Consider the following 56,107-nt stretch of genomic DNA (forward strand, 5'->3'; position numbering starts at 1 on the left):
TGTCTGAAAAGGCCGAGTATCATCACTGAATGCGAGCTGAAGCAGGGCAAGCAATTTAATTTTTGCGGAGATAAAAATGACCAAGTACTCCCTGGTGGGCGATGTTGGAGGCACTAACTGCCGTCTGGCGCTTTGCGCTCTGGACAGCGGTGAGATCTCTCAGGCCCAGACTTTTTCCGGCCTGGATTACGACAGTCTCGAAGCGGCAGTTCGTCATTATCTGGAGCTGCAGCAGCATCAGGAAGTGAAAGATGCGTGTATTGCCATCGCCTGTCCTATCGTGGGTGATTGGGTTGCGATGACCAACCACACCTGGAAATTCTCGATTGCCGAGATGAAGGCAAACCTGGGGCTGGACCATCTTGAAGTCATTAATGATTTCACCGCTGTTTCCATGGCTATCCCAATGCTGAAAGAAGTGGACCTGTTGCAGTTTGGCGGTAAAAAACCGCAGGACGGTAAACCGGCTGTTATCTACGGTGCGGGGACCGGTCTGGGCGTGGCGCACATTATTCACGTCGACAATCGCTGGTTAAGTCTGCCGGGTGAGGGCGGACACGTCGATTTCGCACCAAACAGCGAAGAAGAAGATATCATTCTGGAGCAGCTACGCACCGAGATGGGCCACGTTTCTGCCGAGCGTATTCTTTCGGGTCCAGGTCTGGTCAATCTGTACCGCGCTATCGTCAAGTCTGACAACCGCGAGCCAGAAGACTACGCGCCAAAAGACGTTACCAAGCTGGCGCTGGAAGACAACCTTGACTGCCGTCGCGCACTGTCACTGTTCTGCGTCATTATGGGCCGCTTCGGGGGCAATCTGGCGCTGACCATGGGCACTTTCGGTGGGGTTTATATCGCGGGCGGCATCGTGCCTCGTTTCCTGGAGTTCTTCAAGGCTTCCGGCTTCCGCGCCGCCTTCGAAGATAAAGGGCGTTTTAAAGACTATCTGGTTGATATTCCAGTATATCTGATTACTCACGATCAGCCTGGCCTGTTGGGTTCAGGGGCTTACCTGCGCCAGTCGATGGGTATCACGCTCGTCGCCTAAGACCGCAATCGCCAGCCGATTCCAATTTCGCCTCCTCAGCCCTCTGGCCGCGGAGGCGAAATTGTTTATAGGCCCATGAGCTGGCGGAAGGCCTTAACCCTGCTGCGGCTGACCGGCACCTCAAAGTCGAGGTCGCTCAGGCGCAGAATGTAGGTGTTGTTGAACCAGGGCACGATTTCGCGGATTTTCGACAAATTCACGCAGTAAGAGCGATGGCAGCGGAAGAAATGCTCTGCCGGCAGGCGATTGCACAGCTCCGAAATATTCATCGGCATGGTGAATTCTTCTCGCCGGGTGTACACCTGGGTCACTTTTTCCTGCGCGGCCGCGTAATAGATATCGTTGATATCGGTCACGATAATCCGCTCGTCTTTGATAAGATTAATGCTGTGGCTGACGCGGTTGCTGCCAGTAGCGGCAGGCGTATCGGCCTGCCTGTCGCGCTTGAAATGGGTCTCGAGCTTTTGCAGCATGGTGACGATGCGCGACTCGTGATAGGGCTTGAGTATGTAGTCAAAGGCTTCAATTTCAAAGGCTTCGGCGGCATGTTCTTTATAAGCGGTGATGAAGATAATGTACGGCTTGTGCGCGAACTTGCTGATGTTCTGCGCCAGTAGCACGCCGTCGAGTGAAGGAATATTGATATCCAGGAAAATGGCATCAACCTGATGATTCTGAAGATATTTCAGCACTTCCAACCCGTCGTCGAACTTGTCGACGATCTCAATGCCGCTGTGGGTCTTTATCAGATAGCTGAGCTCTTCCTGAGCCAGGAATTCATCCTCGACAATGATAGCTTTCACGGGCGTTTATCATCCTGGTGTATGAAAAATGAGATTTCCGTCCCCGGTTCGAGGCGACGGATCTGCAGGCCTTGCCCGTAAAGCAGACTGACGCGGTGATGAACGTTGAGCAGACCGATTTTATTCCCCGGCATCTCGTTATTCGCCACTCGGTCAATTACCGACTGCAAAATGCCTTGCCCGGTGTCTTTAACCGACACTTTAATTTTGCTACCGAGGCGCTTAACGGCAATCACTACCACGCCTTTCCCGCTGCAAGGCTGAATGCCGTGGACGATGGCGTTTTCTACCAGCGGCTGAATAAGCAGGCTAGGTATAGACACCGAGATATCGTCGTCAATGTCGTAAATTACCGTCAGTTTGCTGCCAAATCGCGCCTTTTCGATCGCGATATAGTCCTGCACCTGATGCAGCTCTTTTCGCAAATCAATAAGCTCGTCGTTTAATTCGAGATTGTAGCGCAGGTAGCGCGACAGATTAATGATCAGCTGTCGCGAGGTGTCCGGATTGATGCGAATCGACGACGAAATCGCGTTCAGTGCGTTAAACAGGAAATGGGGGTTTATCTTGCTTTGCAGGGCGCGCATCTCGGCTTTGTTGGCCATTTCACGCAGTTGTTCGGCGCGCGATACTTCCATCTGCGTGGAGATAATCTGCGACAGACCGACCGCCATGACCTTCAACGAATAGGTGATGCGGTGTGCGTGGCAATAGTAGATCTTAAGCGAGCCGGTTATGACGCCTTTTTCCCACAGCGGAATGATCATTTGTGAGTGGATCTGCGGCGTTCTATCCATTTCATCGTTATTCTTGATAGTGATCCGCCCGCTGCTGATCGCTTCTTTGGTATTTTCGCTAATGATCTCATGGCCAATATTGTATTGATCTGCACCGGTGCCCACGTAGGCGAGAATGTTCTTGGTGTCGGTAATTGCCACGGCGTCGGCATTAATGTCTTCACGAATGATATTGCAGACAGTCGCCATCGATTCGGCGTTAATATTGCGGAAATAGGGCAGCGTTTTGTTGGCGATATCCAGCGCCAGCCTCGCCTGTCGGGCGGCAATCGCCTCTTTTTCGTCGGCCACGCTTTGCACCAGCAGCACAATGGGGCCGATGGAAATGGCCCCGAGGATCAGCGGCGCAGAAATAATCATCACGATATCCAGCCCGAGCGAGAAAGGGCGTGACATCAGCAAAATCAATACCATGGTCAACGATTCACACAGCATGCCGGCGGCAATGCCCATTTTCCAGTGGTGCTGCTTTTTGACCCGCAGATTGATATAGCCCGAGAGAAATCCGGCGATAATACTGGTTATCAGGCAGGGGATGGAGGTAACGCCATGAATATCTATCAGAAAACGGTGGGTGCCCGAGATAAGTCCGGTAATGATGCCCACCCAGGGGCCAAAGAGGATCCCGCCTGAGACGATAGCAATGGTGCGAACGTTAATCAGCGAGCCTTCGACGTTAATTCCCGACAGCGTGCCAAAGATGGCGAACAGCGAAAAAATGGCAGTAACGGCGGCCAGTTCGAGGGGGGTATGCGCATCGCTGTCTTTTTGCAGCAGCCGGCGAAACTGGCGGGAGCGGGTCAAGAAAAACAGGCAGATCAGCATCAACGCCGCGCGGTCAAACACCGCCAGCGTCATATCAAAAACGTTATGCACAGCAGACTCTCGGTGGGATGCCTTGGCATCGCGCTCAGTAGGATTCTGCTGATTATAGGGAAATGTGCTACCGCCCGCTATACGGAGCGTCGTTTATCAAAAATAAGCGCCAGTCTCTTTCTAGAATGGCGATTTTATGGCGTACTTGAGAAAGTGTTGCGGATAACCGTTCAAGGTAATTCACAGGGAGAAAAGGCATGATTTTGCTGACTACACCGCGGCTGACCATGAGACCCATCGCGTTTGAAGACTGGTCGTTGTTTCTGAAACTCAATCAGAGTCCGGGCGTGATGAAATACATCGGCGATATTGAAACAACCGCGCAAATCCGCCACCGTTTCGAACAGCGGGTGGGCAAATGGGATAAATATTCCGATTTCTGGCTGTGTCTGGTGATCCGCGAACGTGAAACCGGCAGGGCGGTTGGCCTGACAGGGTTTTTCCCGGACTGGCGGCCTTATCAGCAGGCGGAGGTGGGTTTTATGCTGTTGCCAGACGCGCAGGGCAAAGGCTACGGCAAGGAGTCGCTGCGCGAAGTGCTGAACTACGCCTTCGATGAGTGCGGTTTTCACCGGCTGCAGGCCAACGTTCTGGAAGGAAATATCGCTTCGCGACGCCTGCTGGAAAGCTGCGGATTCGCCCTCGAAGGCACCTTGCGTGAAAGTTATCGTCTGCACGGCGAGTGGCATAATGACTGGCTGTTGGGGCTGCTCAAAAACGATCGCAGGCCGCAGTAAGGCGCTGGAAAAAATATTTGTTTAATCTATCGACAGTTTTAAAACACTGCGATATGTTGATTCCTCGTTCTGCGGCCGCCCCCTTAGGGCCAAGGCAGCAGAACAGCGTCGCTCGGATGGTCCGGGCGCTAACGTTACTCGAGGTAATCATGACTGACTCCAGTCCAAAGCGTCGTTTCACACGTATTGATCGTCTTCCTCCTTATGTTTTCAACATTACCGCTGAATTGAAAATGGCTGCGCGACGTCGCGGCGAAGATATTATCGATTTCAGTATGGGTAATCCTGATGGCCCTACGCCGCCGCACATTGTCGAGAAACTGGTGACCGTCGCACAGCGCGAAGACACCCACGGCTATTCGACCTCTCGCGGTATTCCGCGTCTTCGTCGCGCTATTTCTCGCTGGTATGCCGATCGTTATCAGGTTGAGATTGACCCTGAAAGCGAAGCTATTGTCACCATTGGGTCGAAAGAGGGTCTGGCTCACCTGATGCTGGCGACTCTTGACCACGGCGACACGGTGCTGGTGCCGAACCCTAGTTATCCTATTCATATTTATGGCGCAGTGATCGCCGGAGCGCAGGTGCGTTCCGTGCCGCTGGTCGAAGGCGTTGACTTCTTCGGCGAGCTTGAACGTGCGATAAAAGAGAGCATTCCCCGTCCCAAAATGATGATTTTGGGCTTCCCTTCGAACCCTACGGCACAGTGCGTGGAGCTGGACTTCTTCGAACGGGTGGTCGCGCTGGCCAAGCAGTACAACGTGATGGTTATTCATGACCTGGCGTATGCTGACATCGTCTATGACGGCTGGAAAGCACCGTCAATTATGCAGGTGCCGGGCGCGAAAGACATCGCGGTCGAATTCTTTACCCTGTCAAAAAGCTACAACATGGCCGGCTGGCGTATTGGTTTCATGGTCGGTAACGAAGAGCTGGTGAATGCACTGGCGCGCATCAAGAGTTATCACGACTACGGCACCTTTACCCCGCTGCAGGTTGCGGCCATCGCGGCCCTCGAAGGGGACCAGCAGTGCGTTAAAGATATCGCCGAACAGTATCGTCAGCGTCGTAATGTGCTGGTGCGTGGCCTGCACGAGGCGGGCTGGATGGTGGAAAACCCTAAGGCATCGATGTATGTTTGGGCAAAAATCCCGCCAGCCTACGCGCATCTTGGTTCGTTGGAGTTTGCGAAACGGCTGCTGGCCGACGCTAAAGTCTGTGTTTCGCCAGGTATTGGTTTCGGCGATTACGGCGATACCCACGTCCGCTTTGCGTTGATCGAGAATCAAGACCGTATTCGTCAGGCGGTACGAGGCATAAAAGCGATGTTCCGAGCAGATGGCCTGATCCCGCAGAAGAAAAGCAGCAGCGATGCTGCGGCATTGGAAAAGAAATCACTAAGCGGCGAAGCATAATCCATCGCGAAATAGCGTCACGTTTGACCGAATGATAGAAACCGGGCCTTGAGTGCCCGGTTTTTTTGTTGCACAAAGGCGTTAATCCTCGCTTCCACGCATCCCCTTAATTTCACGCTATTATTTTTAAACATATTGCCGTACTTTTTAATGCCTATGGACGTTGGGAATAAATCGATGAAAAATCGCTACTCTTTGCTGCAAATCAGCCTGCACTGGCTGACGTTACTGATGATCGTTCTTGCCTATGGCGCGATGCTGGGCCGTGACTATTTCCCCGACGACTATCGCGTGCTGGTGCGTCAGTTGCACTATAACTTTGGGCTAAGCGTGTGGGTGCTGGTGTTTATTCGCATCCTGCTGCGCCATCGTTTTCGTACGCCGCCTATCACGCCGCCGCTGCCACGTTGGCAGGCGCACGTGGCCACGCTAACGCACTGGCTGCTTTACCTGTTGTTTCTCGCGTTACCCACGCTGGGTTTTCTCACCGTTCAGTTTGCTGGGCGCAGTATTTATCTGCTCGGTTGGGAGCTTCCGCAGCTGGTGCCCGCGCATCCCGAGTGGCGCTCAGGGCTAAGAAACACCCACGAGCTGGTCGCGAACATAGGCTACTATTTGGTGGCACTGCACGCGTTGGCGGCGCTGTTCCATCACTACTTCATGAAAGACGATACGCTGAAGCGCATGCTGCCTTAAAATAGGCTTTATTTGGCAAAGGAAAGATTTCAACTGATTGTAAAACATGGATTGTTTTACGATTTCCCGATCCACGTCCTATTTGTTGCAATATGAAAAGGGTAAACTTATTTCTCTGATGCGGGGTGACTTGCTAAGATAAGCCTATGAAAGTTATATGTATGGCGCAGAGAGGGACTCCCTTGCTGCCACGATAGTTTTACTTAAGGTACAGTTAAAAATTATGGCGACTCCTTCACAACTCGCGCAACTGCAAGACCAAATTCGCTCAAGCTACGACTCTTTGAGCAAAAGGCTGAAACAGGTTGCCCGCTATATTCTGGATAACGGCAACACCATCCCTTTTGAAACTATCGCATCGATCGCCGAAAAAGCCGACGTACCGCCTTCCACGCTGATTCGTTTTGCCAATAACTACGGTTTTGACGGCTTCAACGAAATGAAACAGGTTTTCCGTCAGCATCTAATGGAAGGCACGGTCAATTACACCGAACGTGCGAGTCTGTCCCGCCAAACGGCCAGTGAAGATGCGGGCGCTCCGGAGACACCGGCTGAAATCCTGAAAGTTTTTAGCATGGTGAATGAACAGGCGTTGCAACAGTTGAGCAGCCAGATTAAGGCCGAAGATCTTGAGCGCGCGGTTAAACTGCTGGATGAAGCCGAGAACATTTACGTCATCGGTTTCCGTCGTTCCTTCAGCATTGCGGCCTATTTGACCTATGCTTTCCGCCATCTGGAACGTCGTACATTTTTGATTGACGGTCTGGGCGGAATGTTTAACGAGCAACTCAACATGGTGCGGCCAACCGACGTGGTGATTTCAATCAGCAATTCGCCTTACGCGCAGGAAGTGGTTGATTTAGTCTCGATGGGGGCCGCTCAAGGAGCAAAACAGATAGCGATTACCGACAGTCTGGTCAGTCCGCTCACCGCATTCAGCGAAGTCTGCTTTATTGTACGCGAAGCCCAGGTTGACGGCTTCCGCTCGCAAATAGCCTCGATGTGTCTGGCACAAACCCTGATGATGTCTCTCGCGTTGAAAGGTGCAGGTAATATTGCCGGTTCAGCGACGAAAAAATGAGGACCTTTACAACATCCTTGTTGTAAAGGGTCATACCCTGCGCCGTTAACGTTCTTCGGTGTAATCTCGGTATCGGCAGTGAGCGCCGCCGCTGCCGAGACGATGAACGTATCACCGCACAGAATGGTTTTATCTTCACGCCCTCCGTGAAACGGCTTGGCCCTTTTCCTTCATGGGGAAGCAGGCCTCACCGTTGATTTCAATTTAACCATTCGAAATTTAAATTTCAAATATTATTTATTCGAAATATTTAATTTCTTGATCTCCCCCACACTCTTGCTGGACCTTTTTCAGTTTTTGTCAGCCTGTGTCGTTGTTTTTCGGTAAAAGGTTACGGCCTATTGCCAGCGGTGCTGCGGTATGGAAGGTGATGCGTCGGGTGGCTATACTGGGGCTATCCTTTTCTTGTTCTGGAAGAACTTCATGAAATTCACTAAACGGCTCGGTCTGATAGTCGTCGTATTCGCCCTGTGTGTTGGCATTGATCAAATCACTAAAGCAATTGCAAAGGCAACGCTGTCTATGGAGTCTGTCCGTGAGTATTTAGGGGGCAGTATTCGACTGTTGCTGACCCACAATACGGGCACCTTTTTGGGGTTGGGCGGCACTTTGCCCGCCAATGTGCGCTATGCGTTGATGATTATTGGCCTAGGGGCTTTCCTGCTGGCGCTGTTGGTCTATACCTTATTGAATAAACGAGCCGACGCGATCACCGTGATCTCACTGACAATGATCTTCTCGGGAGGGATCAGTAACCTGCTCGATCGAATCGTCTATGGCGGTTATGTCGTTGATTTCATGAATGTGAGTGCAGGCATTGTGCATACTGGCGTGTTTAATGTGGCCGATATGGTGCTGATGGTCGGGGCTATCATGCTGTTCATGGTGGGCTTTAAAAGCAAAACCCAAATCGCCCACGGTTAACAGGTAACCTTGCCCCGCGGCCGGGGCAAGGTAAACGGGTTGTTCTCAGGTCATCATGACTCTTCGAAAATCCCAAAAATTTCATTTAAAGTTAAAATGAAATTTTAAAACTAAAATTGTGACGCATACTCTTTCTCTTGTTTTTAATATTAATCATAATTAAATCATTTACTTAATATATTACCCTTTTCTTGAGTTACCCTTCTGCGCACTTCCCCTTCCAGGCGAATGACGATTATTTTGTTTTATTTTTATGATGATTGTCTCAAAATGAAAAATTGGTTCGGTTTTTTCATTTCACTAGACAATAAAATCTTTATAATCTTTTCATATCATTTTTGATGAAAACATCACCACGGTAACAGCGTTAACCGCAAGGAATGGAAGATGAAAAAGATCAGATTAACCATGGCGCAGGCACTGGTCCGCTTTTTAGATCAGCAATACGTCGAAGTAGACGGTGAAGAGATAAAGTTTGTTACCGGTATTTTTGCTATTTTTGGCCATGGCAACGTGCTGGGGCTTGGGCAAGCGCTGGAACAAGACAGCGGAAAACTGATTGTTCATCAAGGGCGTAACGAGCAGGGCATGGCGCATGCGGCAACCGGTTACGCCAAGCAAAAGCTGCGCCAGCAGATTTATGCCTGTACGTCTTCCGTTGGACCTGGTGCGGCGAACATGTTGACTGCGGCTGCAACGGCCACCGCCAACCGCATTCCTTTATTACTGCTGCCGGGGGACGTTTTTGCCTCTCGCCAGCCTGACCCGGTGTTGCAGCAGATTGAACAAAGTTATGATCTGAGCATCAGCACCAATGACGCTTTCCGCACTGTCAGCAAGTATTGGGACCGCATTGTGCGTCCCGAACAGCTGATGACCGCCTGTATTAGCGCGATGCGCGTACTGACTGACCCGGCTGAAACCGGTGCGGTGACGCTTTCACTGCCGCAGGACGTGCAGGGGGAAGCCTATGATTATCCAGAATACTTCTTCCAGAAACGCGTACATCGTATTGACCGCCAGCCGGTGACCGTGGGCGCACTCGCCGATGCGTTGGCCCTGATTAAAGGCAAACGTAAACCGTTAATCGTCTGCGGTGGCGGAGCAAAATACTCTCAGTCTGGATTAGCCCTACAGCAGTTTGCCGAACGTTACGGTATACCGTTTGCAGAAACTCAGGCGGGTAAAGGCACGTTGACCTCGGAGCATAAGCTCAATCTCGGGGGCATTGGTGAAACAGGGACATTGGCGGCTAACCAGCTGGCGAAAGAGGCCGACCTGATTATTGGCGTGGGCACGCGCTATACGGATTTCACCAGCTCATCGAAATGGATATTTCAGAATCCCGATGTTTCTTTCCTCAATATCAACGTCAACCGCTTCGACGCCTTCAAGCTCGATGCCGTTCATGTGATAGCCGATGCGCGTGAGGGTCTACAGGCGCTGGATAAGGGACTGCTGGGAAGCGATTTCCATGCGGCATGGGGACACCAGATTGCCGATGTTCGCGAAGAGCTGATCGCAGAAACGAAACGTGTATACCAGGTAGACTACAGCGGCGAAGATTTCATTCCTGAAATCAATGATCATCTGGACAGGAAAGCGGTCTACGCAGAATTCGAAAAACTGACCGGTTCGCTGCTGACGCAGAGTCGCGTATTGGGCACCTTGAACAGCTCGTTTGATAAAGACGCCGTCATCGTTGCGGCCGCCGGGAGTCTGCCGGGTGACCTTCAGCGTATCTGGCGCACGACCGACACTAACGGTTATCACGTAGAGTACGGTTATTCCTGCATGGGGTATGAGGTTAACGCAGCGCTTGGCGTGAAAATGGCCGAACCTGAGCGCGAAGTCTATGCGCTGGTCGGTGACGGTTCTTTCATGATGCTGCACTCTGAGCTGGTGACATCGATTCAGGAACATCAAAAAATTAACGTCGTCCTGCTCGACAACATGACGAATGGCTGTATCAACAACCTGCAAATGGAACACGGTATGGACAGTTTTAACACCGAATTCCGTTTCAGGGCAGACTCAACCTCGAAGCTAGACGGTGGTTTCGTGCCGGTAAACTTCGCCAAAATCGCCGAGGGTTACGGCTGTAAAACCTATTCCGTAACCACGATCGAGGAGCTGCACGAGGCGTTGGCTGATGCAAAATGTCAGAAAGTATCGACACTTATCGACATTAAAGTCTTGCCTAAAACCATGATCCACAAGTATTTCAGCTGGTGGCGCGTCGGTGGCGCAATGGTTTCTGAAAAAGAGTCAGTTGATAAGGTGGCGCAGATGCTGCGTGAGAACATTGATAAGGCGCGTGAATATTAATCACGCTATTGCATGACTGATTAAGCGTTACCCTACAACTAGTGCGGAGCCGGATATGAAAATTGCTTTTGATGTCGACGTTATCAGGGATAGAAGCATCACCGATATGGTGAGGCAGGTGTCGGAGTGGGGCTATAAATATATCGAACAATCACCCCATCCGCGCATTAACCCATTTTATAAGCATCCGAAAGCGGGCTTGGATGTGATGAATGAATACAAGCGTGCGCTAAAACAATATGGTGTTGAAATTTCGTCATTTATTGTGGTTTATCGCTGGTCTGGTCCGGATAACGATCGCCGTATTGCGGCGGTACGTAACTTTAAGAGAATGATTGAGATCGCCGTCGACATGGGCGTGGAGGTGATCAACACCGAGTTGTCGGGTGACCCGAATCAGCCTGAGATCTGCGAAGAACGCTGGTATCAGTCGATGGAAGAACTGCTGCCCATCATTGAGCGCGAAGGCATTCGTTTAGAGATCCAGTCGCACCCGTGGGACTTCTGTGAAGAAAACAACGAAACGGCTGACCTGGTGAAATCACTGCGTAGCGACAACGTTAAATATCTTTACAGCGTCCCGCATACCTTCTTCTATGACAAAGGTAAGGGCGATGTAGCGAGCATGCTGGACTACGCGGGGAGCGACCTGTCACACGTGCTGATTGCCGATACCATGAACCACACCAAACACTGTCGCTATATCGTCAATCCACCGGGTGTAGATGCCGTTGTACACCAACACGTGGGCATCGGAGAGGGTGAAGTGAATTTTGACGCACTGTTCGAAAGCCTGCGCCAGATGGACTTCGCTAACCGTAAATTTAAGGTCGGCGGTGAGTCAATTATCTGTACTTCTCTGTTCGGCTACCCTGAAAAGATGCCACATCAGGCGGTCGCGACGCGTGAGCGCATTGAACGTGAGTTGCTAAATCGCTGAAGCGGAGTTGGGTTGCAAAGCCTGACTTTCGAAGTCTTCTCAAAGAGCGCCATGTGCGCTCTTTTTGTTTCTATCGTTCAAGATATTGGAACTATTACATCAAAAATACTCAATAATCATGCCATGTCCTGCCACTGTGCCGCACGGGCGAGTGTACTATGATGGAAACAATCTAGAAATTACTCTGCACCGCAGTTTCCGTATACAAGGACAAATGCGTTATGAAAAAGATTGGTTTTCTGTCGTTTGGCCACTGGACGCCTTCTCCACAGTCTGGAACGCGCTCTGCCGCCGATGCTCTGCTTCAATCGATAGACCTGGCCGTTGCCGCTGAAGAGTTGGGGGCCGACGGCGCCTATTTCCGCGTTCACCATTTTGCTCGTCAGCTTAGCTCGCCTTTCCCGCTGCTTTCAGCGGTGGGTGCCAAAACCCGTCGCATCGAGATTGGTACCGGCGTTATTGATATGCGCTACGAAAATCCGCTGTATATGGCTGAAGATGCTAGCGTGGCAGACCTGATTTCGGGTGGGCGTTTGCAGCTTGGTCTGAGCCGTGGTTCACCTGAGCAGGTTATCGATGGCTGGCGATATTTCGGTTATCAGCCTTCAGACGGCGAAACTGAGTTTGATATGGCGCGTCGTCACACCACCGCGCTGCTCGAGGTGCTCAAAGGCGAAGGCTTTGCCGAGCCAAACCCGCAGCCGATGTTCCAGAATCCACCGGGGCTGCTGCGCCTTGAGCCTTATTCAGAGGGCCTACGTGAACGCATCTGGTGGGGAGCGGGTTCTAATGCAACGGCAGAGTGGGCTGCCAAGCTGGGCATGAACTTGCAAAGCTCGACGCTGAAAGACGATGAAACAGGCGAGCCTTTCCATATCCAACAGGCGAAACAAATTCGCGCCTATCGCAAGGTATGGAAGGAGAGTGGCCACGCGCGCGCGCCGCGCGTATCGGTGAGCCGCAGCATCTTTGCCTTGGTGAACGATTTGGATCGGGCGTACTTTGGACGAAGTGGACAGGAAGGCGACAAAATTGGCTTCCTCGAAGAGAATAACCGCTCTATCTTTGGCCGCAGCTACGCCGCCGAGCCTGAGAGGCTGATTGAACAGCTGAAACAGGACGAGGCGATTGCCGAAGCAGATACGCTGCTGCTGACCGTGCCAAACCAGCTTGGGGTTGATTACAATGCGCACGTTATCGAATCTATTCTGAAACATATCGCACCGGCACTAGGCTGGCGTTAAACCGATTCACGAGTGCTATGATTGACAAAACCCGACGTTGCCGTCGGGTTTTTTTATTCTTTTTCCATCAGCTTTTTATGAAGCTCGATAGTCAGGTGCTCCACTCTTTCGGTGAGCTGTTTGGTCAGATTCGTGAGTTCCGTGTTCTGTTCTAGCAGCTTCAACATTTGTTCGTTTTGCTGTGCCGCAATTTCTAACCGCTGGTCATTCAAATGGGCTAATTCTTCCCGATGCAGGGCATCTGCTTCGGCATTGGCTTTGTCACGCTCTGCCTGGCGGGTTTGTGCAAGCAGGATGAGTGGGGCTGCGTAAGCGGCCTGCAGACTAAACGCCAGATTGAGAAGAATAAAGGGATAGATATCAAATTTAGCCCAGCCAAATTCATTCACTGCTATCCACACCACCACGATAATTGTTTGCGCACCTAAAAAGAGCGGTGTGCCGAAAAAGCGTGCAAAGGCCTCAGCCTTGAGGGCAAACCAGTTTTCGCCGAACGTAGGTAACAGTTTCTGATGTTTTCGGTGAAAACGCAGGTGATCGACCTTAGGCTTTTTTGCTGGATTTTTTGCAGGGGAAGTCTCGTTCGCATTCATGATTGTTTCCTGAAGTAAGGTGCCGCACTCACAGAGTATCGCTGTTTCGTACAGGCACTAAGCTAATGTTTAAAATTAATGCTTTAGGGTGAACAATCCTGCGATGAAACCCGCAAAACTGTTACCAGGAAAGAGGCCTTCTAATCCAGACGTTTTTATTTTTATTTTTCAGCTTGAAAAATGCAAATGGAATAATTAGCGAGAGTATTATTAATGCTGCATATATTCCAATCAGCCCAATTCCCACGTGAACAGGCTGCAAATAAAAGAAAGTCAGTGAAGAAATAATTAAAAGTATAAGTCGCAGTATAAATACCCAGCGTCTTTGGGAACGGTCGATATAACCTTTCTTCATCTCTGCCCCGCAGCGTTTGCAATGGTCGGGATCGTCAAGAAGAACGTTACTGCAAAAAGGACAAGTGATTGTTTTGTTTGTTAAATTATTATTCATTAAATGTTGCCGTATTGTATATAATTCGTAGGTTGTTATCTTTTATTTTGCCTGATGGCGGAAGAATAGAGCATCGCAAAATAAGTGAATATTAATCACTAAATTTTATCTTACTAAAAATCTAGAGCTTAGGTAAACAGAATGTGTTGCCCGTGCTCTAAGGTGAGAACATTAACAGAGGTTATTTTTGTGGTTATTATTTAATCGAGTTTTATGTTGCGATCATAATATTAACTGAATAAATATATCTCCCTTAAACTTGGTGCCCCCGCGAACGTAAAAACATGCGGATAACAAGGGCTGCCACTCGCTTCCTGCTGGGTCACACACTCTGAAATAATATGCATCATTTAGAGATGATTTTCCTCTAAGTGTCAGATAAGTCTAAAGTTATTCCTATGTCATTTTTTAATGTTTTTTAAGTAATAATGATCGAGATCAAGATTATTCCCCGAAAGTTTAGCGATAATATTTTTTCGTCTTTTCCCTAAAACACCAGAACTGTTAGCAATTATAACTTGATAATTTTGCTGGTTTTATGACGTATATAACCCCCGTATTCAATGGCGGAATTATATGTGTTAGGAAATATAATCAAGAAAAATAAGGTCGAAAGTGCTAGAATATATTCCTGCCTGACAAAAAACGTACAACTATTGAGAGTAAAATATGGACAATCACGAGTTGCTGAAATTCGCTGGATTAGCTTTTTCGCAGACGAATGGATTTGTTATCGGCAATGGGTGGAACCCATTAGAAAGCGACGCAGAAGCTTTTGAACTTAAGGATAAACTTGGGGTTGATGTAAGAACCTTCAAAAATGGAATGGAATCACACCAGTATGCAAGCGCACATTATTTTATTGAAGATGGTTATTCTGGATGGGTTCATGAAGAAGTTGAGAATTCCGATACAGATATTGATGTACGCCCCGCTGTCCGCCGTGTGATTGTAAGAGCCGCTGCTGAAATCGGAAAGCGGCTTAAAAAATAATCACTCACGATTAGCGTTTCCTCCTGCCTGTATTATTCATTCACCGCTCTATTATGCGTAACAATTTTGCTGCATGGTTCGTCTTATCTCAAAGCCTCATTGGCTTGCAATATGTTTAATAGAGCGTTGTTTTTCTAGTTTCCCTCCGAACCCGAATCCTACCAACCCCTCAACTTACTCTGAATTTCTCGTTGAGCGACAGCGGCACATCACTATCGTCCCTGGCATCAGCGCATCAAAGATGGCACCCCCCTCCGTTTATTTTCTCATCGTCATGCGCTTATGATTTGAATCGAAGATGATCCCTGCGCGAGGGCATAGGGTGGCTCATCGTTGAGCAAGGTTGGAACACTCAAATGTCTTTTGCCTGACAAGGCTGGACCACCATCGGGACCAGCCGGAAAGAGGAAGCACAAGAAACCGTGAAACGGTGAAATGACACCTTGTCTAATGGTTCATTTTTTTTGATGTATTTTAAAAAGAAATCCAGGGCTTTATCATTTTAAAATCACAATAAGAATTATCCTTTAAAACTAAAAGGCACGTTGGTGCTCTTTAAAGCCTACTCGATGGCTAAGTTAAAATAGAGTTTAAATGATAAGTAAAACTGATAAATAACACATTTACCATGGGAAAGGCTTTCGTTTCCAGACGCTGTTTTTCCTATTGATAAACTTGAAGTAAGTGAAGGGTAAAATCCATGATCCAATGGAGAGGAATAAATAAAAAACAACAAGTAATAAACTACTGACTTCTGACTGATATAAGAAATACAGTGCAGTGTAAGAAGCGGCGAGCAGAACGATGCGCAGCCTTAACATTTTTTGTCGTTGTTTGGAATTAATATATCCGTCGATCATTTCAGCCCCACAGTGGATACATTGAGTGGCACTTTTAGTGAGTAAACTATGACAGAATGGGCATTCTGCTTTATCTTTTAGGGGGTCATTTTTCATAAATTTTCCTCGTGATAAAAAATACTTCCCTGCACAAAAAAACATCCTGCCCGGAAAGGGCAGGATGAAGTACGTCCAAAGTTTGTCTGTGGAAACATCAATCCACTTTTTAATAAATAAACTATTATCCCTATAAACTCCAGTAAAAAAAATTACCGCTTAGGGAAACTTGAAGAAAATGATGCGTTCTAGATTTTGTTTTTTTAAATTGTTGATTTTAATTGATTTAATGTAACTCCCCCTCATTTTTAGTCTGTTCTTTGTCCTGCATTTCTGATGAAGCCTTAGATGCAATATTATTTTAATCATTAAAAATCAATAAGTTAAAATTATTTTTTTGGTTGTTTATAAAAAAACAGGCGGTTTTTAATGCAATTATTTAATGATAAATGTCATTCAATTTGATTTAAAAGTGATTGAAACTTTTTTTCTTATCTTTAAGATGCAGTTTTTGTATATTTTTTTTGTATCATCCAACAAATGGTAGAGTTTGTTTTTATCGTAGGGATTTTAGTACTACTTTAGTGGTACGAGAGTCATTAATTAGCCGTCCTGTTGGGGTGGGAAAATGTTGTACAGTATAAGTTGTGTGTATAAGTTGCAAAAATGGAACAGAAAGCCTCTATGACCTGCTGGCAGCTTAATAAGATAAATTTATAATCATAAAAACGATAATTATCAATGAGTTAGCTAAATCATAATTAAAAAACTTGATCAATATCAGTGACTTAGATAGCATTAAATTACGGTTAAGTTGATGTCCATTTTTGAGCTGTAATTCGATGCCAGGGGCGTTGTCATGTATGAGGTGACGAAATTATGATTATTACCACCGAAAATACGTTAGCAAGGTTATTTGAAATAGGTCTGTCTCTTTCAAATTTCAATAGTTCCAAAAGCATTGCGATATTAAAGAAAATAAATTCCAATCCTGATGAGGTTAATGCGATTGTTGATACCCTAATCTCGATAGGTGCGAAGTTTTACCTCATCGATGTTGATGATGATAATAACTACAAGGTGTGTAGGAACCCGTTGTTGCAAGAGGGCGCCAGTAATAATTTAAATGAACGGTCTTCTGGGGTGGAGATTATTGAAAAAGTAGATTTAGTCTTTGAGGCTTTTTAATGGTTTCCATAAGCGGATAATCTAAGGAAATTGGTGATATTTTCTGGAGGAAAAATGAATAATAATAAAGGAAACATTCATTATGGCGAAGCATGTCAGATTATCGGAGAGATCGCGCTTTCTTTTGCGATGAATGGTGTGGAATCAAATAAAACGATGATCGCAGAAAGGCTCCGTGATGAATTAAAGTTCATGAAGAATCAGAAAAGTAATTCAAAACAGACCATGCTGCTTGCGATACAGCTTCTTGAAGAGGCTAAAGAAAATGAAAGTATTTTTTAACGCTTAACAGGCTAAGTAAAGAAGATAACTCTATGATGCATGCGGGACTCTGCTTACGACGACGTGACTGAATACAATAATTAATCTTAACAATAATCATTGATCAACCGTGTTTGATTAGTTACGTAAGTAATCATTATATCCAGTTGGCAAGAAGTTTTTGTAAGAGAAGGATCCCTGGTTTTTTCGTGTGGCTACGCATAATTAAGTAAATAAAATAATAACAAATGTAATTGTCTGTGTTGGCTCCTCCTGACTCCCTCGTGTGGTGAGATTGGAGGAGCGCCTTTTTATAATCAATATTTTTGATTAATACTTTGAAGTTAGAATGATTTTCACTCGTTATTCATTGAACAGGTTCATCACCTATCACGCAGCGAGAGGAGGGCAATGACATGTCTTTTTTGGCGCAGCTTTACGAAGAAGAAGACAAAGAGCGAGCCTGGTTAGCGGTGTCTCTTAGAGCGAGTGAGTTACGCCACCAGGAGATACAGGCTCAGCTTATCACTCTGCACCAGCTGCTTAACGTGCCGCAGACGATAAAGACTTATCGTCTGCTTTACAGTCGGCTGCTTGAGATAACGGAATCATTTCTTATGTATGGTGCTCGCGCGTTACTTAACAGCCAGCCCCATGCGATACGCCTGCGCCGTCAACGTCTTGGGAGCGAGTGGGATAAGGCTCTTGAGGAAGCGCTTCTGGGCGTACGGACCTCGCTGATGCTCTCTCCTCTTAAAGACTTTATTACCCTCGAGACTCTCTGGCATCGCGCCGTACATCGTGTTCTCGAAAGTCAGACCTTTTATGAAAGAGATTTCGTGCGGCTTTATTTTGGTGCCATTCTGCGAAACCCGCCCCAATGGCCGTTTGCTCATTTGGCTCAAATAGCAGAATGCCGGCAGCGGTTAATGATTTCAGAAGAGCTGTTACCGGCCGAGTATTTCGACGTCAGTGAATTCGAATATGCCTTCACTTGCATTCAGGCCTTTATCGCCTCGGTGGCCGAAACTCTGCGCCGGGAAACTCAGAGTCCATCCTACGAGAGGAGAGTGCATTAACGCACAGAGGCGAAGATGTGTTTTCAATTTATAAGACAGGAACGCAGTTTGGCTATTGGCCCCGACTGAGTGGTATTAAGACAAAGTTTATAAAGAGGTTATGAATAAGATGGAGAGGGATTATGTTCAAGTCCGTTACTCCCACCCTGGTGAAATTGTTGCCGCCGCGATGGGCGAACTAGATATTGGTGTCAGAGAGCTTGCTCGTGCAATGGACATTGCACCCTCCGCTATTTCTCGCCTGCTTGCCAAAGAAAGGAATCTTTCCCCGGAGCTGGCGATTAAGCTCTCTGTTGTTCTTGGCAGTACGCCCGAGAGCTGGATGAAAATGCAGATTTACTACAGCCTGCAGGAAGCCGAAAAAGCCGTCGATACCTCGATCCTGAGGCCACTTCGAACAAGTAATTTACTGAGGCAACGTCCTTAACTGGCAGATTATTTTCAATATTCTAAGCTAGTCATAGGCACAGTATAGGTGTTGCCAATAGACAGCCAGTTATGTTCGCAAATCTCGCCCGCTTATCGCGGGCTTTTTTCTTTATGTCTTTTAAATATAGAGGGGGCTTTATTTCACTCTGAAGGGAATAATTATCCCAGCCATTCGGACACACCGCCGTGTCTGGAGCAAGTCCCCCGATGATGAGTGCTGAAGCTGTAAGTACCATCGCGACATTTTGCTGAGGCACCGTCTGGAATTTTATCTGATTTACTGTGCGCCGGGCGGTGGACCTCTTGCCCATCAGAGTTGGTGTAATCTCCCTGTTCGATGAGTTCATCATCTTGAACTGCCGCACGTGTGTGTTGTTTTGCGATTGCCGGGTTAAGCGTCAGCAATGACGTTAGAGCAAGAAGAGCTAAAAGACGCATCTGATTATTATTTCCGATAGAAGAATTCTGGTTGTGATTACGTTTGCAGCGAAATGTTCGATAATACGCTGACCGATAGCGTTTTGTGAGCCAATTTCATAAGAGGATCGAGGAATGAGAAAGTTTGCTCTGGCAACATTGGGTGCGTTATTGCTTTCAGGGTGTAATCCGAGCGACAGCAAAGTGATCGACTATGGCAAAGAGGCTATCGCGCAACAGTTGAAGGATCCTGCGAGCGCGAATTTCCGCAATGTCATCTTTCACAAAGACAGCGTTCAGCCTTCTGACGGAGTAAGTGGGTATGTCTGCGGCGAGGTAAACGGTAAAAATTCCTTCGGCGGCTATGTCGGTTTCGGTCGTTTCTATATCCATGTTTTACTCAAGACCCGATGGGTCATCCCCGCGTTCGGTGTATTGAAAGGAGCGTCCGATCCTGCACTGATTAACAGCCCATCTCAGCAAAACGAATTACAGAATTACTTCACGAAGTGTGGAGGAGAAAACGTAGCAGGGTAAATCATAAAGAATATCGAGCCGATCGCTTTTCGGATGACGCTGAGTGAGGGAAATGCGGAGCCACTAAACTGGGTAACAATGACTTACTCAGGCTCGTTCAGTCAACGTATCAGCATTTAATCTGGGTAATGGCCTAGGTGGGCGGAACAGTATTAGATCTTAGTTTTAGCGTACGTGGTATTCCACTGGCAGGCGCTGTAATGGCAGCCGTAAGTTTAGCGATTACAGTCTTCATGTGGCTGATTTTCTGGGAGATTTACGGAGTTTAGTGAACCTAGGCAAACGTGTTAATGGTGTCCCCTACAGGAATCGAACCTGTAACTAGCCCTTAGGAGGGGCTTGTTATATCCGTTTAACTAAGGAGACACAGCTGCTTGAGCGGCAGCGCGCACAGTATACCCATTTTCATCCTAAAAATAAGGCTTTGCAGGTCCGTTTGCTCATTACTTCATCATTTTACGGATTTTGGGCGTTCTTTTTGCCGATTTTTGGACTTGCGGCGTTGGTTGCTTAAATCGTTCCTAATCTGTGCGTGGCTGATCAGCGCAAAGATAAAGGTACCGCCAATGATGTTGCCGGCGAGCGTCGGCAGGGCGAAGGGCCACAGGAAGCGGTACCAGGGTTCTGCACCAGACCACACCAGATACAGTACCTCGACGGAGCCGACCACGATATGAGTCAGGTTGCCAATCGCCACCAGGTAGGTCATTAGCAGAATGACCCAAATCTTCGCCGCACCGGCGCTCGGCAGCATCCACACCATGGTCGCAATTAGCCAACCAGACACCACGCCGCCAACAAACATTTGGGTCGGACTTTTTTCCATCACCTCCATACTTATAGTATGAAAGGCCTGCAAAATAGACGGTTCAAACAGCGGCAGTGAAACAAATGCCAGAGACGCGCAGGCTGCGCCGATAAGGTTACCGGCCAGGACCACGCCCCAAAGCCGAAACAGAATGCCGAAGTTCTTGAACGTGGGTTTATGCATCACAGGCAGCACCGCGGTTACGGTGTTCTCGGTAAAAAGCTGCTGGCGAGCCATGATGACGATAATAAATCCGACGGTATAGCCCAGGTTCTCAAGGAAAAACCGTGCCGGCGTGTCTGCAAGCTGTTCATGCAGAATGCCTTTGGTGACCAGCGAAGCGCTGATCGATAAGCCTGCGGCAATCGCCGACCACATCAGTGCGAGCCCATCGCGCTCCAGCTCTTTCTCACCCTCCATGCGGATCTGCTCGTGCACCGCGGCGGCTCGTGAGGGGAGATTCTCTTCATCGACCTCAATCTCGCTGCCGTCCTCGCGCTCCTCGCTGTCAACGTCAGGGCCATTCTTAAGATTGTCTTTTGCTGAACGAGTTGGATTCATCGCTTATCCCCTTGGTGAAAGTACACAGGCAAATAACGCCGGAATGGGTATAAAAAGCGTGGTTACATTTTGTATCATTCAACAAGGATAGATTATTTTTTAATCCGCCACTCGGTTTGAGGGTGAGAAATCTAAAAATAACAGAGCATTAAGAACTTGTTATTCGATGCTAAAGGCTGTGTTTTTTCTGTAAATTAGAAGTTAGTTAGCGGTAAACTGCGCAGCGAGAGCCTACAGGGTTTGTAAGGCTTATGATATTATGCCCATTCCCGAAAGATAAGAGACTCGCCCCATGTTTGAAGCGCTTAACCTCAGTTGCGTTCGCGATGAGCGAACCCTGTTTAGCGGCTTAAGTTTCACCATCCAGCCGGGCGAGATAGTCCAGATTGAAGGCCAGAACGGAGCCGGTAAAACCAGTTTACTGCGTATTTTGGCCGGTCTGTCCTCCCCAGATGAAGGCGAAGTGCACTGGCAGGGCCAAAACACCCGCCGCCAGCGTGAGCTTTTTCATCAGCATTTACTGTTTCTCGGCCACTATCCGGGGATCAAGTCTGTACTTACCGCTTATGAGAATCTGTCGTTCTATCAGACCGAAAGTGGGAATGACGCGCAGGACGAGATATTTCACGCGCTGGAGCAGGTGGGCCTGTTGGGATACGAAGACGTGGCTGTCGCGCAACTTTCTGCCGGTCAGCAGCGCCGTGTTGCCCTTGCCAGGCTGTGGATTAGCCGCGCGCCGCTGTGGATCCTGGATGAACCCTTAACCGCCATCGACAAACAGGGCGTCTCCACGCTTATCGAACTTTTTGAGCGCCACGCCCAAAACGGCGGCATGGTGTTATTGACCACGCATCAGGATTTACCGGGCGTCACGCGTGCGGTGCGTAAAATTCGTCTGACCAGTGCAGAGCTAGCCTAATGTTTATTAAAGTTTTACGCCGTGAATTGAAAATCGCTTTTCGTAAAAGTGCCGAGATTATAAACCCGCTGTGGTTTTTCCTGATTGTGATTACCTTGTTTCCATTGGGAATTGGGCCGGAGCCGAAGCTGCTGGCGCGCATTGCACCGGGTATTGTCTGGGTCGCGGCGCTGCTGTCTTCACTGCTTTCGCTCGAACGTCTGTTCCGCGACGACTATCTTGACGGCTCGCTCGAACAGCTGATGCTATTGCCCGCGCCGCTTACCCTCACGGTTATCGGCAAAGTGTGCGCTCACTGGATGGTGACCGGGCTGCCGCTGTTAATCATTTCTCCGCTGATAGCCCTGCTGCTGTCGCTGGACTTTAAAACCTGGGAAGCGGTCGCGCTGACGCTGTTGTTGGGCACGCCCACGCTGAGCTTTATCGGCGCAATCGGCGTCGCACTGACCGTTGGATTACGAAAGGGCGGGGTATTGTTGAGTCTGCTGGTGCTGCCGCTGTATATTCCGGTGCTGATTTTTTCTACCGGTGCGATTGATGCCGCCTCGATGGCGATGCCTATCGGTGGCTATCTGGCCATTCTGGGTGCCATGCTAGCGGGAAGCATCACGCTGGCCCCCTTTGCTACCTCGGCGGCGCTGCGTGTGAGCGTGCACTAATCGGCAAATGTGATTATCACGTCGCGTTATTTGCGGTCATTTTATTTCAAAATACCCATAAATAGAGTAATGAGTTTACTTGTGGTTACAATACGCCTGAAAAAACGCAACCTTTGACTAACATCACACTTCTCGATAGGGAACAATAGGCGTCGTGCCTAAAAGAGCAGAAGGTGTCCAAAAATAGCCCTTACTGCCAACAGTTTTCCAGATAATGGTTTACGGCATTTAACACAGTGTAATTTTAACGTGAGCAACGACAAATAATGTGGAAATGGTTACATCAACTCGCAAGGCCTGAGCGGCTTTACCACGTCTGCGGCCGTTTTATTCCCTGGCTGGCCATTGCGGGTATTGCCTGCCTTCTTATCGGCTGGGTATGGGGCTTCGGTTACGCACCTCCTGATTACCAACAAGGCAATAGCTACCGGATCATGTACATTCATGTGCCTGCGGCTATCTGGTCTATGGGGATCTACAGCTCGATGGCGATCGCTGCCTTTATCGGCCTGGTCTGGCAGATGAAAATGTCTGAACTAGCGATGGCCGCGATGGCACCGGTCGGCGCTGTCTTTACTTTTATCGCGCTAGTGACCGGCTCTGCCTGGGGTAAACCGATGTGGGGAACCTGGTGGGTGTGGGACGCGCGTCTGACCTCCGAGCTGGTGCTCCTTTTCCTCTATCTTGGCGTGATTGCGTTATACAACTCCTTCGAGGACCGCCGCACTGCGGGCCGTGCCGCCGGTATTCTGGTGCTGGTCGGCGTGGTGAATATCCCAATCATTCACTATTCCGTGCAGTGGTGGAACACCCTTCATCAGGGCTCGAGCGACTTTGGCAGAACCATCGACCCAAGCATGCGTTATCCGCTGTTCTGGTCGGTATTTGGCTATCTGTTCTTCTTTATTACGCTGACCCTGATGCGCCTGCGCAATCTTATTATCAACCAGGAGCGTCTGCGTCCTTGGGTTGCCACGTTGGTCAATAAGGAGCGCCGTTGATGAACGCTGCATTCCCAACCTGGCAGGAATTCTTTGCGATGGGAGGCTACGCGTTTTACGTGTGGCTGTCGGTCATCGTCACCCTGGTTTCTTTATTTGGCATCATTATTCATACCGTCTGGCATCGTCGCCAGCTGCTGGCTGAAATACGCCGCCGCCAGTCCCGCGAACAGCGGATCCGTCAATCGAAAAAACAGGCCAGTGCCGCGCATAATAATAGCAAGCGTGCAGCACCAGGGTCGCCGGACTCCACCCGGGAGAAGTTATCGTGAATCCTCGTCGTAAAAATCGCATGTACCTTGCGTTGATAGTCCTGGTTGGATTAGGGCTCGCAACCAGCCTGGTGCTTTATGCGTTGCGTTCCAATATTGATTTATTTTATACACCAAGTGAAATTTTGCAGGGCAAAGGCAAGGATCATGAATTGCCGTTTGTCGGTCAGCGTCTACGTATCGGCGGCATGGTAATGCCGGGTTCAGTCAAGCGTGATGACAAGACCCTTGAAGTGCACTTTAAAATCTACGATGCGCGCGGCGCTATCGCGGTGACCTACTTTGGCATCTTGCCAGACCTGTTCCGGGAAGGGCAGGGCGTAGTGGCCCAGGGAGTGATGGAGCCTAATAATGTCGTCATGGCGAAGCAGGTTCTGGCCAAGCATGATGAAAAATATGTCCCACCGGAAGTTGAAGACGCAATGAAAGATAATCATACGGGGCCAGCCTCGGCATATGTTGCTCCTGCTAAAGGAAATGGCCAGTCATGATCCCTGAAATTGGTACTTTTGCTCTTTGTCTGGCGCTGGGCCTGTCAACGTTATTGAGCATTTATCCCCAGTGGGGCGCATCGCGTCAGGACGAGCGGATGATGGCAATGGCCCGTCCACTGTCTTACGGCATGTTCGGTTGTATCCTGTTAGCCTTTATCATTCTGGTCCACGCGTTCGTGGTGAACGACTTCTCGGTCGCCTACGTTGCGAACAACTCCAACACCCACCTGCCGGTTTATTACCGTATGGCGGCGACCTGGGGCGCGCACGAAGGCTCCCTGCTACTCTGGGTGCTCCTGCTGAGCTGTTGGACTACTGCGGTTGCGCTGTTTAGCCGCCGCATGCCGAACGACGCCGTAGCGCGCGTGCTGGCTGTCATGGGCCTTATTACCACCGGCTTCCTGCTGTTCATTCTGCTGACCTCCAACCCGTTCCTGCGTACTCTGCCGAACTTCCCGATTGACGGCAGCGACCTCAACCCGGTGTTGCAGGATATTGGCCTGATTTTCCATCCACCGATTCTGTACATGGGCTACGTTGGATTCTCCGTCGCCTTTGCCTTTGCGATTGCCTCGCTGATGGCAGGCCGTCTGGATACCGCCTGGGCGCGCTGGTCGCGTCCGTGGACGCAGGCCGCATGGGTGTTCCTGACCGTCGGTATCGTGCTGGGTTCTGCCTGGGCCTACTATGAACTTGGCTGGGGCGGCTGGTGGTTCTGGGACCCGGTAGAGAATGCCTCATTTATGCCTTGGCTGGCCGGTACCGCGCTTATCCACTCATTGGCGGTGACCGAAAAACGCGGCACCTTCAAGGCCTGGACCGTACTGCTGTCGATTACTTGTTTCTCGCTCTGCCTGCTGGGGACCTTCCTGGTGCGTTCCGGCGTGCTGGTCTCAGTGCACTCCTTCGCCTCTGACCCGGCGCGCGGTATGTTTATCCTGGCCTATCTGGTGATTGTCATCGGCAGCTCGCTGTTGCTGTACGCAATCAAAGGCAGCGCGGTGCGTGCACCAAGCCGTCACGAGCCGTTTTCACGTGAAAGCTTCCTGCTGGGAAATAACGTCCTGCTGATTGCTGCGATGCTGGTTGTGTTGCTGGGTACGCTGCTGCCGTTGATTCACAAGCAGCTGGGACTGGGCAGTATTTCCATCGGCGAACCGTTCTTTAACACCATGTTCACCTGGCTGATGGCACCGATGGCGCTGCTGCTGGGTATAGGTCCGCTAGTACGCTGGCGTCGTGACGAGCCAAGCAAGCTGTGGCGTCGTCTGGGCGTTGCGCTGGTCGTAACCTTGCTGCTGTCGATTCTGCTGCCGTGGTTGCTGCAGGACAAAATCGTTGGCATGACCGTGGTCGGTATGCTGATGTCAGTGTGGGTTATCCTGCTGACGCTGATGGAGCTGCACGAGCGCGCTACCCACCGTCACACTTTCTGGCGTGGCCTGACGCATCTGTCTCGCAGCCACTGGGGCATGGTGCTGGGTCACCTGGGTGTTGCCGTTACCGTCATCGGTATCGCCTTTAGCCAGAACTACAGCGTCGAGCGTGACGTGCGCATGAAGTCGGGTGATACCGTAGACATTCAGGGTTACCATTTTGAATTCCGCAACCTGACCGACATTAAAGGCTCCAACTACACTGGCGGTGAAGCCAATATCGACGTGACCCGTAACGGTAAATTCGTGACCGTGCTGCACGCCGAAAAACGCTACTACAGCGTGGCACACAGCATGATGACCGAAGCGGCCATCGACGGTAATCTCGCGCGCGATCTTTATGCGGCGCTGGGCGAAGAGCTGGACGACGGCTCGTGGGCGGTACGCCTGTACTATAAACCTTTCGTTCGCTGGATTTGGCTGGGCGGCATCTTTATGGCGGTCGGTGGCATCCTGTGTATCCTGGATCCGCGCTATAGAATGACCAAGAAACTGAAACGTCAGGGTAAAGAAGCGGCGGAGGAAGCATGAATCGTAAAATTCTCTTTATTCCCCTGTTTCTGTTTTTGGCGCTGGCCGCGGCGTTTCTGGTGCAGCTGACCCGCAACGCGCACGGCGATGACCCGACTCTACTTGAGTCGGCGTTGGTCGGCAAACCGGTGCCGGTGTTCAAGCTGGAATCGCTGTTCGAGCCGGGGAAAACCTACGACCAGTCAGTGTTCCACACCGGTAAGCCGATTCTGCTGAACGTCTGGGCGACCTGGTGTCCAACCTGTCGTGCCGAGCATGATTATCTCAATACGCTGGCGGCGAAAGGCGTGCACGTGGTTGGCCTTAACTACAAGGATGACCGCAATAAGGCGATTAACTGGCTGAATACGCTGGGTAACCCTTATGCGCTGAGCCTGTACGACGGCGACGGCATGCTCGGTCTTGACCTCGGTGTGTACGGAGCCCCTGAAACCTTCCTTATCGACGGTAACGGCATCGTGCGTTATCGCCATGCCGGTGATCTCAACGAGCAGGTCTGGCAGAAGGAAGTACGTCCGCTTTACAATAAATACGGAGGCAACGCATGAGACTGATTTCACTTATCTTTGGTCTGATGCTGAGCTTTAGCGTTTTTGCTGCCATCGATGCTTATCAGTTCAAATCGCCACAGCAGGAACAGCAGTATCGCGAATTGACCGAGCAGCTGCGTTGCCCGAAATGTCAGAACACCAACATTGCGGCGTCTGACTCCATCATCGCGGCTGACATGCGTAAAAAGGTCCTCGAGCTGCTGAATCAAGGGCAGTCGAGCAAGCAGATCGTTGATTATATGGTCGCGCGCTACGGCAACTTTGTGACCTACGAACCGCCGGTCACGCCGTCTACGCTGATTTTATGGGTTGGACCCGCGCTGTTTGTCATTGTCGGCGCACTGGTCATTATTTTACGCGCTCGTCGTCGTCAAACGGAAGAGCAGATGTCTTCACAAGAGAAACTGCGTTTGGCGCAGCTGCTCGGTGAAAAGGACAGGAAAGAATCATGATTGTTTTTTGGCTGGTCATTGTTGCGCTGCTGCTGGTGGGCGTCGCGTTGTTTATTGTGCCTGTTATTCGAGGCGATCGTGATTCTCTGTCCAACACGCGCGACGATCTGAACAAGGCTTTCTATCATCACCGCTTGAGCGAACTGGAAGAAGACGAACAGCAGGGCGTGGTTGCCGCGCCTGAGCGTCCTATCTTTGTTCAGGAACTCCAGGAAAATCTGTTGAGTGATATTCCGGGGCAGGCCAGCAAAGCGGGGAAACCAATCCCACGCTGGACGCTGGCTCCGGGGGTCATATTACTGGTCGTCGTCACTCTTGGTTTTTATCTGTATGCAGGCGGTCTAGGTCAGGTTAGTGCCTGGAATCAGGTCATGAAAAGAATGCCTGACTTACGCGCTCGCGTCGCGGACGAGAATGCCAAACCACTGAATATGATGGATATTCAGGACCTCGGTCTCGGTCTGCGTACCGACCTGCAGAATGACCCGGACAACGCTAAAGACTGGCTGATGCTGGGCCGTGTGGGCATGGCGCTTAACAATGCCAGCACCGCGACGCAGGCATTTGCTCGCGCATACGCACTTTCTCCAAATGATATGGACATTAAACTGGGCTATGCTGATGTTCTGACGCGTTCCACCGATCCGCAAGATAATATCAACGGCGGCAATATGTTGCGTGATATGCTCGAACATAATCAGGGGAATCTGCAAGTATTGAGTCTGCTGGCATATAATGAATATGAACAGGGGCACTATCCGCAGGCGATCGGCGCATGGCAGGTGATGTTGAAAATTCTGCCTGCCGACGACAAGCGAACTGAAATGGTGAAAGCCAGCATTGAGCAGGCTAAAGCTAAATCAGGCATGGATAAGGTTAAACTCGGCGTTGCGGTTACACTTTCGCCGCGTGCGCAGCAACAGCTTCCTCAGCAGGGTACGGTATTTATTTCGGTGACAGACGGCAGCAGCCCGGTTCCGGTTGCAGTTAAAAAACTGCCTCTCAGCCGATTCCCGCTTTCTGTCACGGTTGATGATACCAATGCCATGATGCCGGAGCGCTTGCTTTCTTCGTTGCATCAACTGAAAGTACGTGTGCGTATTTCACAAACTGGCCTGGCGACACCGGCATCGGGCGACTGGTACGGTGACAGTCCGTTGACCAACTTCTCGGGCAGCGGGCAGGTCAATATCGAGATTAATCAGCAGGTCCCATAAAAAGGGGCCGAAGCATAAACAGGGAGAACATGATGGACTTTCGCCTGACTGGGCTGGCGGTTGCCACATTATTATTGGTTGGCTGTGCGGATAAACCAAAATCACTGGTTACGCCGTCTACGCCGCCAACCTCTTCGGCTTCAACTGCGCCTTCGGCAAAGACGATGTCAACAGGGGTGGTGCCGACAGCGGCCAACGCGTCAAATCCACCGGCTCCCGAGCAGGTTGATCCTCAATTAGGCGGGCGTTCTGACCCGCTTCAGGGCTTCAACCGTTCAATGTTCAACTTTAACATGAACGTGCTGGACCCCTATGTTTTACGTCCGGTTGCCGTGGCGTGGCGCGACTACCTACCACAGCCTGCGCGTAACGGTCTGAGCAACTTCTTTGACAACCTGAGTGAGCCGTCAACGATGGTGAACTATCTGGTTGAAGGTAATGTGCAGGAAGGTGCGAAACACTTTACCCGCTTCTTCCTGAATACCATTCTGGGTGTAGGCGGCCTGATTGACGTTGCGTCAATGGCTAACCCGCAGCTGGCGAAGGAAGAGCCGCATCGCTTCGGTAGCACGCTGGGCCATTACGGTGTGGGTTACGGTACCTACGCGGTGCTGCCGGGCTACGGCAGCTTCACCCCGCGTGAAGACGTGGGCGGCGTGGTCGACGACCTTTACTTCCCGCTTAACTACCTGACCTGGTGGATGACCGCGGGTAAATGGGCGCTTGAAGGCATCGAAACCCGTGCACAGCTGCTGGATTCCGACGGCCTGCTGACCAACTCGTCCGATCCGTATGAGTTTGTTCGCGCGGCGTACTTCCAGCATCACGACTTCCTGGCAAACGGCGGCAAGCTGACGCCGGTGGTTAACCCGAACGCTGCGGCGATTCAGGGCGACCTCGACAGCATCGACTCTGCCAACTGAGTCGATATCAGTCAAACAACAAAAAAGCGCCCAAGGGCGCTTTTTTTATGGCAACGAAACGGACTAGAACGTGTAGTTGAAGTTCATGCCGTACAGCATCGCAGTGCCTTTAGCATCGAATTCATAGTTAGGGACGCCATCGGCGACTTTTTCGCTGATGTGTACGGTTTTGCCGTGCATGTAAGAAACGCCCAGGTCAACCGACGCATCTTTGCTAAACGCATAGGTGGCACCGGCGCTCAACCACAGACGGTCCTGATCGGGAATCGAAATTGTGCGGTTGTCGGCCGGAACCGGGCTGTCATCGAACGCGATACCGGTACGGAAGGTCCATTCATCGCTGTAGTAATAGGTGGTACCCAGGGCGATGCGGTAAACGTCATGATAGCCTTCTTCTTTTTGGAACAGCGTATCGCCATTGTTGGCGGTAGCTTTCAGCTGCTGGAACTCGCTCCAGCTGGTATAGGTCATACTGTAGTGGACCGCCCATTTCGGCGCCACGCGGTTATAACCGGAAACCTCCCACACTTCAGGCAGATTCAGGGTTAAATGGCCGGCCTGCGTGCTGCCCCCGGTTCCGCCTGCCAGAACCGGCAGGTCGCTGCGGTAGTTACCGTCGAAATCGACGTTAACTTTCGAACGATAGGTGAAACCGTAACGGTTGTTTTCATCCACCTCGTAGAGGATACCGGCGTTCCAACCGTAGCCCCAGGCGTTACCGTTCAGGTGTGCGGCGGTGGTGTCGGCAGGGATCTGACCGCGGCTTTGCAACGCAACCAGCTCACCGGCGTTACGCTCGATTTTTGCCTTAGCGTAGACGGCGTCAAAGCCGACGCCGAAGCTGAAGTGTTGGTTAAGGCGATAGGCGGTGCTCAGGTTGAGGTTTTCGGTCATCAGGTCGGTTTTACCCGCCAGAGGACCCGCCGGATAGCCGCTGTTGAATTCGGTAGAGAGTCCGTAGTTGGTCGTGGCCGAGGCTCCCACCGCCCAGCTGTCGTTTAGCGGCATGATGAAGTGCAGGTTTGGAACCCACTGGGTTGGGGCAATATTGTTAGCGTCGAGGCTGGAACCCGTCACCGGGGATTTGCCGGTTAATTTGACGTCTGGATCGATAAATACTGCGCCGCCGGAGAACGTAGGGCGGTCAAACATGGTCATGGTTGCCGGGTTGCGGCTTCCAGAGGCGGCGGTGTCGGCGATGGCGCCTTCACCGGCATAAGCGCGACCCAGTCCAGAGGCGGTGTATTCGTTTAGCTGGAATCCTGCCGCGTAAACGTGTGATGAAACAAGTGCCATTGCAGCTGCCACAGCTGATCTCGTAAACAGGTTTTTCTGGTTCATGACCAAAACCTCATTTTATGTTTTATAGAACAAAGCTAATCATGGGCTATCACATGAGTAACAATGAGCGGCGGATTGTAGCGTCCTGTACTTTTGGGCCGACTAATCAGACCAGTGAGCGAAGTATAGGTCTGACCTGTACACATGTTGCAACGTTGTTTCACACTTATTGGTAATTAGATTTTAAAAATTAGATCCGCTTAACAAAAAGGGAACGGTTTAGATTCATAAAACTGACGATTCGGGTTGAACTAATCCGCATATGAATAAATTAGTTTTATTGCGCTTTATTAGTCTTGTGATTTTAATCACTTAAAAACCATAGTAAAAGTAAGGGTAGTGCTTGTCGCGAGGCAGGAGTAAGATATTTTCCAGAGAATCTATCATTTTTAATGATTCATCACGGCCACTGGCCCGGCGCAATAGCGCGTCGAAAGGAGAAAATATGTCCGAATTATCCACTGAATCGACTAAACCTACGCGGACTACCGCCGCACAGGAAACCGCGGCCTGTTGCTGCGTCGACGTGGGCACTATCATCGATAACACCGACTGCACCGCCTCTTATCAGAACGTTTTTGCAACCCGCGCTGATGCAGAAGCGGCGCTTGAAGACTTAACGGCGCGTGCCCGCCGGGCCGAGTCAGACCCGTGCGACATCAACAGTCAGTTTAACGAGGTGGAGGGCGGCGTTGAGCTTACGGCTGATTTCACCTTTTGCTGCCAGATTGAGTCGATAAACTTCCAGCTTGCCCTGCGTTAATTCCCCTTGCTGCCGCCGCACCGGCGGCAGATACCTCTTTAGATGCCTTCCTCGAAAAATTTGCTGCCGCTCTCAATTCAACAGCTTGGGCTTTGCTAATGACAGGCAGATGGTTAACACTTGATCATCAGGTCAGACCTGTTACAAAAGTCAAAATTGACCGTCATCAGGCCAGTAAACCGAGCAAAAATAAAATAACCCGCTAATTTATAAAGCATTGACCGTTTTATTGAATCAGGAGCCACTATGAACAAGGCCATTCCGCTGGTTACGCGTCAGGGCGATCGTATCGCTATTATTGACGGCCTGCGTACCCCATTTGCCAAGCAGGCAACGGCATTTCACGGCATACCGGCGGTCGATCTCGGTAAAATTGTGGTCAGCGAATTGCTGGCAAAGAGTGGGATTGACCCGTCTGTTATCGACCAACTGGTATTTGGCCAGGTCGTGCAGATGCCCGAAGCCCCTAATATTGCGCGCGAAATTGTATTAGGCACTGGAATGAGCGTTTCAACCGACGCCTACAGCGTTTCTCGCGCCTGTGCGACCAGCTTTCAGGCAATTGCCAACGTTGCCGAAAGCATTATGGCCGGCACAGTGAGCGTCGGTATTGCCGGAGGCGCAGACTCTTCATCTGTTTTGCCAATTGGCGTCAGCAAGGCGCTGGCGAAAACGCTGGTCGACCTCAACAAGGCTCGCACTTTGTCTCAGCGGCTGTCGCTGTTCAGCAAACTCAAATTACGCGACCTGCTGCCGGTTCCCCCGGCGGTAGCGGAATACTCTACCGGCCTGCGCATGGGCGACACCGCCGAGCAGATGGCGAAATCCCATGGCATCAGTCGCCAGCAGCAGGACGAATTTGCCCACCGCTCGCATCAACGGGCGGCACAGGCCTGGAATGACGGTCTGCTTGATTCACAGGTGATGGCCGCGCACGTTCCGCCTTATAAAGACGTGATACAAAAAGACAACAACGTTCGCTTTGATTCCAGCATCGAGCAGTATGTGAAGCTGCGTCCGGCGTTTGACCGCAAGCATGGCACGGTGACGGCGGCGACCAGTACCCCATTGACCGACGGCGCGGCAGCAGTGCTGTTAATGAGTGAGTCTCGTGCCCGCGAGCTAGGCCTGAAACCGCTGGGTTATCTGCGCAGCTTTGCCTTTTCGGCCATCGATGTCTGGGAAGACATGTTGCTGGGGCCAGCCTATGCCACGCCGGTGGCGCTAGACCGCGCGGGGTTGACGCTCGCAGATATTGATCTGATTGATATGCACGAGGCCTTTGCCGCGCAAACACTGGCCAACGTCAAGATGTTCGCCAGCCCGCAGTTTGCGCGTGAGAAACTCGGGCGCGAGCAGGCAATAGGTGAAATTGACTGGGAAAAATTCAACGTATTGGGCGGATCGCTGGCCTATGGACATCCTTTTGCCGCTACGGGTGCACGAATGATCACCCAAATTTTGCACGAGCTGCGTCGGCGAGGTAAAAAACTCGGACTCACCACCGCCTGTGCCGCCGGTGGTCTCGGTGCGGCAATGATTGTGGAGGTGGCAGAATGAGCCAAAAACCAATGATTTCGCCGGCGGAGGTAACGGAATCAGCAACGCCTTCGGCCTTCACCCTCTATTTTACCGAGGACAATATCGGCATCGTCACCATTGATGTCGCGGATGAGAAAGTCAATACGCTAAAAGCCGAGTTTGTGCAGCAGATAAACTCACTGTTGCAGCAGGCACAACAGCATCCCAAATTAAAAGGCTTGGTGTTTATTTCCGGCAAGAAAGACTCCTTCATTGCGGGTGCGGATATCAGCATGATTGCGCGCTGCGAAAAAGCCTCAGAAGCCGAGGCTCTGGCGAAAAAAGGACAGGGCGTGATGGCACACATTGCCGGGCTTTCGGTGCCCGTGGTGGCCGCTATTCATGGCGCATGCCTAGGCGGAGGCCTTGAGCTTGCCCTTGCCTGCCACAGTCGAATCTGCTCGCTGGATGATAAAACTCAACTCGGCTTGCCTGAGGTTCAGCTCGGTCTGCTGCCGGGTTCCGGTGGAACTCAACGCCTGCCCCGACTGATTGGCGCACCGAAAGCGCTGGATATGATGCTCACCGGCCGCAGCATCCGCGCAAAACAGGCACTGCGTATGGGGCTGGTGGACGACGTTGTGCCACAGTCTATTCTTTTTCAGACGGCTATTGAGCGCGTTCGCAAAGGGCATACGGCCAGACGAGAGCTGTCTTACATTGACCGTGTAGCTCAGGGGCCGCTAGGCAAAGCGCTGCTGTTCTATATTGTGCGCAAGCAAACGCGGGCGAAATCACGCGGACATTATCCCGCCACTGAAAAGATTATTGACGTGGTACAGACCGGGCTGAGTCAGGGCAGCAGCAGTGGCTACGAGGCGGAGGCTCGTGCGTTTGGTGAACTGGTCATGACGCCACAGTCCGCCGCGCTGCGCGGTATTTTCTTTGCCTCTACCGCGTTGAAAAAAGATTTTGGTGCGCAGGCTGAACCGCGAGAAATCCACAAAGTCGCGGTCTTGGGAGGCGGGCTGATGGGCGGCGGCATTGCTAACGTGACAGCTACCAAGGCCAATATTTCGGTCAGGATTAAAGATATTAATGAGCAGGGAATAAGCCACTCGTTTAAATACAGTTGGGATCTGTTGCAGAAAAAACTGCGCCGTGGGCACCTCAAAAAATCCGAGCTGCAACGCCAGATGATGCTGATTTCCGGCACGACCGACTACAGCGGATTCTCGCAGGTTGACTTGGTGATTGAGGCGGTCTTTGAAGACCTTGAGCTTAAGCAGAAGATGATCCATGAAGTTGAGGAAAATGCCTCTCCGCAGACAATTTTTGCTTCAAACACTTCTTCTTTACCGATTCATAAAATTGCCGAAGGCGCAGCAAGGCCGGAGCAGGTGATCGGCCTGCATTATTTCAGCCCGGTAGATAAGATGCCGTTGGTGGAGGTTATCCCGCACGCGCAGACCAGTCCGCAAACTATTGCCACCACGGTTTCTTTCGCCAGAAAACAGGGCAAGACCGCTATTGTGGTCGGTGACAGCGCCGGTTTTTACGTTAATCGTATTCTCGCGCCTTATATGAATGAAGCGGCGCGTTGCCTGCTGGAAGGCGAGAGCATTGAACACATCGACAACTCACTGGTCAACTTTGGTTTTCCAGTGGGGCCGCTGCAACTGCTCGACGAGGTCGGAATAGACGTGGGCACTAAAATCATTCCTGTTCTCGAGTCGGCCTTCGGCGATCGCTTTGCCGCGCCTGGCGGGCTTGAGGCGGTGTTCGAAGACGGCAGGAAAGGCCGAAAAAATAGTCGGGGATTTTATCTTTATCCACAGAAGGGCCAAAAGTCCGGTAAAAAAACGCCAGACCCAACGATTTACAAGCTGTTAGCCGTGACGCCAAAAAACAAACTGAGCGAGCAGGCGCTGGCCGACCGCTGTGTGGCGCTGATGCTCAACGAGGCAGTACGTTGTCTGGATGATGGCACCGTGCGCAGCGCGCGAGATGCCGATATTGGTGCCGTTTTCGGCATTGGCTTCCCGCCGTTCCTCGGAGGGCCTATGCGCTATATCGATGCGCTGGGGGCCGACGTTTTGGTGAAGAGACTGCAGGCATTGCAGAAGCTGCACGGCACCCGTTTTGCACCCTGTGAAGGGCTCGTCACCCGAGCAGACAATGGGCAAAAATTGTATAGCTAACGTAATGGGCGTAAAATAGACGATCTTTTAGACTTTGAAACGATGCAAATTTAGCCATTAAGTGTGATCTGCATCACGGCTTAATTTAAGGTTTCTGGTAATTCTTGGTTAGCAGAGTGAAAAATGATCGCGCTGTTCATTAAATAGCCAGACCTATTTACATCTATTCGCAGTTGGTGTAAAAAACAGCGTTTTCTTTGTGGTGACTTTCAGGCAAAATGCCCGGCCGCGATACGGTGGGTTTTGATGTGATGGTTGTAGTGCCCTGCTAGGATGTGGGCAGAAGGGTAATACAGCACGCTCAGCGTACCTGTATAGCGCTATTTTTGTTAACAAAAGCGGTGCAATATGCAAGTTGTGATTATGCGTCACGGTGAGGCTGCTCTTGATGCGGCCAGCGATTCAGTAAGACCTCTTACCGATTGTGGTTGTGACGAGACGGTATGTATGGCGTCCTGGTTGAACGGTCGCTCCGTGAAAATTCAGCGTGTGCTGGTGAGCCCTTATCTTCGGGCGCAGCAAACGCTGGAAAAAGTGCGTCAGGCGCTCTCTCTTCCTGAAAAGGTTGACGTGTTGCCGGAACTGACGCCGGGCGGTGACCCCGCACAAGTAGCTGAAGAGCTTCAGGCTTTGGCGAGAGAGGGCGTGAGCTCCGTGCTGGTGGTTTCTCACTTGCCGTTGGTCGGCTATCTGGTGGCGGAACTTTGCCCAGGACAGTGCCCTCCGATGTTTGCCACCTCGGCGATGGCCAGCGTAGAAATCAACGCTGACACCGGACGAGGCAGCTATGACTGGCAGTACAGCCCTTCTCAGGTGATTGCGAAAGCCTGCAGCTGAGGTGAGTGACTGAAAGACGCTAAAAAGGCACAGCTTGCTGTGCCTTTCGCTATTTTGGGCCGCGAAAAATCGTTAGCCGTTATTCCTGGTCGGTTTTATCGTCCAGCTCGACCAATACCAGCAGTGCCGCATTACCACCCAGCTCACGCGGAGCCTGGTGGAAGGCCTCGACGTCAGGATGCTGCGCCAGCCACAGAGGGGTCTGCTGCTTAAGAATATGTTTGCCGTGCCCGTGCATTATACAGGCGCAGTGAACGTGTTCTCTACGGCACGCGGCAATCAGCGCACCCAGTTCCTGCTTGGCTTCGTGCTGCGTCAGGCCGTGCAAATCAAGAAACAGCTCGGGCGAATAATCGCCGCGGCGAAGCTTCTTTAATTCGAAATGGCTGACGTCAGGCCGCACATGACGTACCGGTCCTTCGGCGTCAAGCATTGGCTGAAACTCGTCAGAGAAATAGTAGGTCGCATCCACCTGCTCCTGAAGCAAACGCTTTGGCGAGGCAATCACCGTCGGTTTAGGTGCCGGTTTATGGACTATGGTGTCATTTTTAAGTCGCTTGGTGCCCGGTACCGCCTCACGAAATAAGGCCAGCTCCTCCTTACTCAGCGAAAATTTTTTCTTCATCGCAATATCATCATTCGTCGAACATTTTCACAGTGTACCTGCTCCTCTTCCCCTTTTTAAGTAAATGTCTTTGGAGAAGTCTCGCAACAATGGGGTATTACTGCTGATTTGTTGCCGTCTTCGTGGCAAACTATGCGGAAATTTTATGGCTATGAATGATGGCCACCCGCCGTACCCCAGGAGAGAAAATTGGATAAAATATTCGTCGACGAAGCCGTCAGTGAGCTGCATACCATTCAGGATATGCTGCGCTGGACCGTCAGCCGCCTGAATGCCGCGAATGTCTATTACGGCCATGGAACGGATAATCCCTGGGACGAAGCCGTACAACTGGTGCTGCCAAGCGTCTTTTTACCGCTCGACATCCCTGAAGACATGCACACCGCACGCCTGACCTCGAGCGAGCGCCACCGCATCGTCGAGCGGGTGATCCGCCGCGTGAACGAGCGCGTACCGGTCGCTTATCTGACCAACAAAGCCTGGTTCTGCGGCATGGAGTTTTACGTTGACGAACGCGTGCTGGTCCCGCGCTCGCCAATCGGTGAACTGATCAAAAACCGCTTCTCCGGCATCTTGCAAGATCAACCAAGCCACATTCTTGATATGTGTACTGGCAGCGGCTGCATCGCTATTGCCTGCGCCTACGCGTTCCCTGAGACCGAGGTTGATGCAGTAGATATCTCCGCCGACGCGCTGGCCGTGGCCGAGCGCAACATCGAAACGCACGGCATCGAGCAGTGGGTTACGCCGATTCGTTCAGACCTGTTCCGCGAGCTGCCTGAACTGCAGTACGACCTGATTGTGACCAATCCGCCTTACGTCGACGAAGAAGACATGTCTGACCTGCCGGACGAATATCGCCACGAGCCGGTGCTGGGCCTGGCGTCCGGTAGCGACGGTCTGAAGCTGACTCGCCGTATTCTGGCCTGCGCGCCAGACTACCTGACCGACAACGGCGTGCTGATTTGTGAAGTGGGTAACAGCATGGTACATCTGATGGATCAGTATCCTGATATTCCATTTACCTGGCTGGAATTTGAAAACGGCGGCGACGGCGTATTCATGCTGACTAAACAACAGCTGCTGGACTGCGCTGAGCACTTCAGCGTGTACAGGAAGTAATTCGTTCAGCAAAACGCGTATCTTGCCAATAAGCGGGGTCGCGGTTTGCATCAGATTTAACATCATTGAATTTAACAGCTAACTAATGGTTAAGGAGCCGTGATGGCAGGGAACAGTATTGGGCAGTTTTTCCGCGTCACAACGTTTGGTGAGTCCCACGGTATTGCGCTGGGATGCGTTATCGACGGCGTGCCTCCGGGCATTCCATTGACCGAAGCTGACCTGCAGCACGACCTGGACCGTCGTCGTCCGGGCACGTCCCGCTATACGACACAGCGCCGCGAAGCTGACGAAGTGAAGATTTTGTCTGGCGTGTTTGACGGGGTGACCACCGGCACCAGCATCGGTCTGATTATTCAGAATACCGACCAGCGTTCGCAGGACTACAGCGCGATTAAAGACGTATTTCGTCCGGGCCATGCCGATTACACCTATGAGCAAAAATACGGCACCCGCGACTATCGCGGCGGCGGTCGTTCTTCTGCCCGTGAAACCGCAATGCGTGTAGCCGCGGGTGCAGTCGCTAAAAAATATCTGGCGCAGAAATTTGGCGTACAGATTCGTGGCTATCTGGCACAAATGGGCGACGTAAGCTGCGAGCTCAAAGACTGGGATATCGTCGAGACCAACCCGTTCTTCTGCCCGGATGAGTCAAAGCTGGAAGCGCTCGACGAACTCATGCGTGAGCTGAAGAAAGCCGGTGATTCTATCGGGGCAAAAATTACCGTGGTTGCAGAGAACGTGCCTACCGGTTTGGGCGAGCCGGTCTTTGACCGTCTGGACGCCGATATTGCACACGCCCTGATGAGCATCAACGCCGTTAAGGGCGTCGAGATCGGTGACGGCTTTGCGGTTGTGAACAAGCGCGGCAGCGAAAACCGTGACGAAATCACGCCACAGGGCTTCGAAAGCAACCACGCAGGCGGCATTTTGGGCGGCATCAGCAGCGGTCAGGCGATTGTCGCGCACATGGCGCTGAAACCGACCTCAAGCATTACCGTGCCGGGTCGCACTATCAACCGCGAAGGCGAGCAGGTCGAGATGATAACCAAAGGGCGTCATGACCCTTGCGTGGGCATCCGCGCCGTGCCGATTGCCGAGGCGATGATGGCGATTGTGTTGATGGACCATCTGCTGCGCCAGCGCGCACAGTGCGGTGACGTCAATTCCAGCGTTCCGCGCTGGTAATCGCGCGACAAAAGACCGCCTGACAGCAGAGAGTGCGCTTATAGAATGCGAATTAACATCGGTTTAGTGGGATTACTGGCTTTAGCGGCATCATTGCCTGCTTTGGCCGTCACGCCGTGGCAGCGTATTACCCAACCTATTGCGGGTGCTCCGCAGGCGGTGGGGAGCTACGCCAATGGGTGTCAGATTGGCGCGAAGCCGCTGCCGCTCAACTCGCCGGACTATCAGGTGATGCGTACCGATCAGCGTCGCTTCTATGGGCAGCCTGACCTGTTGACCTTCATCAAGCGACTGTCCTCCGAGGCCAATCATGAAGGGCTGGGCACAGTGCTGATTGGCGATATGGCGATGCCTGCGGGCGGGCGTTTCAGCAGTGGACACGCGAGTCATCAGTCCGGCCTCGACGTCGACATCTGGCTACAGATGCCGCAAAAACGTTGGACTGAGCAGCAGCTGCTGAAACCGCAGCCTATCGATCTGGTCAGCCGTGACGGTAAAAGCGTGGTAAAAAGCCAGTGGCAGCCGCAAATCGAATCGCTTATCAAGTTAGCCGCTGAGGATGCCGATGTGGTCCGCATCTTCGTCAACCCAGCCATCAAGCAGCAGCTTTGTGCCGATGCGGGGAGTGACCGTGAATGGCTGCACAAGGTCAGACCATGGTTTGGTCACCGGGCGCACATGCACGTACGCCTGCGGTGCCCAGTTGGCGACCACAACTGTGAGAGCCAGGCCCCTCCGCCGCCGGGAGACGGTTGCGGCGCCGAGCTGCAAAGCTGGTTCCTGCCGCCGAAACCGGGCGGCGGTATTCCGGTGAAACGTGAGCCACCGCCGCTGCCGGCCATCTGCCAGTCGCTGCTGGATAATCATGCGGGTCAGCTGTAATCAGCCGTTATTTTGTCGTTTTGCTTTATTTTGAGTTAGTCAGTCACTATGTCAGATTCAACAGAAAAACATTATTATCAGCAGCTTATTGATATTTTTGACGGCTGTTTCAGTCAGGATCACAACACACGTTTGATCCGCGGCGACGATGAACCTATCTATCTTCCGGCCGACGAGCAGGAAGATTACAACCGCATCGTTTTTGCCCACGGCTATTACGCCAGTGCGTTGCATGAGATCTCTCACTGGTGCGTTGCCGGCGCTGAGAGACGCAAGCTGGTGGACTTTGGTTACTGGTATTGCCCAGACGGCCGCGATGCGCAAACACAAAGCGAGTTTGAGAAGGTTGAAATCAAGCCGCAGTCTTACGAGTGGATGTTCTGTGTCGCTGCAGGCTTTAACTTTAACGTCAGCTGTGACAATCTTAGCGGCGAATGTGAACCGGACCGGATAGGTTTCCAGCGCAAAGTACGTGAAGAAGTGTTGAGAATGCTTGAGAAAGGGTTGCCAGAGCGCCCGGCGCGGTTCATCCGTGCGTTGCAAGCCTACTACAACACGCCTGCGCTGAGCGCCGAGTCTTTCCCCGCGCCGCAGGACTTTTAATCTCGCAACGGGCGGATGCCCCGTGAATCAGTAAGGAAGAGAATGATTGCAGAATTTGAAGGGCGTATTTTCGCGCTAATTGAAGACATGGTTGAAAGCGCCACCGACGATGAGCTGTTTGCGAGCGGCTATCTGCAGGGTCATTTGACTGTTTCCGTTGCCGAGGCAGAAGCTAACGGCGAGAACAGCTCAGAGCAGCTGAAGGCCCGGGTTCAAAGCAGCCTGGACAAGGCGATTCAGGCCGGTGAACTCTCTCCGCGTGACCAAGTTCTGGTGCTCGGTATGTGGGAAAACCTCTACCAGAAAGCACTGCCTGAAACCGAACGTTGAGTCTGGCGCTTTGCAGGACAAAAAAGGGCCCTTAAGAGGCCCTTTTTTTACGTCTGTTGATTGCGTTAAAGCGTCTCAGGTGGGGTAATTGGCCGACCCTTCAACAGTTTGCGCACCCACATGCGATTTGGATTAAGCGCCGCCAGCGTTTTCGAATCGAGCGGAAGAGGTTCTGCCGTTATCTGTGCGGCCAGTATTTCGGCAGCGAGCGGTGCGGAACTCAGCCCTCTGGATCCCAGCGCACCCAATACGTAGAGGTTGGCATAATCCGGCGCAGGCTCAATCTCCTGCTGCTGCTTCAAACGCTGCGGCAAATCGGCATAGTTAGCCAATAGCTTAACGTAGTCTGGCACGCTGCCGACCATCGGCAGATGGTCACGCGAGGCGCAGCGCACGCCGTTTCTTGCCTCCCCGGCACTGACATCTACCTCATGCGGCCAGTCTATCCCCGGCAGGCAATCAATGAGCCGCTGGCGGTTCTGCTGCTGATCGGAATCGCGATAAAGTGGCTTGCGCTCGGCGCGATGATAGCTGGCACCGATGCAGTGATGCTGATTGTTTGGGTTAACCGGCGTCAGATAACCGTCGTAGCACAATACCTGCTTAAGCTGGCCAAGCGTCGCTGCGGTTGGCACGTGCGAAACCTGTCCACTCACAGCGTAAACCGGCAGCTTGTCGCTTTGCTCAAAGCGGGTGATATCCGCCCCGTTCGCCAACACAACGGTGGCATGTTCTGCTTCGGGTTGAGCGGCAAAGCTTAACTGCCATCCCAGCGTTTGTGTCGGTGCTATGCCGGTTACCTGGTGCTGATAATGCACCACCAGTCCGAGCGACTGGGCGTGGGCGATAGCCTGTGCGGTCAGCTGTGCTGGACACAACCAGCCACCCAACGGATAACTCACGCCGCCGTTCCCGCAGGGCACGCCAACCTGTTCGGTGAATTGCTCTGCGTTCAGCGCCGTCGCCAGCGCCTGAGGCCATTCACCTGCCATAATCTGGTCAATTTTGCCCTGACTTTTTTCGTCGTATCCTAATTGCGCAACCCCACACCAGTCATGATCAAAAACAAGATTCAGCTGGGCGAACTGGGTATATTGGCGGCGCGCAAAGGTAAAGGCATGAGCAAAGAACTGCTCGATAGTGTCGTGTCTGCCGTTCAGTAAAGGATAAACCGCACCCTGACGATTGCCCGATGCACCCAGAGCCGGTTGTGGATCTTCACAGTACAGGGTGACGCGAGAGCCGCGGCGCAGCAGTGCCAGTGAGAGCAGGGCGCTGGCAACGCCGCCGCCGATAATTGCCACCTCTTCGGGATGTGTAGCGGCAGTGCGCGAATACCAAGGGGCAGGGTGCAGGGCTTTCGGACCCGCCTCTCGCCAACCGCTGAGCATTTCACGTTTTTTGCCGTGGCCTTTGACCCGGCTGACGTTAAAGCCTGCCTGTTGCAATCCGCGACGCACAAATCCTGCGGCGGTGAAGGTCGCAAAGGTGCCTTCCGGGCGGGTGAGTTTTGCCATGGAGGTGAACAGACCTTCGGTCCACATATCTGGGTTCTTGGAGGGAGCAAACCCGTCCAGGAACCAGGCGTCAACCTGTTGAAACAGACTCGGGTCGCTCTGCGGAAGCAGGTCGGTCACGTCGCCATACCACAGGTCGAGCGTGATGCGTCCGCCGTCCAGCAACAGTCGATGGCAGCCGGCGAACGGCAGTGGCCATTGCTGGCGTAATTCCTCGGCGAAGGCGGCTAATTCTGGCCAATGAGCCAGCGCTTTGTCTAAATCTTCTGCAGAAAGTGGATATTTTTCATAGCTGATGAAATGTAATCGCTGAAGCGTTGTCAGAGGATGCTGTTGTCTGAATGCAGAGAAGGCCTGCCAAAGAGTCAGGAAGTTCAAACCCGTGCCGAAACCCGTTTCCGCAATGACTAAAAGTGGACGCGGATGCGTGACAAAACGTTCTGGAAAATGGTTGCCATTAAGAAAAACATGGCGTGTTTCATCAAGACCGCCGCTTTCGGAAAAGTAGATGTCATCAAACTGTGAGGAAACAGGTGTACCCTGTTCATTCCACCGTAATTCGGCCGGTTGGATGGGAGTGTGATCCACGTAAAACTCTCTTGGTTCTAGGCTGTGCGCGAAGTTTAACTGTCTGCTACTCTCTGCGCAAATTTCAATTCTTTACATAATGAATTGCTGATCGGACTTGTTCGGCGTACAACTGTACGCTAAAGTGCATGGCGAAATCCCGAATAGTTAATAGTAAAAGAGGTATTAAATGAAACGTGCTGTGATTACTGGTCTGGGCATTATCTCGAGCATCGGTAACGACAAGCAGGAAGTTCTCGAGTCTCTGAAAGCAGGGCGCTCAGGGATCACTTTCTCGCAAGAATTCGAAGATGCAGGGATGAAATGCAAAGTCTGGGGCAATGTGAAACTGGACACAGCCGGTCTTATCGATCGTAAAGTCGCGCGTTTCATGAGCGATGCTTCTATTTACGCTTACCTTGCCATGGAGCAGGCGATTGCAGACTCAGGTCTGACTCCAGAAATGGTTTCAAACGACCGTACCGGCCTGATCGCAGGTTCCGGTGGTGGTTCTCCGCGTAACCAGGTTGCTGGTTCTGACGCGATGCGTTCTACCGGCCTGAAAGGCGTTGGTCCTTTCATGGTGACCAAAGCGATGGCATCTGGCGTTTCTGCCTGCCTGGCGACCCCATTCAAAATCCGTGGCGTTAACTACTCCATCAGCTCAGCCTGTGCGACCTCTGCTCACTGCATTGGTAACGCGTATGAGATGATTCAGTTAGGTAAACAGGACGTTGTATTTGCTGGCGGCGGCGAAGAGCTGTGCTGGGAAATGGCCTGTGAGTTTGACGCGATGGGCGCAATGTCTCGTAAATTCAACGAAAATCCAGAAAAAGCTTCCCGCACCTATGATACAGACCGCGACGGTTTTGTTATCGCAGGCGGCGGCGGCATCGTTGTTGTCGAAGAACTTGAGCACGCTTTGGCTCGTGGCGCGCACATCTATGCTGAAATCATCGGCTACGGCGCGACCTCAGACGGTGCAGACATGGTGGCTCCATCAGGCGAAGGCGCTGTGCGCTGCATGAAGATGGCGTTGCAGAACGTTGATACCCCTATTGACTACCTGAACGTGCACGGCACTTCTACGCCAATCGGCGACAGAAAAGAGCTGGGTGCAGTGCGTGAAGTCTTCGGTGATAAAGCGCCAGCAATCTCTTCTACCAAAGCCATGACCGGTCACTCTCTGGGTGCCGCTGGCGTGCAGGAAGCTATCTACACCCTGCTGATGGCTGAGAACAACTTCATCGCACCAAGCATCAACATCGAAAATCTCGATGAAGCGGCAGAAGGCATCAACATCGTGACTCAGCCTACCGAGCGTGAGCTGACTACCGTGATGTCTAACAGCTTCGGCTTCGGCGGTACCAACGCCACGCTGGTGATGCGTAAGCTGAAAAACGATCGTTAATCCTTTGTGATTCAACGCTGAATATCGAAAGCTCGCCCTCTGGCGGGCTTTCTTTTTTTGGATCACGGCCGACAGACTTTCACTCCAATTATCCTGCATTTAATCAACATTTCAGATACAATTCCCTGCGCCTCACTCCTCACTGAATACATTTTTAAGATGCGATTTATTTTTCAACGATGAAAATCTCAATTGGCCAGATAGCGCATTCGCGAGGTCGCTTCCCCGCATGGCTGGGAATTTGCGCGATCCTGATGCTGTTTATCGCGCCAGTGGTCTCTAAAGCGCTGGTCGCTCAAGGCGTGCCGATGCCGATGATGGCGGGCATGGAGATGTCGTCGATGAATGAGATGTCGGATAGGGCGATGAGCGATATGCCGATGTCGGAGCACGTCAAACACGCCGTGGGGGCAGAGCATGCGGTGGCCGACAACAGCGGGAACAGCACGCCGTCTGACACGATGTCTCCTCTGGAGATGATGGACGCCGCCTGCGGATATTGCGTGCTGCTGATGCACCTGCCGCTGCTGGTGCTGCTCGCGATCCCGCTTTTGTGGTCGCTGGCGAGAATGGTTCGCCCTCCCTTTATACGCGTTACTTCCTGTCTTATTCCTGCTCCTGTCTTTACCGATGCTCAACCGCGTGCGCCACCTGAACTTGTCTGGGCCTGATAACGGCCAAAGCGTTTAAAAATCAATTTATTGCAAGATAACCTGCCGTTGCGTCTATCATCCGACGCGGCTGCGGCGTTGTTTGATTTTATACTGACAAGCTTCAGGACATTCCCTATGAGTCAATCCTTGGACCGCACCGCTGTGGCGGGCGATTTGAGTACCAAAGCCGCCGCGCTGGCGCTGCTAAAACGCATCCATTTTTATATTGGTTTGTTTGTTGGACCGTTTATTTTCATCGCCGCGCTTACCGGCGTGCTGTACGTTGCTACACCGCAAATTGAAAATAAACTCTATGCTAACCAGCTTTTTACCTCATCAACAGGCACCGTTCAGCCGTTGTCGAGGCAGGTCGAGTCCGCCCGTGCCGTCGTCGGCGAGCAGGCGGAAATCTACGCCGTGCGACCGGCTCCCTCACGCGGCGAAACCACCCGCGTGCAGTTTTCCGAGCCGGGACTGGGTGCATCAAAAAGCCGTGCCATCTTTATCGATCCCGTTACGCTGGATGTAAAAGGCAGTTTGGTTGTCTACGGCACCAGCGGTGTGTTGCCGTTTCGTACCTGGCTGGATGATTTGCACCGTGGGCTTTTGTTGGGGGATATCGGCCGTAATTACAGCGAGTTGGCAGCATCCTGGCTGTGGGTTGCTGCACTGGGCGGGCTGCTATTATGGGCATTTACCCGGGGCGGCCAGAAATCGGTTCGTAAAATGACCCGGCAGGGTGCGCGCCAGCGTCGTAGTCGTCTGTGGCACACCACGCTTGGGATTGTATTGCTCGGCGGCCTGCTGTTTTTCTCGGCCACCGGCCTCACCTGGTCGCAGTGGGCGGGAAATAATATCGGTATTTTGCGTGCCGATATGGGGTGGTTAACGCCCTCGGTCTCCACACAATTGAGCGCTGAGGCACCCCATGAGGTCGCCGATGAACACGCCGAACATCACGCCGCTTCCATGAGTGGCATGAAGATGGCCGATATGCCGGATATGGACATGAGTGCCATGCAGCCCGCACCGGCTCAAGCATTGCAGATAAAAGACGCCAGCTTTGATAGCGTGGTGGCCGCCGCGCGGGCGTCAGGTATTGATGCGGCAAAAATCGAAATTCGACCCGCTTACAAGGCTAGCAAAGCCTGGACGGTCAGCGAGATTGACCGCAGTTGGCCGACCCGCGTTGACGCCGTCTCTGTGGATCCCGCCAGCCTGCGCATCGTTGATCACGTCTACTTTGCCAAATTTCCACTCCTGGCGAAGCTGACACGCTGGGGCGTAGATGCCCATATGGGCGTTCTGTTTGGCGTGTGGAACCAGGTGGTGCTGATTCTGTTTGGGTTGGGGACCTGTGCACTCATTGGTTGGGGTTATGTATTGTGGTGGCAGCGCAGACCGAAGATGGCCGGTCAACGTAGCCCAACCGCAACACTCATTCAGACCTGGCGGGCGGTTCCTGTTTTGCCGCGTTGGGTTCTATTGGCGTTAGCCATTGCTCTGGCCTTTAGCCTGCCGGTGATGGGTGTGAGCCTGCTGGTGTTCCTAATTGTGGATCTACTGCGCTGGCTGCGTCAGGCCAGAGAGCCGCACTCAAAGCCGATGACCTCGGCGCGCCAGCCATAACTTCACCGAATATACTGCGGTGATGGATGAAAAAGGGATGCATTAGCATCCCTTTTTTTGCGAGACGTCGCGGAGAGTTAACCGGCGCATCTGGCGTAATGCTTTTCTGTAAGGTAACGTCTGCACATTACCGGCCGGTATGTAAACTTGCGATATCCTAATGATGAATCAAACCTTTTCGATGCTTTTTCGTCCTTTTCTGCGCGACCGTTTTTTACATATTTTACTGTTGCTGGGCGTGATTCTCACCGTCTTTCAGCCCGAGAAAGCATCGCAGTTTATAAGCTTTGTTGACTGGAACACCATCGTCACTCTGCTAGGCCTGCTGATGCTGACTAAGGGCGTTGAGCTGAGCGGGTATTTCGACGTTGTGGGTCGAAAGATGATAAATACGCTGGACAACGAACGCTGGCTGGCACTGTTTTTAGTCACTGCGGCGGCGGTGCTTTCGACCTTTATGACTAACGATGTCGCGTTGTTTATTGTGGTGCCGCTGACCATCACGCTGAAAAAGCTGACGTCGTTGCCGGTGACGAGACTGATCGTCTTTGAGGCGCTGGCGGTTAACGCAGGCTCGTTGCTGACACCTGTGGGCAATCCGCAGAATATCCTGCTGTGGAATCGTTCTGGTCAATCGTTCCTGCATTTTATTGCTCAGATGACACCGCTGGCGCTGGTGACGATGGCTGCACTGTTGATAGTTACCTGGATAAGCTTCCCGTCGCACAGCCTCAAGAAGAAAGAAAGCCAAAGCCAAAGTACCTTCAGCAAGCCGCTACTCATCTCTTGCGTCGTTTTGTATCTGCTGTTTATTGCCTGCGTCGATTTAGGCTTTGCCCGTTACGGACTCGTTGCCGTATTGGTTGGCTTTCTGGTGATGTCGCGTCAGGTGCTGCTGCGTATCGACTGGCCGCTGATTTTGGTGTTCATCACTATGTTTGTCGATGTCCGGCTGATTGTGGGGCTGGGTGCTTTGCAGCAGGCATTGGGCAGCATTGCCGGTCTGCCAGACTATGGTCATTACCTGCTGGGGCTCGGGCTTTCGCAGGTGATTAGCAACGTTCCGGCAACGATTTTGCTGGTGAACTATGTTCCCGCCAATGCGCTGCTGGCCTATGCCGTCAATGCCGGAGGGTTTGGTCTGGTCATTGGGTCTCTCGCTAACCTGATTGCACTGCGGATGTCGGGAGAGAAGAAAATTTGGATCACTTTTCACTATTACTCTTTTGCCTTTTTAGCGTTTAGCGGGCTTGTCGGCTGGTGGTTATTGCCTCTGGTTGCCTAGCTTTTGGAGGCGGTCAACGGCGGCGGTGATTTCGCCCGGCGTCAGCGCTGAAAATCCCAGCAGCCAGCCGTCTTTCACGGTCGAGATAGCGGTATCTGCATTGGGCAGATAGAGGGCTGAAAGCCCCGGCGTAATGACGCCGAGACGTTGAGCCTGCTGGCTGAGTATGGCTTCTTGCCCGACAGGCAGGCGAACGGCCAACTGAAGTCCCCCGGCCGAAGGCTGAGGGGTTATCCAGTCACCCAGTTTTTGCTTTATCTGCGTCAGTAAGCTGTCGCGACGGCTCTGGTAAAGCTGGCGCATATAGCGCAGGTGGGCGGCGAAGTGGCCTTGCTGGATAAATTCAGCGGTCACCGCCTGCATTAACTGCGAAGTGTGGCCGTCGTAAACGGTGCGAAGCGTCGTGGCAGGCGCAACCAGCGCTGGCGGCAGCACCATGTAGGCCAGTCGCAGCGAAGGGAATAGAACCTTTGAAAATGTGCCGAGATAGATGACGCGCTGATGAGTATCCAGCCCCTGCATGGCGGGAAGCGGACGACCGTCATAGTGCAGTTCGCTGTCGTAATCGTCTTCAATTATCCAACTCGCCTGCCGCTTGGCGTAATCGAGCATCGCTATCCTACGGGGTAAACTCAGGCTGACACCAGTGGGATAATGGTGTGAGGGCGTCAGATAAATAAGCCGTGGCGGCGGCAGATTATCGGCTAATGCCACTCCTTGTTCATCGACCGGGATCCCGTGAAGATGGGCACCCGCGCTTGCAAAGGCATTGCGCGCACCGAGGTAGCCGGGCTGTTCAATCCATACCGGGTCGCCGTTGTCGATGAGCAGCGTGGCGAGCAACTGGAGTGCCTGCTGCGAGCTGGTGGTAATCACAACGTGTTCGGCGCTGCACAGCACGCCCCGCGACTGCTGCAAATAGCCCGCAACCGCCTCACGCAGGGCAATATGCCCCTGTGGGTCGCCATACCCCAGCAGCCGCTCACCGCCCAGCCTGAGCGTTTTATTGGTCAATTGCCGCCACAGCTTTAATGGGAATGCGCGTAAATCCGGTGAACCGGCGGCGAACGGCAGAGGCGTCTGTGGGTCCCGGCATCCACCGGTGGCAATAATCTGGGCTCCGCGCGCCGAGAGCAGGGCGGACGAGGTCTTTTCCTGGGCGAACGCTGGCCTATCGTCCTGCAACTTGCGCGAAGCTTTAGTTGTGGACCTACGGGGCGCGTTGTCCTGGAGAGGGTTAACCCCGTTTGCGGCAGCAAGCACCTCTGCGCTGACAAAAGTGCCTTTCCCCACATGACGGGTAATATAGCCTTCGGCTTCAATCTGCGCATACGCGGCCTCAACGGTAATACGCGAAAGTTGCAGGTCGGTGGCCAAAAGGCGTGATGACGGCAGGCGTTGCCGTGGGGATAGCGCGCCCAAACGAATTGCCTGCCGCAGTGCGGCGCAAAGCCGGTCACGCAGTGAAGTAGACGCAAGATCCGACTGTTCGAACAGTTGTATGAGAGCGCCGTGTTGGCGATGGGCAGGAGAGGCCGGTTGCTTGCTCAAAATGGGTCTTACCCTCATCGTTAAAATGGTCTTAATTATAAGACCAAAAGGCGGCAATATAACACCGGTGTGAGGAGTTAAAACCCCTCATCGGCCTTGCACCAATCAACGAACTCAGGAGAATTCTATGCAGCCCATGTCGAAAGTTTTGGCTTTTCCGCCGCCGCAGCCACAGGTCAGTGAGCACTATTTGTATTCCAAATTGAGTTTTTATACCGATGCATGGGACGTCGCCGAAGACCTGCGTCATCAGATTCCAGACGTGGTGGTGCTCGACGCCCGTTCAGAGCAGCATTATCAGGCGGGCCACATTCCTGGTGCCGTGAGCTTCCCACATCGATTAATAAATGAAGAAACGGTGGCAAATCTGGCTCGCGACAAGGTGTATGTGACCTACTGCGACGGCATTGGCTGCAACGGTTCTACGCAAGGAGCTTACAAGCTGGCGAAGCTGGGTTTTAGGGTCAAGGAACTGATTGGTGGACTGGATTTCTGGATACGCGACGGGCATCCGCTGGCGAAAGGTACAGAGGCCGGTGTTTATCCGGCCAACGTTGAGGTGCAGGACTGTGGGTGCGAGTAATGGCTAAAAGCCTTGCTCAGACCACTAACCACAGCACCAGAGCGAGCAATACCAGGATAATAACGGTAAGCCAGACGCCGCCGTTGGGCCGCATAGACTCGGGCAACATCGCAACGAAAGGATTGACCCGTGAGGTGGAGTTCGAGATACGCGGCTGTCTTTCCTGCGGGCGGTCATGGCGAACGGTATTCCCCACGCGCTGACTAAACAGCACGGTAATCAGGCTGTTGACCTGGGCAGGCAGCAGAGGGGTTTTGGGCGTTGCATGAAAATTGCTGGCGGCGTAGTCGCTCAGACGATGCTGCTCTAGCTCCGTTGCAGGCTGTTTTAGCACGCTGAGCAGGCTGGTCAGCGTTGGCGCGGTTTGCTGGCTAACGGTGATTTTCACCTGAGCAAACTGAGTCAACAGCTGGAAATGTTTGGCCGGGATAGGGTCACCGACCTTGACGCCAACCAGCATAAACAGGTCCTGCCAAATCTTGGCCGGGGCTTCACCGGTCGCGGCGCTGAGCTTGGTCACCGACTGTTGAAGATTGTTATGCTCGGCAGGAAGCAGGGGACGGTCCATTACCGCCGTAAGCTGTGGCTGAGGAATGGCCATCTCTCGCGACTGGATGAGCACCAGCACCTTTTCAAGCTGTTCATGGCTAAGCTGGCTGAGCACCGTGTGGCCGAAATTCTGGCGTATAAATTCGCTCACAGCCTGACGATTATTGCCCAGCGGCACCAGTTCGGTGAGCTGCTGCATGAGTTGGCGCGTGGCGTGGCTGTCCTGTGCCTGATTGAGCTTGGCTAACAGCAGCGTCTCGGCCTGCGCACATTGGCTGGCGTTAAGTTCGGCGTCATGGGGCAACGACAGATCGTGGCGCAGGTTGGCCCAGATCTCGGGGGATTTCATGGTCGTTAAGGCCATGAGCTTCACGATCAGCTTTTCGAGGGTGGTTCGCTGAGCGGGGGTCAGCGGATGATTTTCACCCGCTCCGGCAGGGACTGTTTGACCATCAGGCTGTTCCCGATTTTCGTCAACGGGCGAGCGGCCACTCAAAGGTTGCATAGTACCAGTCCTTGCTAAGAGGTTTTATGCCCCCGCAGGCTAAACATTGGGGGGATAAAAGAATATTAAACACGGCGTCGAGCGCACAAGGCCGACATCATACAGATAAATCTTTTATATCGACACCGTGAATACCTTCATAGCAGAGATTCTTTTGACTTAACTTTCCTGCTTATCCTCAACGAGGAGGGTGGGTTCACGACGTCCAAACAGTGGCGTTCGCAGTCTCTGGGCCAGGATCACGCCAATCAGGGTAATTCCCCCGCCGATGAGGTGATAACTGTGCAGCTGCTCGTGCAGAAACAGTACCGCGATAACCGCCGTGAAAATAGGCGTCAGGTTCATAAAGATGGTTGCCAGATTAGCCCCAAGATGATGAACGCCTTTAATCCACAGGAACGGCGCAATAATCGAGGCAGGGATACCGGCAAACAGAACCAGCGGAATGTTGTGCTCGTTCAATTGTACGTCGTTTGCCATCAGGAAATTAGGCACCAGCATCACAACGCCAAAAATAATCTGCAGATAAAGCGACTGCCAGTTTGGCACGGGAATGGCCCAACGCTTGGTCAGCACGCCGTACAGCGCGTAAGAGGCAGAGGCGGCGAACATCATGAGCTCACCCATGCCAACGCCCTGTTGCAGCAGCAGTTCAGGGTGACCCGAGCTCACCAGCCAAATCAGGCCGCCGAGTGAGACCAAGCTGCCTACGGCGATGCCGACGGTGGGTACCACGCTAAGCACCACCAGGCTGATAAGCACGGTCAGTAGCGGAATAAGGGAAGCAATAATTCCCATGAAAAGCGCGCTTACTGTGTGGGCGGCATAGTAGGCCAGGCTCTGATAGAGCACCATGCCCAGCAGCCCGAGGATCATAAACTTCCACCAATATTTTTTGATTTCGGCGCGATTGCGCCACACGCTCGGCAGGATAAACGGCGTCAGGGTGACTAACGCCAGTAACCAGCGATAAAACGAGATAGCCGCGGGGTCAATAGCTCCGGCGGCTGCTTTGCTCACCACGGCGTTTAAAGACCAAATGAGCACGGCAAAAAGAGGGAACAGCAGGTTCATGAGTTGAGTCCAATGTGAATGATCACGTTAGTGTATTACTGTCTGGTTTTTTAGATATACTGATAACCAGACATCTTGTGACGCTAACCAGACAATATGAGTCCCAGTGGCACAAGAGATTGAGTAGAGTAGATCGAATTTATTAAAGCATCATTGTGGCGAATCATTTTCGCAGGAAACCTTTATATGGGCACCCCAAAAAAGAGCCGCATTGCCGCCCACTCTTTTCCATTATCTACCCAGCCTCCCGAGCCGATACTGTTTCGCGGCGAAACGGTGAGCGCCAATACCGAATACGCCCCGCACTCCCACAGCTGGAGTCAGATAATTTGTGTCAAGTCGGGAGTATTGACGATGGAGGTGGACGGACAGCGTTACCTTGCGCCCCCCGAGTTTGCGTTTTGGTTGCCCGCCGGAATCGTACATTCAAGTTATAACCGCAAGACCACTCGCTTTTATGCCATCGATATCGCCGCTGAACTTAATGAAGGGCTGCCGCAGTCGGCCTGTATGCTGAGCCTGACGCCGGTGTTTAACGCCATCGCAGAAGACTGTTTTGCGCGCAATTTGTCAGTGCCTAAAACCGCCGCTGATATGCGCATGTGCCAGGTTCTGCTCGACCAAATCGCCATTTGTCCGCGACTTCGCGCCTATCTCCCAGGTTCTGAAGACAAACTGCTGGCACCCGTGCTCTCGGCACTGGAAAAGGATCCGGCCAATAATCTGTCGCTGGCCGAGTGGGCAAAGCAGGTTTATACCTCCGAGCGCACGCTGTCGCGTCGGTGTCAGGAAGAGCTCGGCATGGCGTTCAGTGAATGGCGGCAGAGGCTGCGTTTTCTATACGCTATCTCCCTGCTCGAACAGGGGAAAAGCATCCGCGAGGTTGCACTGGACGTGGGATACAGCTCCTCTTCCGCCTTCATTAACATGTTTGTGCAAATCTCGGGTACTACGCCTCAGCGTTTTCGCACTGAACAATAATTCGCTGGGTATATATAGCCGAAAAGCTATGGCAAAATGGCCTCCGTTTGATAAAAACTTAATTTTTTTGCATGGCTAGCGGAGACAAGCGTGAAAATCCTGGTTGATGAAAATATGCCTTATGCGGTCGAGCTGTTCAGCCGATTGGGTGAAGTTCAGGCCGTACCCGGCCGTCCGATCCCAACAGAAGCTCTCTCGTCTGCCGATGCACTGATGGTGCGTTCTGTGACAAAGGTTAACGAGAGCCTGTTACGCGACACGCCGGTGAAATTTGTTGGCACTGCCACCGCCGGGACTGACCACGTGGATGACGGTTGGCTTGCGCAGGCGGGTATCGGTTTCTCGGCGGCACCGGGCTGTAACGCTATCGCCGTCGTAGAATACGTGTTCTCTTCGCTGTTGATCCTTGCCCAGCGTGACGGTTTTTCTCTGCGCGACAAGACCATTGGCATCATCGGCGTGGGTAACGTTGGCTCTCGCCTGAACGCGCGCCTGACGGCACTGGGTATCCGCACGCTGCTGTGTGATCCACCGCGCGCGGCGCAAGACAGCAGTGAGACCTTCTGGCCGCTCGACAAGCTGGTCGCCGAGGCTGATATTCTGACCTTCCACACGCCGCTGAATCAGTCTGGTCCCGATAAAACCTTTCATCTGGTGGATGCGGCACTGCTCGCAGCCCTTAAACCTGGCGCTATTCTTATTAATGCCTGCCGTGGCGAAGTGGTCGACAACGCGGCGCTTCTGGACGCACTCAACGGCGAAAAACCGCTGACCGCCGTGCTTGACGTCTGGGAACCTGAACCGGAGTTGTCGCTGGCGTTGCTCGACAAGGTGGCTATCGGCACGGCTCACATCGCGGGTTACAGCCTGGAAGGCAAGGCGCGCGGCACCACGCAGGTGTTCGAGGCCTATAGCCAGTTTATCGGCAATCCGCAGCATGTTCCGCTCGCTAGCCTGCTGCCTGCGCCAGAGTTTGGCGAAGTTCTCCTGCGCGGCGAGCTCACAGAAGCTAAACTGCTGCGTCTGGCGCACTTGGTGTATGATGTGCGCCGCGATGATGCGCCTCTGCGTCGCGTCGCGGGAAAAAGCGGGGAGTTTGACCGCCTGCGTAAGTTTTATGAAGAACGCCGTGAATGGTCTTCGCTGCAGGTTCACTGTGATAATCACGAAACAGCAGACCTGTTGAAAAAAATCGGTTTCAGCAGCGACGTCATTTAATTTTCCCCTAAGGAACGCGCTTCATACTGACGTATCCTTTCATAAATCAGGGCGGTGATTGCCGCCCCTTTTAGTTTGTAGTCTGAAATTTTCTGGAGAGAACCAACATGTCTGATGGCTGGAATATTGCGCTGCTTGGCGCCACTGGCGCAGTGGGTGACGCGCTGCTGGAGCTACTGTCTGAACGTCAGTTCCCGGTTGGTGAGCTTTTCCCTCTGGCGAGCGAGCGCAGCGCCGGACAAACCATTCGCTACAACGGTAAGAGCATGCTGGTACGCGATGCCGCCGAGTTCGATTGGTCACAGGTGCAACTGGCCTTTTTCGTTGCCGGTAAAGAGGCTTCCGCGAAATATGCCGAAGAAGCGGCAAATCAGGGGTGTCTGGTTATCGACAGCAGCGGCCTGTTTGCCCTGGAGCATGACGTGCCGCTGGTGGTGCCGGGCGTAAATCCGGACGTGCTGACGCACTACCGCAACCGCAACATCGTGGCGGTTGCCGATAGCCTGACCAGCCAACTGCTGACCGCCATCAAGCCGCTGACCGAGCTGGCTGGGCTGTCTCGCCTGCACGTGACTTCTCTGCTCTCCGTTTCTGCTCTCGGCAAGGCCGCAGTTGACGATCTCGCGGGCCAGAGCGCGCGCCTGCTCAACGGCATTCCGGCCGAGGAAGGCATCTTCAGCAAACAGCTGGCGTTTAACCTGCTGCCGTTGCTGAATGACGGCGAAGGCAGCGTGCTCGAAGAACGTCGCCTGGTTGATCAGGTGCGAAAAGTGGTGCAGGACGATGGCCTGCCGATTTCCGTTAGCTGCGTGCAGTCGCCGGTGTTCTACGGTCATGCGCAGGTCGTGCATCTCGAAGGTTTGCGTCCGCTGTCTGCCGAAGAAGCTCGTGCTGAGCTTGAGAAGGTTGACGACATCAATTTGAGCGACGAAGACGACTTCCCGACCCAGGTCAGCGATGCTTCAGGTAATGCTTCATTGAGCATCGGCTGCCTTCGCAACGATTACGGTATTCCTGAGCTTATCCAGTTCTGGTCTGTCGCCGATAACGTGCGCTTTGGTGGCGCGTTGATGGCGGTAGAAACGGCTGAGAAATTGATCCAGGAGTATTGGTATTAATGTCTGTTGAGCAACCCTCCGAACAGGCGTCTCCGGCCGTGGCTGAGCGCATTGCCTTGGGGATTGAATATGACGGCAGCCGCTATTACGGCTGGCAGCGTCAGCAGGAAGTCGAAAGCGTGCAGGAGTGGCTCGAGAAGGCGTTGAGCCGCGTGGCCGACGCGCCCATTACCGTGCAGTGCGCCGGGCGTACCGATGCCGGTGTAAGTGCAACCGGTCAGGTCGTGCATTTCGATACCCCGGTTATCCGCAAGGATGCCGCCTGGACCATGGGGGTAAACACCCATCTGCCAAAAGATATTGCGGTGCGCTGGGTGAGCCACGTCCCGCAGGACTTCCATGCCCGTTTTACCGCGACGGCGCGGCGTTATCGTTATGTGATTTATAACCATCGCTATCGTCCTGGCATCTTAAGTCATGGAATTACCCACGTTCATATGCCGTTGGATGTTGAAAAAATGCAGCGGGCAGGGCAATGTTTGCTGGGCGAAAATGA

At 52.2% G+C, this 56,107-nt stretch carries 56 protein-coding genes and 1 tRNA gene (1 of these 57 only partly in view); 43 read left to right on the forward strand and 14 right to left on the reverse strand.

Annotation, left to right across the window (positions count from 1 at the left end):
- The first annotated feature begins 76 nt into the window (after window positions 1–76).
- The gene (glk, locus tag O1V65_RS01805; protein WP_017490714.1) at window positions 77–1,048 is read left to right on the forward strand and encodes a glucokinase; all 972 of its coding nucleotides are present in this window, start codon (window positions 77–79) and stop codon (window positions 1,046–1,048) included.
- Between the two features lie 65 nt (window positions 1,049–1,113).
- Here the strand turns inward: glk and O1V65_RS01810 are convergent, their stop codons facing one another.
- The gene (locus tag O1V65_RS01810) at window positions 1,114–1,851 is read right to left on the reverse strand and encodes a LytR/AlgR family response regulator transcription factor (protein WP_017490715.1); all 738 of its coding nucleotides are present in this window, start codon (window positions 1,849–1,851) and stop codon (window positions 1,114–1,116) included.
- Window positions 1,848–3,524 carry a sensor histidine kinase gene (locus O1V65_RS01815; RefSeq protein ID WP_017490716.1) on the reverse strand — a complete coding sequence of 559 codons (1,677 nt, stop codon included), beginning with the start codon at window positions 3,522–3,524 and terminating at the stop codon, window positions 1,848–1,850. Before O1V65_RS01815 ends, O1V65_RS01810 begins: the two co-directional genes overlap by 4 nt.
- Window positions 3,525–3,721: 197 nt before the next feature.
- Here O1V65_RS01815 and O1V65_RS01820 point away from each other — a divergent pair, with 197 nt between their 5' ends.
- The 8 genes from O1V65_RS01820 (at window position 3,722) to O1V65_RS01855 (ending at window position 12,889) form a co-directional block, all read left to right on the forward strand.
- Entirely contained in the window at window positions 3,722–4,261 is a 540-nt protein-coding gene (locus tag O1V65_RS01820; protein WP_017490717.1) for a GNAT family N-acetyltransferase, read from the forward strand.
- A gap of 149 nt (window positions 4,262–4,410) precedes the next feature.
- Window positions 4,411–5,676 (forward strand): alanine transaminase, encoded by a 1,266-nt coding sequence (gene alaC, locus O1V65_RS01825; protein WP_017490718.1) that lies wholly within the window; start codon window positions 4,411–4,413, stop codon window positions 5,674–5,676.
- Between the two features lie 177 nt (window positions 5,677–5,853).
- On the forward strand, window positions 5,854–6,372 hold the full coding sequence (locus O1V65_RS01830; protein ID WP_017490719.1) for a cytochrome b: 519 nt from the start codon (window positions 5,854–5,856) through the stop codon (window positions 6,370–6,372).
- Between the two features lie 223 nt (window positions 6,373–6,595).
- Window positions 6,596–7,453: a MurR/RpiR family transcriptional regulator gene (locus O1V65_RS01835; protein WP_165428916.1), complete on the forward strand. Its 858-nt coding sequence runs from the start codon at window positions 6,596–6,598 to the stop codon at window positions 7,451–7,453.
- Between the two features lie 423 nt (window positions 7,454–7,876).
- Entirely contained in the window at window positions 7,877–8,377 is a 501-nt protein-coding gene (gene lspA, locus O1V65_RS01840) for a signal peptidase II (RefSeq protein ID WP_017490721.1), read from the forward strand.
- A gap of 387 nt (window positions 8,378–8,764) precedes the next feature.
- A complete protein-coding gene (iolD, locus tag O1V65_RS01845) occupies window positions 8,765–10,705 on the forward strand; it encodes a 3D-(3,5/4)-trihydroxycyclohexane-1,2-dione acylhydrolase (decyclizing) (RefSeq protein ID WP_084913321.1) in 1,941 nt (646 codons plus the stop codon).
- Window positions 10,706–10,760: 55 nt separating this feature from the next.
- Window positions 10,761–11,645, forward strand: coding sequence for a sugar phosphate isomerase/epimerase family protein (locus O1V65_RS01850; protein ID WP_017494300.1), 885 nt, complete (start codon window positions 10,761–10,763; stop codon window positions 11,643–11,645).
- 221 nt (window positions 11,646–11,866) lie between these two features.
- The gene (locus O1V65_RS01855; protein WP_017494299.1) at window positions 11,867–12,889 is read left to right on the forward strand and encodes an LLM class flavin-dependent oxidoreductase; all 1,023 of its coding nucleotides are present in this window, start codon (window positions 11,867–11,869) and stop codon (window positions 12,887–12,889) included.
- Between the two features lie 53 nt (window positions 12,890–12,942).
- Here the strand turns inward: O1V65_RS01855 and O1V65_RS01860 are convergent, their stop codons facing one another.
- A complete protein-coding gene (locus tag O1V65_RS01860) occupies window positions 12,943–13,482 on the reverse strand; it encodes a DUF1003 domain-containing protein (RefSeq protein WP_017494298.1) in 540 nt (179 codons plus the stop codon).
- A 121-nt stretch (window positions 13,483–13,603) separates the two neighbouring features.
- Entirely contained in the window at window positions 13,604–13,933 is a 330-nt protein-coding gene (locus O1V65_RS01865; protein WP_157388814.1) for a hypothetical protein, read from the reverse strand.
- A 669-nt stretch (window positions 13,934–14,602) separates the two neighbouring features.
- Between O1V65_RS01865 and O1V65_RS01870 the strand changes: the two genes are divergently transcribed.
- Window positions 14,603–14,926 carry a hypothetical protein gene (locus O1V65_RS01870; RefSeq protein WP_017494493.1) on the forward strand — a complete coding sequence of 108 codons (324 nt, stop codon included), beginning with the start codon at window positions 14,603–14,605 and terminating at the stop codon, window positions 14,924–14,926.
- Window positions 14,927–15,549: 623 nt separating this feature from the next.
- On the opposite strand, the gene O1V65_RS01875 is transcribed toward O1V65_RS01870, so the two are convergent.
- Window positions 15,550–15,882 carry a hypothetical protein gene (locus tag O1V65_RS01875; protein ID WP_017494494.1) on the reverse strand — a complete coding sequence of 111 codons (333 nt, stop codon included), beginning with the start codon at window positions 15,880–15,882 and terminating at the stop codon, window positions 15,550–15,552.
- A gap of 819 nt (window positions 15,883–16,701) precedes the next feature.
- Between O1V65_RS01875 and O1V65_RS01880 the strand changes: the two genes are divergently transcribed.
- The 4 genes from O1V65_RS01880 (at window position 16,702) to O1V65_RS01895 (ending at window position 18,777) form a co-directional block, all read left to right on the forward strand.
- The gene (locus O1V65_RS01880; RefSeq protein ID WP_269130115.1) at window positions 16,702–17,010 is read left to right on the forward strand and encodes a 2,5-dihydroxypyridine 5,6-dioxygenase NicX family protein; all 309 of its coding nucleotides are present in this window, start codon (window positions 16,702–16,704) and stop codon (window positions 17,008–17,010) included.
- Window positions 17,011–17,064: 54 nt separating this feature from the next.
- Complete coding sequence (locus O1V65_RS01885; protein WP_017494296.1) at window positions 17,065–17,292, forward strand: DUF2767 family protein; 228 nt, start codon at window positions 17,065–17,067, stop codon at window positions 17,290–17,292.
- 395 nt (window positions 17,293–17,687) lie between these two features.
- Window positions 17,688–18,350 (forward strand): hypothetical protein, encoded by a 663-nt coding sequence (locus O1V65_RS01890; protein ID WP_017494295.1) that lies wholly within the window; start codon window positions 17,688–17,690, stop codon window positions 18,348–18,350.
- 100 nt (window positions 18,351–18,450) lie between these two features.
- Entirely contained in the window at window positions 18,451–18,777 is a 327-nt protein-coding gene (locus O1V65_RS01895; RefSeq protein ID WP_017494294.1) for a HigA family addiction module antitoxin, read from the forward strand.
- Window positions 18,778–18,938: 161 nt separating this feature from the next.
- On the opposite strand, the gene O1V65_RS01900 is transcribed toward O1V65_RS01895, so the two are convergent.
- A complete protein-coding gene (locus O1V65_RS01900) occupies window positions 18,939–19,217 on the reverse strand; it encodes a DUF3761 domain-containing protein (protein ID WP_081601488.1) in 279 nt (92 codons plus the stop codon).
- A 114-nt stretch (window positions 19,218–19,331) separates the two neighbouring features.
- Between O1V65_RS01900 and O1V65_RS01905 the strand changes: the two genes are divergently transcribed.
- Window positions 19,332–19,733 (forward strand): hypothetical protein, encoded by a 402-nt coding sequence (locus tag O1V65_RS01905; RefSeq protein WP_017494292.1) that lies wholly within the window; start codon window positions 19,332–19,334, stop codon window positions 19,731–19,733.
- Between the two features lie 291 nt (window positions 19,734–20,024).
- On the opposite strand, the gene O1V65_RS01910 is transcribed toward O1V65_RS01905, so the two are convergent.
- A tRNA-Arg gene (locus tag O1V65_RS01910) sits at window positions 20,025–20,099 on the reverse strand.
- A gap of 85 nt (window positions 20,100–20,184) precedes the next feature.
- Entirely contained in the window at window positions 20,185–21,102 is a 918-nt protein-coding gene (locus O1V65_RS01915; protein ID WP_017494291.1) for a formate/nitrite transporter family protein, read from the reverse strand.
- Between the two features lie 292 nt (window positions 21,103–21,394).
- On the opposite strand from O1V65_RS01915, the gene ccmA reads away from it, so the two are divergent.
- The 10 genes from ccmA to mlaA all read left to right on the forward strand — a co-directional run bounded on the left by ccmA (window position 21,395) and on the right by mlaA (window position 29,557).
- Window positions 21,395–22,021, forward strand: a complete 627-nt coding sequence (ccmA, locus tag O1V65_RS01920) for a cytochrome c biogenesis heme-transporting ATPase CcmA (RefSeq protein ID WP_017494290.1) — start codon at window positions 21,395–21,397, stop codon at window positions 22,019–22,021.
- A complete protein-coding gene (gene ccmB / locus O1V65_RS01925) occupies window positions 22,021–22,680 on the forward strand; it encodes a heme exporter protein CcmB (RefSeq protein ID WP_084912902.1) in 660 nt (219 codons plus the stop codon). Before ccmA ends, ccmB begins: the two co-directional genes overlap by 1 nt.
- Window positions 22,681–22,946: 266 nt before the next feature.
- Window positions 22,947–23,681 (forward strand): heme ABC transporter permease, encoded by a 735-nt coding sequence (locus tag O1V65_RS01930; protein WP_017490314.1) that lies wholly within the window; start codon window positions 22,947–22,949, stop codon window positions 23,679–23,681.
- Complete coding sequence (gene ccmD, locus O1V65_RS01935; protein ID WP_269130116.1) at window positions 23,681–23,953, forward strand: heme exporter protein CcmD; 273 nt, start codon at window positions 23,681–23,683, stop codon at window positions 23,951–23,953. The genes O1V65_RS01930 and ccmD overlap by 1 nt, the downstream gene beginning before the upstream one ends.
- Window positions 23,950–24,444 carry a cytochrome c maturation protein CcmE gene (ccmE, locus tag O1V65_RS01940; RefSeq protein WP_017490312.1) on the forward strand — a complete coding sequence of 165 codons (495 nt, stop codon included), beginning with the start codon at window positions 23,950–23,952 and terminating at the stop codon, window positions 24,442–24,444. The genes ccmD and ccmE overlap by 4 nt, the downstream gene beginning before the upstream one ends.
- A complete protein-coding gene (locus O1V65_RS01945) occupies window positions 24,441–26,414 on the forward strand; it encodes a heme lyase CcmF/NrfE family subunit (protein WP_017490311.1) in 1,974 nt (657 codons plus the stop codon). The genes ccmE and O1V65_RS01945 overlap by 4 nt, the downstream gene beginning before the upstream one ends.
- Window positions 26,411–26,962: a DsbE family thiol:disulfide interchange protein gene (locus O1V65_RS01950; RefSeq protein ID WP_017490310.1), complete on the forward strand. Its 552-nt coding sequence runs from the start codon at window positions 26,411–26,413 to the stop codon at window positions 26,960–26,962. Before O1V65_RS01945 ends, O1V65_RS01950 begins: the two co-directional genes overlap by 4 nt.
- Window positions 26,959–27,417 carry a cytochrome c-type biogenesis protein gene (locus O1V65_RS01955; protein WP_017490309.1) on the forward strand — a complete coding sequence of 153 codons (459 nt, stop codon included), beginning with the start codon at window positions 26,959–26,961 and terminating at the stop codon, window positions 27,415–27,417. Before O1V65_RS01950 ends, O1V65_RS01955 begins: the two co-directional genes overlap by 4 nt.
- Window positions 27,414–28,634, forward strand: coding sequence for a c-type cytochrome biogenesis protein CcmI (gene ccmI / locus O1V65_RS01960; protein WP_017490308.1), 1,221 nt, complete (start codon window positions 27,414–27,416; stop codon window positions 28,632–28,634). Before O1V65_RS01955 ends, ccmI begins: the two co-directional genes overlap by 4 nt.
- Before the next feature lie 32 nt (window positions 28,635–28,666).
- A complete protein-coding gene (gene mlaA / locus O1V65_RS01965) occupies window positions 28,667–29,557 on the forward strand; it encodes a phospholipid-binding lipoprotein MlaA (protein WP_017490307.1) in 891 nt (296 codons plus the stop codon).
- 63 nt (window positions 29,558–29,620) lie between these two features.
- On the opposite strand, the gene fadL is transcribed toward mlaA, so the two are convergent.
- Window positions 29,621–30,898, reverse strand: a complete 1,278-nt coding sequence (gene fadL, locus O1V65_RS01970) for a long-chain fatty acid transporter FadL (RefSeq protein WP_017490306.1) — start codon at window positions 30,896–30,898, stop codon at window positions 29,621–29,623.
- 445 nt (window positions 30,899–31,343) lie between these two features.
- Here fadL and O1V65_RS01975 point away from each other — a divergent pair, with 445 nt between their 5' ends.
- The 4 genes from O1V65_RS01975 to sixA all read left to right on the forward strand — a co-directional run bounded on the left by O1V65_RS01975 (window position 31,344) and on the right by sixA (window position 36,220).
- On the forward strand, window positions 31,344–31,661 hold the full coding sequence (locus O1V65_RS01975; protein WP_017490305.1) for a YfcZ/YiiS family protein: 318 nt from the start codon (window positions 31,344–31,346) through the stop codon (window positions 31,659–31,661).
- A 246-nt stretch (window positions 31,662–31,907) separates the two neighbouring features.
- Window positions 31,908–33,221, forward strand: a complete 1,314-nt coding sequence (gene fadI / locus O1V65_RS01980) for an acetyl-CoA C-acyltransferase FadI (RefSeq protein WP_017490304.1) — start codon at window positions 31,908–31,910, stop codon at window positions 33,219–33,221.
- Entirely contained in the window at window positions 33,218–35,383 is a 2,166-nt protein-coding gene (fadJ, locus tag O1V65_RS01985; protein ID WP_269130117.1) for a fatty acid oxidation complex subunit alpha FadJ, read from the forward strand. The genes fadI and fadJ overlap by 4 nt, the downstream gene beginning before the upstream one ends.
- Window positions 35,384–35,731: 348 nt before the next feature.
- Entirely contained in the window at window positions 35,732–36,220 is a 489-nt protein-coding gene (sixA, locus tag O1V65_RS01990; protein WP_017490302.1) for a phosphohistidine phosphatase SixA, read from the forward strand.
- 79 nt (window positions 36,221–36,299) lie between these two features.
- On the opposite strand, the gene smrB is transcribed toward sixA, so the two are convergent.
- A complete protein-coding gene (gene smrB / locus O1V65_RS01995) occupies window positions 36,300–36,845 on the reverse strand; it encodes an endonuclease SmrB (RefSeq protein ID WP_017490301.1) in 546 nt (181 codons plus the stop codon).
- Between the two features lie 189 nt (window positions 36,846–37,034).
- On the opposite strand from smrB, the gene prmB reads away from it, so the two are divergent.
- The 5 genes from prmB to O1V65_RS02020 all read left to right on the forward strand — a co-directional run bounded on the left by prmB (window position 37,035) and on the right by O1V65_RS02020 (window position 40,970).
- Complete coding sequence (gene prmB, locus O1V65_RS02000; protein WP_269130118.1) at window positions 37,035–37,967, forward strand: 50S ribosomal protein L3 N(5)-glutamine methyltransferase; 933 nt, start codon at window positions 37,035–37,037, stop codon at window positions 37,965–37,967.
- Between the two features lie 102 nt (window positions 37,968–38,069).
- Window positions 38,070–39,155: a chorismate synthase gene (gene aroC, locus O1V65_RS02005; RefSeq protein ID WP_017490299.1), complete on the forward strand. Its 1,086-nt coding sequence runs from the start codon at window positions 38,070–38,072 to the stop codon at window positions 39,153–39,155.
- A gap of 45 nt (window positions 39,156–39,200) precedes the next feature.
- Window positions 39,201–40,037 (forward strand): penicillin-insensitive murein endopeptidase, encoded by an 837-nt coding sequence (mepA, locus tag O1V65_RS02010; protein WP_420066644.1) that lies wholly within the window; start codon window positions 39,201–39,203, stop codon window positions 40,035–40,037.
- Between the two features lie 48 nt (window positions 40,038–40,085).
- Window positions 40,086–40,640, forward strand: coding sequence for an elongation factor P hydroxylase (locus tag O1V65_RS02015; protein ID WP_017490297.1), 555 nt, complete (start codon window positions 40,086–40,088; stop codon window positions 40,638–40,640).
- 42 nt (window positions 40,641–40,682) lie between these two features.
- Entirely contained in the window at window positions 40,683–40,970 is a 288-nt protein-coding gene (locus O1V65_RS02020) for a YfcL family protein (protein ID WP_017490296.1), read from the forward strand.
- A gap of 65 nt (window positions 40,971–41,035) precedes the next feature.
- Here the strand turns inward: O1V65_RS02020 and mnmC are convergent, their stop codons facing one another.
- Window positions 41,036–43,075: a bifunctional tRNA (5-methylaminomethyl-2-thiouridine)(34)-methyltransferase MnmC2/FAD-dependent 5-carboxymethylaminomethyl-2-thiouridine(34) oxidoreductase MnmC1 gene (mnmC, locus tag O1V65_RS02025; protein WP_017490295.1), complete on the reverse strand. Its 2,040-nt coding sequence runs from the start codon at window positions 43,073–43,075 to the stop codon at window positions 41,036–41,038.
- Window positions 43,076–43,244: 169 nt separating this feature from the next.
- Here mnmC and fabB point away from each other — a divergent pair, with 169 nt between their 5' ends.
- The 4 genes from fabB to O1V65_RS02045 all read left to right on the forward strand — a co-directional run bounded on the left by fabB (window position 43,245) and on the right by O1V65_RS02045 (window position 48,032).
- Entirely contained in the window at window positions 43,245–44,465 is a 1,221-nt protein-coding gene (fabB, locus tag O1V65_RS02030; protein ID WP_017490294.1) for a beta-ketoacyl-ACP synthase I, read from the forward strand.
- 179 nt (window positions 44,466–44,644) lie between these two features.
- Window positions 44,645–45,136: a DUF2946 domain-containing protein gene (locus O1V65_RS02035; RefSeq protein WP_017490293.1), complete on the forward strand. Its 492-nt coding sequence runs from the start codon at window positions 44,645–44,647 to the stop codon at window positions 45,134–45,136.
- A gap of 117 nt (window positions 45,137–45,253) precedes the next feature.
- Window positions 45,254–46,747, forward strand: coding sequence for a PepSY-associated TM helix domain-containing protein (locus O1V65_RS02040; RefSeq protein WP_192503973.1), 1,494 nt, complete (start codon window positions 45,254–45,256; stop codon window positions 46,745–46,747).
- A 160-nt stretch (window positions 46,748–46,907) separates the two neighbouring features.
- Complete coding sequence (locus O1V65_RS02045) at window positions 46,908–48,032, forward strand: SLC13 family permease (protein WP_269130119.1); 1,125 nt, start codon at window positions 46,908–46,910, stop codon at window positions 48,030–48,032.
- On the opposite strand, the gene pdxR is transcribed toward O1V65_RS02045, so the two are convergent.
- Complete coding sequence (gene pdxR / locus O1V65_RS02050) at window positions 48,012–49,601, reverse strand: MocR-like pyridoxine biosynthesis transcription factor PdxR (RefSeq protein WP_269130120.1); 1,590 nt, start codon at window positions 49,599–49,601, stop codon at window positions 48,012–48,014. The two genes, O1V65_RS02045 and pdxR, sit on opposite strands and share 21 nt — an antisense overlap.
- A 109-nt stretch (window positions 49,602–49,710) precedes the next feature.
- Here pdxR and O1V65_RS02055 point away from each other — a divergent pair, with 109 nt between their 5' ends.
- Window positions 49,711–50,166, forward strand: coding sequence for a rhodanese-like domain-containing protein (locus O1V65_RS02055; RefSeq protein WP_017490289.1), 456 nt, complete (start codon window positions 49,711–49,713; stop codon window positions 50,164–50,166).
- Window positions 50,167–50,182: 16 nt separating this feature from the next.
- Here O1V65_RS02055 and flk read toward each other — a convergent pair whose 3' ends face one another.
- Together flk and O1V65_RS02065 are read right to left on the reverse strand one after the other, a co-directional pair.
- Window positions 50,183–51,220 carry a flagella biosynthesis regulator Flk gene (flk, locus tag O1V65_RS02060; RefSeq protein WP_017490288.1) on the reverse strand — a complete coding sequence of 346 codons (1,038 nt, stop codon included), beginning with the start codon at window positions 51,218–51,220 and terminating at the stop codon, window positions 50,183–50,185.
- Between the two features lie 159 nt (window positions 51,221–51,379).
- The gene (locus tag O1V65_RS02065) at window positions 51,380–52,294 is read right to left on the reverse strand and encodes a DMT family transporter (protein WP_017490287.1); all 915 of its coding nucleotides are present in this window, start codon (window positions 52,292–52,294) and stop codon (window positions 51,380–51,382) included.
- A gap of 186 nt (window positions 52,295–52,480) precedes the next feature.
- On the opposite strand from O1V65_RS02065, the gene O1V65_RS02070 reads away from it, so the two are divergent.
- From O1V65_RS02070 to truA, 4 genes are all read left to right on the forward strand, one after another.
- Entirely contained in the window at window positions 52,481–53,275 is a 795-nt protein-coding gene (locus O1V65_RS02070) for an AraC family transcriptional regulator (RefSeq protein WP_026110313.1), read from the forward strand.
- Window positions 53,276–53,365: 90 nt separating this feature from the next.
- Window positions 53,366–54,493: a 4-phosphoerythronate dehydrogenase PdxB gene (gene pdxB / locus O1V65_RS02075; protein ID WP_017490285.1), complete on the forward strand. Its 1,128-nt coding sequence runs from the start codon at window positions 53,366–53,368 to the stop codon at window positions 54,491–54,493.
- A gap of 107 nt (window positions 54,494–54,600) precedes the next feature.
- Window positions 54,601–55,611, forward strand: coding sequence for an aspartate-semialdehyde dehydrogenase (locus O1V65_RS02080; RefSeq protein WP_017490284.1), 1,011 nt, complete (start codon window positions 54,601–54,603; stop codon window positions 55,609–55,611).
- Window positions 55,611–56,107: the 5' portion of a tRNA pseudouridine(38-40) synthase TruA gene (gene truA / locus O1V65_RS02085; protein ID WP_017490283.1), read on the forward strand. 334 nt of this gene lie beyond the right edge of the window; 497 of the gene's 831 nt are visible here — the first part of the coding sequence; the start codon lies at window positions 55,611–55,613; its stop codon lies off the right edge, out of view. Before O1V65_RS02080 ends, truA begins: the two co-directional genes overlap by 1 nt.

This window comes from Rouxiella badensis, from assembly GCF_026967515.2.
Classification (GTDB): domain Bacteria; phylum Pseudomonadota; class Gammaproteobacteria; order Enterobacterales; family Enterobacteriaceae; genus Rouxiella; species Rouxiella badensis.

What these genes read in the sequence shown, in the direction of transcription:
- flk (WP_017490288.1), bottom strand. Translation starts at nt 51,220, where the DNA reads ATGCAACCTTTGAGTGGCCGCTCGCCCGTTGACGAAAATCGGGAACAG.
- O1V65_RS01860 (WP_017494298.1), bottom strand. Translation starts at nt 13,482, where the DNA reads ATGAATGCGAACGAGACTTCCCCTGCAAAAAATCCAGCAAAAAAGCCT.
- fadJ (WP_269130117.1), top strand. Translation starts at nt 33,218, where the DNA reads ATGAGCCAAAAACCAATGATTTCGCCGGCGGAGGTAACGGAATCAGCA.
- fabB (WP_017490294.1), top strand. Translation starts at nt 43,245, where the DNA reads ATGAAACGTGCTGTGATTACTGGTCTGGGCATTATCTCGAGCATCGGT.
- O1V65_RS01835 (WP_165428916.1), top strand. Translation starts at nt 6,596, where the DNA reads ATGGCGACTCCTTCACAACTCGCGCAACTGCAAGACCAAATTCGCTCA.
- O1V65_RS02080 (WP_017490284.1), top strand. Translation starts at nt 54,601, where the DNA reads ATGTCTGATGGCTGGAATATTGCGCTGCTTGGCGCCACTGGCGCAGTG.
- O1V65_RS02020 (WP_017490296.1), top strand. Translation starts at nt 40,683, where the DNA reads ATGATTGCAGAATTTGAAGGGCGTATTTTCGCGCTAATTGAAGACATG.
- ccmD (WP_269130116.1), top strand. Translation starts at nt 23,681, where the DNA reads ATGAACGCTGCATTCCCAACCTGGCAGGAATTCTTTGCGATGGGAGGC.
- O1V65_RS02045 (WP_269130119.1), top strand. Translation starts at nt 46,908, where the DNA reads ATGATGAATCAAACCTTTTCGATGCTTTTTCGTCCTTTTCTGCGCGAC.
- O1V65_RS01950 (WP_017490310.1), top strand. Translation starts at nt 26,411, where the DNA reads ATGAATCGTAAAATTCTCTTTATTCCCCTGTTTCTGTTTTTGGCGCTG.
- mlaA (WP_017490307.1), top strand. Translation starts at nt 28,667, where the DNA reads ATGGACTTTCGCCTGACTGGGCTGGCGGTTGCCACATTATTATTGGTT.
- smrB (WP_017490301.1), bottom strand. Translation starts at nt 36,845, where the DNA reads ATGAAGAAAAAATTTTCGCTGAGTAAGGAGGAGCTGGCCTTATTTCGT.
- O1V65_RS01945 (WP_017490311.1), top strand. Translation starts at nt 24,441, where the DNA reads ATGATCCCTGAAATTGGTACTTTTGCTCTTTGTCTGGCGCTGGGCCTG.
- O1V65_RS01905 (WP_017494292.1), top strand. Translation starts at nt 19,332, where the DNA reads ATGAGAAAGTTTGCTCTGGCAACATTGGGTGCGTTATTGCTTTCAGGG.
- O1V65_RS01885 (WP_017494296.1), top strand. Translation starts at nt 17,065, where the DNA reads ATGAATAATAATAAAGGAAACATTCATTATGGCGAAGCATGTCAGATT.
- fadL (WP_017490306.1), bottom strand. Translation starts at nt 30,898, where the DNA reads ATGAACCAGAAAAACCTGTTTACGAGATCAGCTGTGGCAGCTGCAATG.
- O1V65_RS01890 (WP_017494295.1), top strand. Translation starts at nt 17,688, where the DNA reads ATGTCTTTTTTGGCGCAGCTTTACGAAGAAGAAGACAAAGAGCGAGCC.
- O1V65_RS02035 (WP_017490293.1), top strand. Translation starts at nt 44,645, where the DNA reads ATGAAAATCTCAATTGGCCAGATAGCGCATTCGCGAGGTCGCTTCCCC.
- O1V65_RS01855 (WP_017494299.1), top strand. Translation starts at nt 11,867, where the DNA reads ATGAAAAAGATTGGTTTTCTGTCGTTTGGCCACTGGACGCCTTCTCCA.
- sixA (WP_017490302.1), top strand. Translation starts at nt 35,732, where the DNA reads ATGCAAGTTGTGATTATGCGTCACGGTGAGGCTGCTCTTGATGCGGCC.
- O1V65_RS01820 (WP_017490717.1), top strand. Translation starts at nt 3,722, where the DNA reads ATGATTTTGCTGACTACACCGCGGCTGACCATGAGACCCATCGCGTTT.
- O1V65_RS02055 (WP_017490289.1), top strand. Translation starts at nt 49,711, where the DNA reads ATGCAGCCCATGTCGAAAGTTTTGGCTTTTCCGCCGCCGCAGCCACAG.
- O1V65_RS01900 (WP_081601488.1), bottom strand. Translation starts at nt 19,217, where the DNA reads ATGCGTCTTTTAGCTCTTCTTGCTCTAACGTCATTGCTGACGCTTAAC.
- ccmA (WP_017494290.1), top strand. Translation starts at nt 21,395, where the DNA reads ATGTTTGAAGCGCTTAACCTCAGTTGCGTTCGCGATGAGCGAACCCTG.
- O1V65_RS01930 (WP_017490314.1), top strand. Translation starts at nt 22,947, where the DNA reads ATGTGGAAATGGTTACATCAACTCGCAAGGCCTGAGCGGCTTTACCAC.
- glk (WP_017490714.1), top strand. Translation starts at nt 77, where the DNA reads ATGACCAAGTACTCCCTGGTGGGCGATGTTGGAGGCACTAACTGCCGT.
- O1V65_RS01870 (WP_017494493.1), top strand. Translation starts at nt 14,603, where the DNA reads ATGGACAATCACGAGTTGCTGAAATTCGCTGGATTAGCTTTTTCGCAG.
- O1V65_RS01895 (WP_017494294.1), top strand. Translation starts at nt 18,451, where the DNA reads ATGAATAAGATGGAGAGGGATTATGTTCAAGTCCGTTACTCCCACCCT.
- O1V65_RS02065 (WP_017490287.1), bottom strand. Translation starts at nt 52,294, where the DNA reads ATGAACCTGCTGTTCCCTCTTTTTGCCGTGCTCATTTGGTCTTTAAAC.
- lspA (WP_017490721.1), top strand. Translation starts at nt 7,877, where the DNA reads ATGAAATTCACTAAACGGCTCGGTCTGATAGTCGTCGTATTCGCCCTG.
- iolD (WP_084913321.1), top strand. Translation starts at nt 8,765, where the DNA reads ATGAAAAAGATCAGATTAACCATGGCGCAGGCACTGGTCCGCTTTTTA.
- aroC (WP_017490299.1), top strand. Translation starts at nt 38,070, where the DNA reads ATGGCAGGGAACAGTATTGGGCAGTTTTTCCGCGTCACAACGTTTGGT.
- ccmB (WP_084912902.1), top strand. Translation starts at nt 22,021, where the DNA reads ATGTTTATTAAAGTTTTACGCCGTGAATTGAAAATCGCTTTTCGTAAA.
- O1V65_RS01865 (WP_157388814.1), bottom strand. Translation starts at nt 13,933, where the DNA reads ATGAATAATAATTTAACAAACAAAACAATCACTTGTCCTTTTTGCAGT.
- O1V65_RS01850 (WP_017494300.1), top strand. Translation starts at nt 10,761, where the DNA reads ATGAAAATTGCTTTTGATGTCGACGTTATCAGGGATAGAAGCATCACC.
- O1V65_RS02040 (WP_192503973.1), top strand. Translation starts at nt 45,254, where the DNA reads ATGAGTCAATCCTTGGACCGCACCGCTGTGGCGGGCGATTTGAGTACC.
- pdxR (WP_269130120.1), bottom strand. Translation starts at nt 49,601, where the DNA reads ATGAGGGTAAGACCCATTTTGAGCAAGCAACCGGCCTCTCCTGCCCAT.
- mepA (WP_420066644.1), top strand. Translation starts at nt 39,201, where the DNA reads ATGCGAATTAACATCGGTTTAGTGGGATTACTGGCTTTAGCGGCATCA.
- O1V65_RS01975 (WP_017490305.1), top strand. Translation starts at nt 31,344, where the DNA reads ATGTCCGAATTATCCACTGAATCGACTAAACCTACGCGGACTACCGCC.
- O1V65_RS02015 (WP_017490297.1), top strand. Translation starts at nt 40,086, where the DNA reads ATGTCAGATTCAACAGAAAAACATTATTATCAGCAGCTTATTGATATT.
- O1V65_RS01880 (WP_269130115.1), top strand. Translation starts at nt 16,702, where the DNA reads ATGATTATTACCACCGAAAATACGTTAGCAAGGTTATTTGAAATAGGT.
- alaC (WP_017490718.1), top strand. Translation starts at nt 4,411, where the DNA reads ATGACTGACTCCAGTCCAAAGCGTCGTTTCACACGTATTGATCGTCTT.
- O1V65_RS01830 (WP_017490719.1), top strand. Translation starts at nt 5,854, where the DNA reads ATGAAAAATCGCTACTCTTTGCTGCAAATCAGCCTGCACTGGCTGACG.
- O1V65_RS01955 (WP_017490309.1), top strand. Translation starts at nt 26,959, where the DNA reads ATGAGACTGATTTCACTTATCTTTGGTCTGATGCTGAGCTTTAGCGTT.
- O1V65_RS01915 (WP_017494291.1), bottom strand. Translation starts at nt 21,102, where the DNA reads ATGAATCCAACTCGTTCAGCAAAAGACAATCTTAAGAATGGCCCTGAC.
- O1V65_RS01875 (WP_017494494.1), bottom strand. Translation starts at nt 15,882, where the DNA reads ATGAAAAATGACCCCCTAAAAGATAAAGCAGAATGCCCATTCTGTCAT.
- O1V65_RS02070 (WP_026110313.1), top strand. Translation starts at nt 52,481, where the DNA reads ATGGGCACCCCAAAAAAGAGCCGCATTGCCGCCCACTCTTTTCCATTA.
- ccmI (WP_017490308.1), top strand. Translation starts at nt 27,414, where the DNA reads ATGATTGTTTTTTGGCTGGTCATTGTTGCGCTGCTGCTGGTGGGCGTC.
- fadI (WP_017490304.1), top strand. Translation starts at nt 31,908, where the DNA reads ATGAACAAGGCCATTCCGCTGGTTACGCGTCAGGGCGATCGTATCGCT.